The sequence below is a fragment of the Streptosporangium jomthongense genome (assembly GCF_042650425.1).
Taxonomy (GTDB): domain Bacteria; phylum Actinomycetota; class Actinomycetes; order Streptosporangiales; family Streptosporangiaceae; genus Streptosporangium.
This window is the reverse complement of sequence record NZ_JBHSBC010000008.1, coordinates 57,672-115,088: the sequence shown is the minus strand read 5'-3', so window position 1 is coordinate 115,088 and position 57,417 is coordinate 57,672. Positions and strand designations below refer to the sequence as shown.

The window sequence follows — 57,417 nt, the reverse complement described above, 5'->3', positions numbered from 1 at the left end:
TGGGGTCCCACCCGGCGTGGTTGATCCCCCGGAAGGAGCCGAGTTCCCGCACCGGGTCGACGCCCCTGCACCAGGCGACACCGTGCTCGCGGTAGCTGGGGAAGGCCATGTCCCCGGGATGCAGGGCGCGGGCCGAGCCGACCTGCGCCGCCTCCTGGCCGCGCAGCGAGGGCCAGACGGCCAGCTCTCCCTGCCTGGCCAGGGCCAGGGCCTCCTCGTCGAGTCTCCTGACGATCACCAGGTCCCGGTAGAGGCTCCTGACCTCCCGCGCGGTGAAGACGGCGTCGTAGTCCGGGTGCTCGACCCGCCTGCCGTCCGGGGTGAGCAGCCGGACGGGTTCCTGCGGGGTCGGCGGGGGCGGGGGCGCTGTGACGGTCCCCGGGGGCGTACCGCGCGCGGCGTCGATGGTCACGTGCCACTCCTCGTGCGTTGCGGTGGTCGGGAACCGGCGCGCGGCCGGTTGCCGGTGGTGTCCGTGGGTGCGGGCCCCCGCGTGTCCGCGGAACCCGCGAACGGCCGGTGAGGGACCCGTGCGGATCGCGGCGTACGGCCCCGGCCTGGGCGTTCAGCGCGGGGTGTCCAGGTGGGCGGCGAGGTCACGGGCCCGGGTGTCGGTCCAGTGCCGCCTGACGTGGCCGAGGCAGTCCTCACGCCCCGCGGGGCCGTGGGTGACGGCCCATCCCGCGGGCACGGCGGCGAAGACGGGCCACAGGGAGTGCTGGCCCTGTTCGTTGACCAGCACGAGGAAGGTTCCGTCCGGGTTCTCGAAGGGGTTGGCCATCTCGTTCTCCTTCTCCGTTACCGGGCTTCGGACGCGAGGGCTCGAAGAGCTGACAAGCCGTCAGGCGCCACCGAACCGCGCCGCCAGGCCCGCGACCGTCGGGGTGTCGAACAGGGCGCTGATCGGCAGGTCCTCGCCCAGTTCCGCGTGGATGCGGCTGATGAGCCGCATCGCCAGCAGCGACTGGCCGTCGAGGTCGAAGAAGCTGTCGTCGACGCCGACCCGCGTCACGCCGAGCACCTCGGCGAACAGGGCGCACAGGGTCTCCTCAAGCCGGCCGCTCGGGGCGCGGTAGGCGGGCAGGCCCGTGAAGTCGGGCGCGGGCAGCGCCGCGCGGTCCAGTTTCCCGTTGGGGGTCAGCGGCAGGGTGTCGAGCACGACGAACGCGGCGGGCACCATGTAGTCCGGCAGCGCCCGCGCCGCGTGGGCGCGCAACGCCTCCACGTCGGCGCCACCGGGTCCGGGCACGACGTAGGCGGCCAGTCTTCTCTCTCCGTCCTCGGCCCGTCTGGCGACGACCGCGACGTGGGCGAGCCCGGGGTGTCTCGCCAGGACCGCCTCGATCTCGGCGGGTTCGACCCGGAAACCCCGGATCTTCACCTGGTCGCCCGCGCGGCCGACGAAGTCGAGCTGTCCCCTGGCGGTCAGCCGTACCAGGTCGCCGGTGCGGTACATCCGCTCGCCGGGTCCCGCGAACGGGTCGGCGACGAAGCTCTGCGCGGTCAGGTCGGCCCGGCCCGCGTAACCGCGCGCCAGGCGGGTGCCGCCCACGTACAGCTCGCCGACCGTGCCGGGCGGGACGGGGGTGAGGGCCTCGTCGAGGACGCGCAGCCGTACGTCGTCGAGCGGGCCGCCGACCGGTACGGCGCCCTCCTCGGTGTAGGGGGCGGTCATCGGGCCGTGGGTGACGAACAGCGCCGTCTCCGTGGCGCCGTACATGGCCCTGACCACCGTGTCCGGGCAGGCGTCGAGCACCCGCCGTACGGCCTCGGGCGCGATCACGTCCCCGCCGGTCAGCACCTCGCGCACCCCGGCCAGGCACTTGGGCGCCTCCTCGGCGAGCACCCGGAACAGCCCGGCCGTCAGGTGCAGACCGGTGATCGCCTCCTCGGTCACGAGCCTGCCCAGGGTGGCCACGCCGAGGACGCCGGGGGGCGCGACGACGATCCGGCCGCCGTTCAGCAGCGGCACCCACAGCTCGTAGGTGGAGACGCTGAAGGCGTGCGGCGCGACCATCAGCACCCGTTCGTGCCGCCCGCCCTCCCAGCAGGAGTCGAAGGCCAGCCCGAGGACGCCCCGGTGGGTGACGCCGACGCCCTTCGGCTCTCCCGTCGAGCCCGAGGTGTACATCTGGTAGGCGAGCTGGTCCGGGTGGGAGTCCACGCCCGGGTCGGCCGGGGACTCCCCCGCCGACTCACGGCCTCCGTCGACGACGACGAGCGGGCCGCCCTCCGGCAGGCCGCGCCCGAGGGTCGTCGCGTCGGCGAGCAGGATCGGCGCGCCCGCGTGGTCCATGATCCACTGGATGCGCTCCGGCGGGTGGGAGGTGTGCAGCGGCAGGTAGAACGCCCCGGTCTTGAGCACCGCCAGGATGGCGGCGACCATGTCGGCCGAACGCTCCATCAGCACCGCGACCGGCCTCTCCGGACGGGCTCCCCGTCCGAGCAGCAGGTGCGCGAGCCGGTTGGCCCGTTCGTCCAGCTCCCGGTAGGTCAGGCGGAGGTCGCCGAAGGAGACGGCCGTCGCGTCCGGGGTCAGCGCCGCCTGGGCGGCGAAGCGTCCCTGGACGGAACCCTGGGTGGAAGGGGAAGCCATCGCGTACTCCAATCCGTTCGTTCCGCCTGAGCCCGCCGTGCGGGCCGCCCGCGCGGCCGGGAACCGGGGGCCGGGGGCGGGGCGGATTCGCGGGCACGACGGGCACGGGCGGGCGCCGGCGGCCGGGGCCGTCACCCCCGCCGTGGACGGCCGCCGTCGCGTCCGGTCACGCAGTCAGCGTCACATCCGCCCGCTGTACAGCGCATCTCCCGGATTGCGATGCTCTCCGGCGCTCTCCGGTGCTCTCCGGCGCTCTCCGGTGCGGCTCTCCGCCGGGGTCAGGCGGGCAGCCAGGCGGCGCGGCCGTAGGCGGGCGGCGGGCAGGGGACGTGGACGACGGCGTACGGCCCGGCCGCCAGGTCGAGCGCGTCGAGCACCAGCAACCCGCCCTCTCGCCTGGCGTCGTCCCGGACGAAGACGAGGAGCCAGCCGTCGCCCTCAGCCGGCCCCCGGGGCACGAACACGGGGTCCCCGGCGCGCTTCCCCGCGCCGAGCCGGTGTTCCCGGAGGCCGCCGGTCCTCAGGTCGTACCGGACGAGCGCGGCGCCCTCCCGCGGGTCACGGGAGCCGAACACGTGGCGGTGCGCGCGCCCCGTCGCCCGCTCGTCGGCCAGGGCCGTCTCCGCCCCCGGTGCCAGCTCCCGTTCCCCGACGGCGCCGGTGACCGGGTCGAGTGTCCAGCGCCACAGCCGCGGCGACCCCTGCGGGCCGGGGGCCCCGTCATAGGCCCGGGGGTGGCGCACGGCGTCGACCACGACCTTCCCGTCCTCCTCGTAGGCGTTCACCGCCCGGGAGACGTGGCAGGGGCCGATCTCGAACCAGCGCGGCTCCGGCGCCCCCTCGCGGGGCAGCAGGCCGACGCGCGCCCTCGCGCCCGGCCGCCAGGAGTACGGCGGGCGGGTCCCGGCCAGGGCGGCGGCGCGGTCGTGGAGGACCGGCGGGTCGAACACGACGACGTGGTGCCCGGTGAGGGCGGCGGCGCTCATGAGGGGCGCGCCGTCGAGGGCGAAGGGCCGGGCGTGGCGGACGGCGCCGCCGGAGTCGGCGACCAGGTGCTCGGCGTGTCCCAGCCCGGGGTAGGAGGCGACAGCGTGCCACCGGCCGGTGGCGGGGTCGCGGACGGGCCTGGCGAGCGAGAGGGACCCGGGGACCCGGCCGCCGGGGTTCGCGGGCCGTACGGCGGGGGCCAGGGCGGGCACCGGCCCGAAGGGGCTCGCCGGAGGGACGGTCGTGCGGGCGCGGTGCCGGAAGGCCTCTCCCCCGCGCAGGCCGACGCCGGACAGGAGGGTCCTTCCGTCGCCGAGAGGATGCGGGAAGGCCTGCAGGAAGCACCCGTCGAGCCCCTCGGGAAGGGCTCCCTCGACGGGGAGCCGCAACGGTGACGGCACCCAGGTGGGGGCCGGGCCGGACGCGCGAGCTGGGGCGGCCATGAGGCGCCTCCTCCGGGCGGGGTCAGCAATACCATAACGGTGTTGTGCTTAGAAACATATCGGCGTTATGTAATACTTGTCAACATGAGTCCCCGCCGAGCAGACCCCAGGACACGTCCCGCACTGGTCGACATCGCCGCCCGGCTGCTCGCCGAGGAGGGACCGCAGGCCCTGTCGACCCGGCGGCTCGCCACCGAGGCCGACAGCTCGACGATGGCGGTCTACACCCACTTCGGGGGCATGAGCGGGCTGGTGCGGGAGATCGTGCACGAGGGGTTCGCCCGGCTGCAGCGCCATCTCACCCACGTGCGCCAGACCGGTGACCCGGTGGCCGACATGGCGCTGCTCGGCAGGGCCTACCGCCACAACGCGCTGGCCAACCCGCATCTGTACGCGGTGATGTTCGGCGGGGCGTCGCTGGCCGGCTTCTCCCTGACGGAGGAGGACCGCCAGCACGGGCGCTACACGCTGGGCAACGTCGTCAAGTGCGCCACCCGCTGCTTCGAGGCGGGCCGGTTCAGGGCGGAGGACGCCGAACTCGTCGCCCACCAGATGTGGAGCGCGATCCACGGGCTGGTCACCCTGGAGCTCGGCGGCTACCTCATCGCCCCCTACGACGCCGAGCGCTGCTTCGAGGCCCAGCTCACCGCCCTGATGGTCAGCTCGGGGGACGACCTGGACAGCGCGAGGAGATCGGTCGCCCTGTCCGGGGACCGGATGCGGGCCGAGGTCGAGGAGACCGGAGGTCAGGGCCTGTTCCGCGAGGCACCGCCTGCGTGACCGCGGCGGGCGTGAGGCTCCGCGGAACGGAACCTAGAGGGGGATGTTGCCGTGTTTGCGCTGCGGCGGCGTCTGGCGCTTGTTGCGCAGCATGGCCAGGGCGCGCGCGACCGCGGCGCGTGTCTCCGCCGGGTCGATCACGTCGTCGACCAGTCCCCGTTCTGCGGCGTAGTGCGGGTGCATGAGCCGCTCGGAGTACTCGGCGACGAGTTCGGCGGCCAGTTCGGCCGGGTCGGCCGCGGCGGCCAGTTCCTTGCGGAAGATGACGTTGACCGCTCCCTGCGCGCCCATCACGGCGATCTCGTTCGTCGGCCAGGCCAGGGAGAGGTCGCAGCCGATGGAGCGGGAGTCCATCACGATGTAGGCGCCGCCGTACGCCTTGCGCAGGATGACCTGGACACGGGGCACGGTGGCCTCGCAGTAGGCGTACAGCAGTTTGGCGCCGTGCCTGATGATGCCCGCGTGCTCCTGGTCGGGGCCGGGCAGGAAGCCGGGGACGTCGACCAGTGTCACCAGCGGGATGCCGAAGGCATCGCAGAAGCGGACGAACCTCGCCGCCTTCTGTGACGCCGCGACGTCCAGGACCCCCGCGAGCACCATGGGCTGGTTGCCGACCAGGCCGACCACCTCGCCGTCGACGCGGGCCAGCGCGCACACCACGTTCGGCGCCCAGCCCTCCTGCAGTTCGAGGAACTCGCCGTCGTCGACCAGTTCGGCGACGACCGAGCGGATGTCGTACGGCCTGTTCGGCTCGACGGGCACGATCTCGGCGAACCCGGGCCGGTGGTCGGTCGTGGCCTGGCGCGGCGGCCCGGCGGGCGGCGGCTCCAGGTTGTTGCTCGGCAGCAGGGACAGCAGGTAGCGCACGTCCTCAAGCGCGCTCTCCTCGTCGTCGTGCACGAAGGTGGCCACCCCGGAGCGACCGCCGTGCACCTCGGCGCCGCCCAGTTCGTCGTGGGTGACCCGCCTGCCGCTGACCGCCTCGACGACGTCGGGGCCGGTCAGGTACATCCGCGCGGTCTCGCGGACCATGAAGGTGAAGTCGGCCAGGGCCGGGGAGTAGGCCGCTCCCCCGGCGCAGGGGCCGAGGATCACGCTGATCTGCGGGATCACGCCGGATGCCTGGACGTTGCGGCGGAAGATGCCGCCGTAGCCGTCCAGGGACATCACCCCCTCCTGGATACGGGCGCCGCCGCTGTCGTTGAGCCCGATGAGGGGCGCTCCGGTGGCGATCGCCAGGTCCATCACCTTGTGGATCTTCGCCGCGTGCGCGTGGCCCAGCGAGCCGCCGAAGATCGTGAAGTCCTGGGCGTAGACGAAGACCCGGCGCCCGTCCACCGTGCCCGAGCCGGCGACCACCCCGTCGGTGTGCGGGCGCCGCTCGCCCATCCCCAGGTCGTTCGCCTGGTGGCGGCGGTACATGTCGATCTCGGTGAAGGAGCCCTCGTCGAGCAGCAGGTCGAGCCGCTCCCGCGCCGTCCGTTTGCCCAGCGACCGCTGCCGCTCGACTGCGGCCCGGGAGCCCGCGGCGATCCGGCCGCGCAGCCTGCCGTGCCGCTCACGCAGCAGGTCCATCGAGCGCGGCGGCTCGCCGGGCCCGTCCTCCCCTCGCGCGTCGGAGGGGGCGGGCACGTCTTTGACGTCGTCCCGCAGGCCGGTCCGCCTGCCTGCCGGGGTCACGACGCCCTCACCGGCGTCAGGTCCCCGCGCGCCGTGCCCGCCTGCCGGTCCGACAGCGACCCGTTGGCGTGCAGCCAGCGCACGGTCTCGCCGACCGTCTCGGCGACGGGCCGCGGGACGACGCCGCCGGTGCTCGCCCCCTCCGCCACCCGTGTCGCGCAGGCGCACACGTAGACGGCGCCGTACTGCGCCGGGATGTGCCAGGGGCACACCCGCTGCGCGAGGTCGGCCAGCAGCCCGGCCGGGAGCATGGCGCGGGCGGGCAGGAAGAGCGTCGGCAGGCGGCGTCCGGTCACCTCGCGCAGCACCTCCACATAGCGCCGGGTCGTCAGGTAGTGGCCGGGCCCGAAGTGCCTGGCCGGGCCGCCGCCGTACGGCGTGAGCAGTTCGGCGTGCAGCGCGGCGGTGTCCCGCACGTCGCCGAGGGGCAGCCCGCCGAGCGGCCAGACCGGCAGCAGGCCCCGCAGGACGTCACGGAGCCTGGCGGTCTGGTCGCCGAGCCTGGGGTCGTGCGGGCCGAGCAGGGCCGGCGGGTAGGTGATCACCACCGGAGCGCCCTCCCGCTGGTGGCCCCGGGCCACGGCCTCGGCCGCCGCCTTGCTCGCCATGTACGGCTCGCGGGGCCTGCCGACGGGGGTGTCCTCGCGGACGACCCGGCCGGGGGCGGGGAACAACGCCGCGACGCTGGAGACGTGGATGATCGGGTCGGCTCCCGCCGCGCGCGCGGCCCCGAGCACGACCTCGGCGCCCCGCTCGTTGGTCCGCCGCACACTCGCGCGCCGTCTGCTGTCGAAGGTGTAGACCGCCGCCGCGTGCAGCACGGCGTCCGCCCCCCGCACCGCCCGGCCGACCGCCTCGCCGTCGGTGACGTCTCCGGTCACCACCTCGACGGCGTCCCCGAAGGTGTCCGCGAAGGTGTCCTCGTCGGCGTTCCCGCCCGGCGCCGGGCCGGGCAGGAGAGGGGCCAGGGCACGGGCGACCCCGGACGGCTCGCGGACGAGCAGGCGGACCCGGTGCCCCGCCCGCAGGAACGCCGCGACCGTATGGGCCCCGACGAATCCGGTGCCGCCTGTCACGCTCACCAGCATCAGAAATACCTCGCTCATGGCGGAATCACTGGGCGTTTCGCAGCAAGCGTGCACGAGTGAAGATCCCACTGTCTTCTCCCATTGTGCTTTCAGCGGACCGGCGTTATCGTCCGCGTAAGGCGAATTCGGCAATCCAGGAGAAGAAGCGGCCGATTCGGCACCGCTACGGTTGACGACGTTGTCGTCGCAACGTCAGAGAAATTGTTCGGCGCGAGAGCGGAGGTTTCCGCATGGCTTCTGAGGCGGCTTCGGCGGGTCGCTTTCCTGGAAGAATGGCAATTGTCAACGGACCCCGGCACAGGACCTGGCTGAACGTCTTCCTCGTGCTCGTCGTCGCCCACTGGGCAGAGCACGTGGCGCAGGCCGTGCAGATCTACGTCCTCGGCTGGCCGGTCCCGCAGGCGCGCGGCGTGCTCGGGCTGCCGTTCCCGTGGCTGGTGACCTCCGAGTGGATGCACTACGGCTACGCGTTGTTCATGCTCATCGGTCTCGTCATGCTCAGGAAGGGGTTCACCGGCCGTTCCCGCACCTGGTGGAACATCTCACTCGGCATCCAGGTCTGGCACCACTTCGAGCACCTGCTGCTGCTCCTGCAGGCGATGACCGGCAACCACCTGATGGGCAGGCCGGTCCCCACGAGCGTCCTGCAGGTCTTCTTTCCCCGGGTCGAGCTGCACCTGTTCTACAACGCCGTCGTCTTCGCCCCGATGGTGGTCGCGATGGTCCTGCACCGCCGTCCGAACGAATCCGAGCGGTCGGCCATGGCGTGTGGCTGCGCGACGGCGCGCACCTGAGGGCCCCGGAAAAGGAAAGCTTTCTCGAATGTCCGGCCGCGGCGCGTTTCCCGTGCCGCGGCCGGGCGTTTTCCACCGGCCGGGGAAAGGGGTTCACGGACTTTCCCCGCGCGTCCAGCCGCCCACCGTCCTGGCCGCCGCCATGCTCGCCCACGCGGTCAGTTCGACCAGTTCCCGGTCTCCCGTCCCACGACTCTCCCTGAAGGCGTCCACGTCGGCCTCGCCGACCCGGTAGGAGGCGAAGGCCGTCAGCAGGGCCAGCCGCCCGGCGGGGCGGTCCTCGGCGGCCAGGTCCGCGACCGCCTCCTCCGCCCACGCCCCGCCGAGCCCGGGGTGGCCGCCGTCCCAGGCCGCCAGCCTGGCCGTCAGCAGGTCACGGACGGGGCCCGGCACCGAACGGCGGCCCGCCGCCTCGATCGCCGAGGCCGTGAGGGCGAAGGCGCCCGCGACGCCCGGCGCGCCCGCCGCCCAGGACAGGTCGCCGGGCAGCGGGGCCATGGGCAGCAGGTCGAGCGAGCCGCCCGGCTCGACGCCCCCACCGGTCGGCCGCATGAGCCGGCCCAGCGTCCGCATGAGGGTGCCGCGTGCCATCCCCGGTGTCCGCGGCGGCAGCGGCGTCTCGTCGAGGAACACGTTGACCATGCGGTTGAGGTAGTGGAAGGTGACCGCGACCCCGACGAGGACCCCGACGGGCTCGGCGGCCTGTTCCCCGGGGAACGGCGTCGCCCGCCCGCGCGTCCCGCTCGCCCTGGCCCACTCCTCGACCGGCGCGAGATCACGCCGCGCGCCGCCCTCCGGGGGGACCAGGCCGCCCAGGGCGGCGCCGTGCACGCCCGCGCAGTAGGGGCAGGCGTTGCCGAGCGAGACGCCGGTCGCGACCGCCTCCCTGACCGCCCGGCCCGGTCCGCCGCCGGTCAGCAGCGTCTCCCGCAGCATCATCCAGCAGGCGGCCAGGATCTCCGGGGCGGGCGAGTGCAGGGCGACCGGCGGCGCCAGCATGCCGAACTCCCGTTCCGAGCGCGTGTACACCTCGGCGACCAGGCCCCGCGCCCGCGCGGGCGGCACCGGGCGGACGTGCCTGACCTGGCGGAGCGAGCCGCGCAGCGGTTTCCTGAGGACCCGCCGCAGGAGTGTCGTTTCCATCGCGCGCTCCCTGAGGTCGGCCGGGCGCGGGCTCACCCGCCCGCGCCCGGGGGGCTACTTGTGCGTCAGGCTGGGCACGAACGGCAGCGCGGCGCGCCTGCCGCTCGTGGCGCCGTCCGGGGAGGGGGCGCCGTAGGTGACCTCGACGCCGCGCTGCCTGGCGGCCCGCACGATGCCCGGGACGGCGCGTTCGGCCAGCGCCGCGATGGTCATCGCCGGGTTGACCGTCAGCGCCCCCGGCACGGCCGAGCCGTCGGTGACGAAGATGCCCGGGTGCCCGCGCAGTTCGTGGCGGTCGTCGAGCGCCGAGGTGCTGGGGTCGTCGCCGATGCGGCAGGAGGCCAGCGGGTGCACGGTGTAGGCGCCGACCACGTCGTTGGTCCACGGCATCACCCTGGACAGCCCGTCGCGCTCCAGGATGTCGCGGACCTCGGCGTCGGCCAGTTCCCAGCCGCGCAGCGTGTTGGCGGTCGGGCGGTACTGGATGGGGCCGCGCCCGAGCATCTGCTGTGAGATCCGTACGGCGTTGCCCGTCGGCGGAGGCGGTCCGAAGACGCCCTCGTTGTCGTCCTCGCTCATCGTGAAGACGGTCAGCCACGACTGCCAGCGCCGTACGATCTCCTTCTTCTCCGCGCCGAACCAGGTCGGGCCGGTGGCGTCGGGCACCTGGGCGAGGATGGTGCCGAAGCCGGGCGGGAAGTAGAGCTGCTCCAGCGAGTAGCGGGAGTACTCGGGCAGCGTGCCGTCCAGGCGGTCCCAGCTCGCCACGCACGGCCCCTTGCCGATCTGGGAGGCCGCGTAGGCCGGGCCGTCTCCGCGGGACAGCCCGAGCAGGTCACGGACCCTGTCCTCGTTGAGGATCGCGGTGTTGAGCCGCTCGCCGTTGCCGGAGAAGTACCTGCCGACCGCGTACGGCATGGCCCCCAGGTCCGGCGCGGAGCGCTGCAGGATCACCGGGGTCGCCCCGGCGCCCGCGGCCAGGATCACGATCTTGGCGTCGATCGTCCCGCTCCCGGTGTGCACCCGGTAGTCCTCGTCGTCGACGATGTCGTAGTGCACCCGGTAGCCGCCGTCGTCGTTCCTGGTCAGGCGCTGCACCTCGTGCATGGGCCGTACCTGGGCGCCGTGCGCCACCGCGGCGGGCAGGTAGTTGAACAGCAGCGACCGTTTGGCGTCGAAGCGGCACCCGGCCATCATCCAGTTGCAGTTGGTGCACCTCTCGCCGTCGATGGCGACCGGCACCGGGTTGGCCGTGCGCCCCGCGTGCGCGCACGCCGCCGCGAACAGGCCGCCCGAGTAGGTGACCGCGTCCCAGTCCTGCCTGGTCACGGGCAGTGCCTCGGCCACCCGGTCGTACCAGGGCTCCAGGGTGTCGCGGGTGACGGCCTTGGGCCACATCCTGCGGCCGATGGCCCCCCTGCGGTCGAAGACGAAGCGGGGGGCGCGGGGCATGGCGGCGAAGTACACGACGCTGCCGCCGCCGACGCAGTTGCCGCCGAGCAGGCTCATGCCGTCGCCGACCACGAAGTCGAAGATCCGCGTGTAGCTCGACCCGAGTTTGAAGTCGTGGTCGAAGTCCTCGCCCTGCAGCCAGGGACCGCGTTCGAGCACCACGACCCGCGCGCCGCCCGCCGCGAGGTGGTAGGCCGTGATCGCGCCGCCGAAGCCGCTGCCGACCACGAGGACGTCCGTCGTCTCGGTCACGGTCATGCGGGGCTCCCCGTTGAGGTCGTCGCCGGGTGGAGGCGGGCCAGTTCGCGGCCGTAGGAGTAGACGGGGAAGCGCCACAGGCCGTCCTCCTGCGGCCCGGAGAAGCCCATCGCCGTCAGCCCCGGGTGACCGGCGGCCAGGGCGTCGAGGGTGTGCATGTGGGCCGCGGTGTCGAAGGCCATGTTGCTGAACAGCGCGACGCTGACCCACACCTCCCGCTCCGGGTGACCGGGGGAGGTCAGTATCCCGACCAGGGCGGTCCGATGCGGGAACGGCAGGGCCACGAACGGCGGCAGCGCCGCGGTCAGGTCGATCCCGTTCTGGTCCGCGTAGGCCCGCGCGTGCTCGTTGAGCAGCCGGGCGAGGTCACCGAGCGCGGGCGCCAGCCCGGCCGCGGGGGTTTCGAGCAGTTCGACGGCGCCCGCGGCGACCGCGCCCCCGCCCGCCGCCGCCCCCGCGACCGCCTCGTCGCCGGGTGAGCGCTTCTCACCGGGGACGATCGTGTCCGCGAAGGCCTCCAGCGTCATGGTCCTGGCCTGTTCTTCGTCTGGGATACCCGGTTGCACCGGCGTTTCCTCCTGTCGGCGAGGGGGTGCGGCGTGGGGGCCGGAAGCCGGCGCGTCGGCCGAACCCTCGTTTCACGGACCGGCCCGGCAGCGGGCACGGGACGTCGAGGCCCTGGCCCGGCACGGCGGGATCTGCGACCAATTGGAACTCACATATCGAATTCAGTTCCGGTCTGATCCATCGTCCGAGCGGCACCCCGTCCGACGCATCTTCTGAATTGCCGTCCTGTCAAGCCTCATTCTTCAGGGTTTTCTGTGGCGCACTAACACCCAATTAACGCCGCTCACAACCTAGAGTAGCAGCTCAGACACGGTGAGCACGCTTCACTAGCACAGTTGACAGCAGTCAGATGTTGATTTAGAAATATTGATGCCGATCTTTTTTATTAGTCGTTCGACTGGCACATACAAGCCCCGGAAGGGGCGAATGAATATGGGAGTCGAACTCTCCGAGACGACCAGCCGACTACAGGCCGACCTTTCCCGTCATTCATATTGATGAATATTCAACACACGGAGAGGAATGATGGAGGAAGTTCTTGAGAAAGCTGTGAGACGAGTTATCGAGACCATGCGTGAGCATCTCGGCGACGAGCTCACCATCGATGACATGGCCCGCACCGCCATGTTCAGCAAATTTCACTTCTCCCGGGTCTTCAGACAGGTAACCGGTATCTCACCTGGGCGTTTCCTGTCGGCGTTGCGGCTGCAGGAGGCCAAACGGCTGCTCCTGTCGACCTCGCTGAGCGTCGCCGACATCAGCATCCAGGTCGGCTACTCAAGCGTCGGCACCTTCAGTTCCCGTTTCAAGAGCTGCGTCGGTCTCGCGCCGACCACCTACCGGCAGCACGGCGGTTTCGCCCCGCTGATCCTCACTAGCGGCAGGAACGACGGTGAGGAGACCCGGCTGACGACCGTCCAGGGCAAGATCTGGGCTCCGACCACGGGTCAGTGCGGCCTCATCTTCGTCGGGCTTTTCCCCACCTGCATCCCACAGGGGCCGCCGGTCCGCTGCACGGTGCTGCGCAGGCCCGGCCCCTACGTGCTTGAGAGGGTGCCCCAGGGCACCTGGCATCTGCTGGCCCACTCCGTCGCCCCGGGAAATGAGAAGATCATCAGCAGTCTGGGCAGGGACCCGTCACTCTACGTCGGGAGCTACGGACCGATCACGGTGCGGCGCGACGTCGTGGTCAAGCCCGCCGACGTACAGCTGCGGCCGATGGGAACCCTCGACCCCCCGGTGCTGCTCGCCCTGCTCGACGTGCGCCTGGTGGCGCTCAACTCGGTGGCGAGCTGACCTCCCGCGCCATCGGAAACGGCCGCAGCCATGAAGGCCTGCGGCCGTCGCCGTCCCGTCCCGGGAACCTCCCGCCCGAAACCCCCCTCACCCGGCCGGGCGCACCGTCATCGGGAGCCCTCCGCGCATCCTGAGCGAGAGCATGGGCTCGGCGACCACCCGGTGGCCGGGAACCCCGGTCAGGCGCAGCTCCCTGGCGACCATCGCGACCACGAAAACCGCCTCCATCATGCCCAGGCTGTTGCCGACGCAGAAGCGGGGACCGGCGCCGAAGGGAATGTAGGCGTACCTCGGCCGGGAGGCGGCTCCCTCGGGGGCGAACCGTTCCGGGTCGAAGCGCTCAGGGTCCCTCCAGAACCCCGGATGCCGGTGCAGCGTGTAGGGGCAGATCAGCACGTCCGCCCCGGCCGGCACGTGGTAGGCGCCGACCAGGTCGTCCCGCTGCGCGCTGCGCGTCAGGATCCACACCGGCGGGTAGAGCCGCATGGCCTCCTCGACCACCATCGTGGTGTACCTCAGCCGGTGCAGGTCCTCGTAGCCGGGCAGCCGGTCACCGAGCACCTCGACCGCCTCGGCGTGCAGCCCGTCCCACACCCCGGGGTTGCGGTCCACCAGGTGGAAGGTCCACCCCAGGGTGCTGGCCGTCGTCTCGTGCCCGGCGAGCATCAGGGTGATCAGCTCGTCCCTCATCCGCCTGCCGCCGACCCGGGGGTCGGTCTCCTGCCCGGTCGAGACGATCAGCCGGGACAGCACGTCGTCCCCCTCGGCCGCGCCGCGCGCCGAACGTTCGGCCACCAGGCGGTCGACGACCCGCTGCAACTGCTCACGGGCCCGGCGGAAGCGCAGCTGCCTGGGCAGCGGAAGCCATGTCGGCACCGCGCCGAGCGTGACCATCTCGAACATCGCCTGGTCCTGCACGGCCTCGAAGGAGTGCGCGACCGAGCCGAAGGCGCCCAGGTCGGCGTCCAGCAGGGTACGGCCGAGCACCCCGAGCGTCAGGGCGGTCACCTCCCCCAGCACGTCGACCGGCTCGCCCTCCCGGTGCGCCCGCAGCCTGCCGACCAGTCCCGCCGCCTCCTCCGCGACGGCACCCGCCTGCTGGGCGATCCGCCGGTGCTGGAAGGCGGGCTGGATCATCCTGCGCTGTTTGCGCCACAGCTCGCCCTCGCTGGTCAGCAGCCCGTCCCCGAGGGCACGGCGCGCCTGGACCAGTCCGATCCCCTTGTGGTAGCCGGCGCTGTTGTCGGCCAGCACGTGCTTGGCGTGGTCGGGGTGGTTGAAGAAGTAGAGCGTCTTCGGCCCGAGGGAGATCCGGACCGCGTCGCCGTACCGCTCGGCGGCCGACGTCATCAGCGAGAGCCGGTCACGGGCCAGTTTCAGGAACAGGCCCATCGCGGCTCTGCGCGGCGGTCCGGGCGGTCTCAGCCGGCCGGGCGCCGGGGACGACGCCCCGCCGCCCGGCACGGCCGCAGCGCCTCCTCCGGTGGGGTTCAAGCTGTCACCTCGCTTCGATCTGGGATGATCCGGCGGAACCTGCCGTGGAAGAACAGCAGGCCGTCCCGGTCGTCCTGCTGTTCCATGGAGAGCACCCGCCCGACGAAGATCGAGTGGTCGCCTCCGTCGTAGGCGCGCCACAGCTCGCACTCGAAGCGCGCGAGTGTGCCCGCGAGCAGCGGGGCGCCGGTGAGCGGCCCGGGAAGCCAGTCGACGGTGTCGAACTGGGCGGCTCCCAGGGGCCGCCACCGGTTGGAGAAGTGCCTGGCCAGGGGCTCCTGGCCGGCGGCCAGGACGGAGACCCCGAAGGTCCCCTCCGCGGCGAGGCAGCCGTGCATGATCGCGCCGCGGTCGACGCAGACCAGCACGAGCGGCGGGTCGAGCGAGACCGAGGTGAAGGAGTTGGCCGTCATGGCGTGCGGACCGCCGCCACCGACGGTCACCACGGTGACGCCGGTGGCGAACATCCCGAACGCCCTGCGCATCGCCTTGGGGTCCGCCACGGCGCTCGTCCCGGTTTCCGGCTCCGGTCCGGCGGAACCCGTCTCGTGGGACGGCTCAGGATTGACGCTCATACTGATCTCCCCGGTTGGCCGTTCCTAGGACAGGTATGGTTCGAGCGCGCGGGTCAGCGGCTCGGGGACCCTGGCCGGGACGGTCCGGCTGTTCGGGCCGCGCATGCACGCGACCCGCTGCCTGCCCCTGGCGACCAGCGTCTCCCCGCATGGGGCCTCTCCCGGGTCGAGCCGGACGTAGTCGAAGCCGAACTCGATCTGGGTCTGGGCGAGGTCCACCAGGCGCATCCTGATGGACAGCTCGTCGAAGGCCGTGATCTCGGCGAAGAACTCGCAGTCCACCCGCAGCGTGAACAGCTTCAGGTCCTCCTGCAGCTCGCCGAGCACGTCGGGGGCGTGGAGCTTGAGGAACATCTCCCGGCAGCGCCCCTGCCAGCGCAGGTAGTTGACGTAGTAGACGTTGCCGACGAGGTTGGTCTCCTCGAAGCCGACCGTGTGCAGATACTCGAAGTAGTTGCCCATCACCGCCGCCCCTCGGTGAGGATCGCGAAGACCACCGGCTCCACGGCGTCCCGCAGCGTCGTCACCAGCGTCGCGACCCGCAGGCCGCCGGAGGCGAGGACCGTCCACGCGTCCCTCCGCTCCGAGGTCCAGGTGAGCGGCGCCCCAGGGGGCAGGCCCGCCTTGCGCAGGCACTCGGCGGCGGCCCACACGCGTGTCGCCGCGGCGTCCAGGCTGCCGCCCAGCTCCATCGCGACCAGCTCGGCGAGCCCGAAGTGCGGGCCGAGCAGTCCCCGCCAGTCCTCGACCGTCCGTTCCCGCACGGCCTCGACGTCGCAGCCGGTCGTGCCGACGGCCACGACGCACAGGGTCAGCCCGGCGCCGTGGGAGGCCGAGACCGTCCTGCCGCCGTCCACCTCGGGCCGCCCGTCGGGGCGGTGGCGGACCTCGACGGGACGCCCGAGGGCGCGCCCGGCAGCCACGGTGGTCATGGCCCTGCGCTCCGCCGTGCTCCCGGTCCGTTCCGGCAGGTGGGGCAGGTCGGGCAGGCTCCGCAGGTCGGGGCCGGGCCCAGGGGCAGGCTCGGCCGGGCCGGGTTCGACGACGACGGCGACGGCGGCCCCGGTCAGGTCCTCGACCGTACGCTCCAGGTAGGGGCCGAGCAGCGGCGCGACCCACGGCCCCCGCCCGTCCCCCTTACGTACGGCCCGCAGCCGCAGCCCGTCCCAGCGTTCGACGACCCGGCCCGCGCCGTCCCGCACGGCGATGTCGTAGACGTAGGTGTCGCCGTCGCGCAGCCGTTCGGTCGCGCAGTAGCGCAGCCCGCCCGCCTCGGTCAGCGCGGCGCCGCCCGGCTGGAGGCGTTCGATCCCCGAGGGCAGCAGCGTCGCGTCCGGCACGCAGACCTGGTTGCCGTGCATCAGCGCGTCGCGTACGCCGGGGTCGCCGAGCAGCAGCTCACCGGAGAGGAACCCGGCGAACCAGCCGGTGTCCCCGTCCGCCGCCACGTCGGCGTCGACGTGCCTGGCCGCGGCCCTGTGGTAGCGGCGCAGCCGCTGGAAACGCCCGCCCTGGAACAGGATCTCGCCGTACAGGTCGGCCGCCGGGTCGAGCGGCACCGGGGGCAGCCCCTCGGCGACCTGCTCCGGCGGCCCGTCCTGGGCCGCCTCCCCGTCGAAGCGCAGCCGCGCCCTGAAGTGGTCGGCGTCGAAGCCGGTCTCCGCGCTGCGCACGGCCACCTCGACGGTCTCGTCCCCGGTGACGGCGGCGGCGATCCTGATCGTCGTCGTGCCGTCCGGCGGCACCACGATGGGCCGAAGGAACTCGGCCTGCTCGATCGTCGGCGGCCTCTCCCGGGCCGTGCCGAGGGTCGCCACGGCCACCTGGGTCATCGCCTCCATGCCGAAGACCGCGGGGAAGAGCAGGTTGCCGTCGAGGTGGTGGTCGGCGAGGTAGAGGTCGGTGCCCGCGTTCAGCTCGGTCTCGACGACCAGTTCGACGCCGTGGTAGCGGACCAGCGGCCTGCCGACGAAGCGCAGCAGCGGCAGCGGGGGCAGGTCGTGGCGGACGGTGCCGACGCCCTCGGTGCGCCCGCTGACCACCACGACGGTGGGCGTCTCGGGGTCGGCCAGCAGCCTGCGCATGATCCTCACCCCCTGGTCGGGGGTGATCGGGGTGACGCCGTCCCGGGACAGCGTCTCGACGACGTCGAGCCGCTCCCCCATGCCGACACCCGACCAGACCGACCACTCGACGCACAGGGCACGGCAGCCGGGGTGGTCACGGGCGACCTCCTCGGTGAGGCAGGCCAGCCACTCGTTCGCGGTGGCGTAGTGCCCCTCCCCGCGCAGTCCCGCCCGGCCGATGATGCTGCCGAACGTCACCAGCAGGCGCAGCGAGCCGGGATCGACCGCGTCGAGCACCGCCCGCAGCCCGTCGACCTTGGGGGCGAGGGTGCGGTGGAAGGCCGCCATGTCCAGGCCGGTGATCGCCCCCGGCTCGTTGCGTCCCGCGCCGTGCAGCACCGCGGTGACCGGCCCGGTCTCCGCCGTCGCCTCCGCCACGGCCGCGCGCAGCCCGTCCGCGTCGGTGACGTCGGCCCTGGCGTACCTGACGGTCACCCCGGTGTCGGACATCCGCCGCAGGTTGGCCGCGAGTTCCTCGTCCTGCTCCGGGTCGGAGCGTCCGACGACGACGAGGGCGGCGCCGCTGTCGGAGGCCAGGGCGAGCGCGCACTCGGCGGTGATGCCCTTGCCGCCTCCGGTCACCAGCAGCACGTCCGTGCCGTCCAGCGGCTGGACGACCCGGGTGGGCCGTACGGGCATGGCGCGCAGGGTCGGCACCCGGCGTGTGCCCTCCTCGTCGTAGTGGGCCTCCGCGTAGCGCGTGGTCGCCGCGACCTCGCCGACGACCCAGCCGACGGCCTGTCCGGTCACCGGCACGTGCGCGACGGTCGTGCGCAGATGGGGCGCCTCAAGGAAGAGCGTCCTGGCCAGTCCGGCGGCGCCTCTGCCGTGCTGTACCAGGACGAACCGGGTCCCCGGCTCGGCCGCCAGGGCCGCCTGGGCACCGAGCAGGGCCTGCTCCAGGTCCTGCCGCGCGCACTCGGGCGGCAGGCAGACCAGGACTCCCCGGCCGACGCCCGCCCCTTCGAGCTCCCGGCGCAGCGTCTCGGCGAAGGGGTGCTCCCCCGCCGTGTGCAGCGTCCAGCGGCCGTTGTCCTCCCGTACGCGTGCGGCGGGCGGCGGCACCTCGTCGAGGTCCACCGAGAACGGCCTGGCCCAGGCGGCGGCGCCGGCGACCGTCGCCGCCGTCTCCTGGCCCTGTCCTGTCTCGGCGAGCGTGCCCAGGGCGTCGGCCAGCTCCATCACGGTCGCCGTGGCGAAGTTGGTCGGCGCCTGCGCCGAGGACAGGCCCATCCGCCGGGCCGCCTGGTTGACGATCTGCCCGACCGTGATGGAGCTCAGGTGCAGGTCGTCGAGCAGGTGGCTGTCGGCACGCACCATGTCCATGGGCAACTCGGCGCGCTCCGCGGCCAGCCTCCGTAGCATGTCCAGGGCGCTCTCCCCCTCGCCGCCCTCCTGCGGCGGCTGCGGGGCCCGCGGGGCCTCCCGCCGCTCCGCGGGCCGTACGGCGGGGCTCAGCAGTACCTCGGGGGCCCGCTCGCAGGGGCTCTCGAAGAACGACAGCGGCGCGCCGAGCCGCAGCGGCCTGACCAGCCTGCCGTGGAAGAGCGCCTCGTGCGCGACCGGGGCTCCGGCGACGTAGGCGGCGGCGACCACCCGCAGCAGCCCGGCCGACGACTCCTCGTCGGTGTCCAGCGCGACCGCGGGCACGTCGGTCACCGCGGCGGCCAGCCCGCTGAGCACCCGTCCGGGGCCGACCTCGACGAACAGGTCGATGTCCTTGGCCGCCAGTTCCACCGCCTGGGCGAACAGCACGGGGTCGGTGACCTGCCTGCCCAGCAGCGCCGGGATGTCGGTCTCCGGCGTCAGCGCCTCCCCGGTGACCGTGGAGACGACGCGCGCCCCGACCCGGTCGAACTCCTCTCCGGCCAGCCGTTCGCCCAGTTCCCGCGCGGCGGGCGCGACGAGCGGCGAGTGGAAGGCGTGCGACACCCGCAGAGGGGTCCACTGCAGCCCCTCCGCGAGGGCCCTGCGCCCGGCCTCCCGTACGGCGTCGGCCGGCCCGGCCACGACGGTCTGCCGGGGGCCGTTGTATCCGGCGATCACGACGGGCAGGTCCCCGGTCAGGGCGGTGACCGTGTCCGGGGAGGCGGCGATGCCCGCCATGGTCCCCGAGGCGGCGTGCTCGGACATGGCCCTGCCCCTGGCCTCGGCGACCCGCAGCAGGGTCTCCTCGTCCATCGCCCCCGCCCAGTGCAGCGCGGACAGCTCGCCCAGGCTGTGGCCGACGGCGACGTCCGCCTCGACGCCGAGGACGGCCAGGGCGCGCAGGCCAGCGACGGAGCCGGTGACGATGCGCGGCTGGGCCACCTCGGTCGCGACCATGTCGCCGCCAGAGGGCAGGTCCGCCCTGAGGTAGACCTCCTCGGCCTCGGCGAAGCGCCTGCGCAGGGCACCGCCGCTGGTGCCCCTGCCCGAACCCTGCCCGGGGAAGAGGTAGCCGATCCTGCCCGGCCCGCTCACGTGACCGAGGAAGCCCCTGCCGTCGGCGGAGAACAGCGGGATCTCCCCCGCGTCGAGGGCCGCGAGCACCCGGCGCAGCCCGCGTTCGGCGTCCTCGGGCGAGGAGACGACGACGGCCGCCCGGTACGGCAGGCCGCGCAGCTCACGCTGGAGCGTGGCGGCCAGGTCGCCCAGCTCCGCGTACGACAGGGCGGGCACGAAGTCCGCCAGCTCGGCCAGGCGTTCGCGCAGCTCGGGCGGTGAGGCGCCGTCGAGCATCAGCAGTTCGGCGTCCTGGGCCGAGGAGGCGAGCGCCCTGGTCCTGCCGTCGAACCTGGCCTGCCTGCGCGGGCCGGGCTTCTCAAGGACCACGTGGGTGTTGATGCCGCCGAAGCCCATGGCGGTCACGCCCGCGCGCACCGGCGTCCCGCCGGGCCACGGCTCCGCCTTGCGCAGCACCCGCAGCCGCGCCGTCTCCTGCGTCAGCACCGGGTGCGGGTCGACGCAGCCCGTGGTCGGCGGCAGCACCTGGTGGTGCACCGCCAGGGTGGCCTTGATGAGCCCGGCGACCCCGGCCGCGGCCTTGGTGTGCCCGATCATCCCCTTGATCGAGCTGATCGCCGCACGCGGGCCGCCGGCGTGGGAGAGGGCCTGGGTCAGGGCCGTGAGCTCAGTCCTGTCGCCGACCTCGGTGCCGGTGCCGTGCCCCTCGAACATGGCGACGGTCTCGATGCCGAAGCCCGCCCGTTCGTAGGCGCGGCGCAGCGCCAGCCGGTACCCGCTGACCTCGGGCCTGGTGATGCCGCCCCTTCCGTCCGAGGAGACGCCCCACCCGGCGACGGTCGCGTAGATCCGTCTTCCGGCCTCGACGGCGTCCCGCTCGCGCATCAGCACGACCATCCCGCAGCCCTCGCCGGGCCAGAAGCCGTTCGACCCGCGGTCGTAGAGCCGCATCTCCCCCCTGGCCAGGGCGCCGGTCTTGGCGAAGCCCACGATCTCGAACGGGTCGATGGACAGGTCGACCCCGCCCGCGACGGCCACGTCGAGGTCGCCGTCGGCCAGGGCCCTGGCCGCGGTGACCACCGACAGCAGTGAGGAGGAGCAGGCGCCGTCCACGGTGTAGCCGCCGCCCTTGAGGTCGAAGTGGTTGCAGATGCGCCCGGCGATCGTGTTGGAGAGCCCGCCCGCCAGGGTGTCCTCGTCGGGGACGGGGAAGGGGCTCTTGTAGGCGGCCTCCAGGTCGTCGAGGAAACCGGCGAGCCGTTCGTCGTCCCAGTCCCGCTCCTTGAGCGCCGCCGCGACGGTGCGCCGCACGTACGGCCAGCGCAGCCGCATCAGGTTGGCCCTGGCGAACTCCCCGGTGAGGGTGTTGCCGACGATGACGCCGGTGCGTTCCCTGGCCAGTCCCTCCGCGCCGGGGAAGCCCGCGTCGGCCAGGGCGAGCGCGGCCGTGTCGAGCGCCAGCCAGTGGGTGAGGTCGGTCGAGCGGTAGGTGCTTCCGGCGATCTTGTAACCGATCCGGTCGAAGGCGTAGCCCTCGATGACGGCCGCGTTGCGCGCGTAGAAGCGGTCGGGGGCGGCCGGGTCGGCGTCCCAGTAGTCCTCAAGCCGCATGCGCGTGTCGGGCAGCCTGCGGAACGCCCGCCGTCCGGCCAGGACGTTCTCCCACAGTTCCCTCGGCGAGGCGGCGTCGGGATAGCGGCACGCCATGCCGACGATCGCGATCCTGCTCATACCGAGGCGACCTCCTTGCCGGTGCTCGCCAGGCCGTCCTGGGCGCGCGCGGTCAGGCGCGCCAGGGTCTCGCGCTGCTCGCGTCCCTTGTCCACGAAGTGGAGCGACCACAGGAAGACCCCGCGGACGAGGCAGACGGCCGCGGTGGCGAAGAAGATGCCGTAGGGGATGTGCACGGCCGTGAGGAGGCCGTACGTCAGGGCGACGCCGCCGCCGAAGAGCATCTGCGCCGCGGGTCTCGACGGGCTCGTCCCCGGGTCGGTGACCATGTAGTTGGTGAAGAGGATGAAGGCGACGCCGGTCATCATGCCCAGCGCCCCGGAGATCGAGGTGCCGAAGAACAGGCCGCGCAGGACCGCCTGCACGGCGAAGCCGCCGACCCAGGCGGCGATCAGCCACATCCGCCCGGTGAGCTTGCCGTTGATCATGCTGCCGCCGAGGATGATGATCGCGGGGATGAGCCAGTCGATCCAGGTGTCGACGTTCTCCGTGAAGTGGTACGGCGGCGCGATGCTGGCCCAGGGCAGGATCAGCAGGATGACGGCGATGCCGAAGTTCGACGGGTTCATGAAGTGCCGCATCTTCCCGCGGACCGGTGCCCGCAGCACCCACTTGGCGCCGACCGCGACGACCACCCCGAAGATCATCACCAGGATCTGGTCGTTGACGTAGATGAGCATGTTCATGGCCAGGCTGGTGATGTGCGCCGGGTAGAGGAACTCCACCAGGCCGCGCGGGCCGTTGCCCGTGTAGCGCGGCGCCCGTCCCTCGGCCCTGGCCGAGACGAACTCGAGCGCGATCTCCACCATGTAGCCGGTCGCCACGGCGACGAAGGGCCACAGCCACGGCTGCTCGAACCCGAGGAGGATGTAGCCGACGGTGTTGAAGACCGTGATGGATATCGCGAAGTTGCGCAGTGCGATGGTGACCTTGGGGTCGTGGCGCGGGGGGTTGTGCGTCCTGTCAGACATCTCGGTCATCTCTCCTTGGCCTGGCCGCCGAGTTCGAGGCGGTGCCTGCCCGGCGTCAGCTGAAGATCCTGGTCGTGTACCTGTCCGGCCCGGTCGCGCCAGCGCAGGTTGACCCGCACGGGACCGGTGACGTTCCTGCCGAGCCCGATGTGCACCTCGCTGCTGCGCTTGCCCGAGTGCCCGCTGCCGCCGTCCACCCTGCCGAGGAGCCTGCGCCCGTCCGGCGTCGTCACCGTGACCTGCGCGCCGGTCACCGGCGAGCCGGGGGCGGGCAGCGCGCCGGGAACCGGGGTGGCCTCGCGGGTCAGCCGCAGTTCGAGGAAGGCCCCGGGTGAGGGGCTCTGGTTGCGGTAGAAGACGGGCTCGCCCCACTGCCTGGCGACCGCGAAGTCGAGCCTGCCGTCGCCGTCGGCGTCACCGGTCGCGACCCCCCGCGTCGGCACCGGTACGGCCAGCCCGAGTTCCCTGGCCACGTCGACGTAGGTGCCGTCGGGACACCTGACGAAGAAGTGCAGCGTCTGGGTTCCCGCGACGTCGTCGCCCGCGCGCACGTTCGGCCACCAGTAGGGGTTCTGCAGCAGCTGGTCGTTGGCCGTGGCCAGTTCCTGCAGCTGCGGCCAGCGGTCGACCTCGCCCTTCACGAACCCGGTGGCCTGGACGATGCTGAGGTCCCCGCCGTTGTCGAAGTCGTCGATCTTGACGTCCCAGCCCCAGCCCGACCAGGCGGTGCGCGCCTGGGCGCTGCGGTCGGTCCACGGCGCCTCGCCCCGGCTGAGCCTCTCGCGCAGGGCGGCCTTGTCGCCGGAGGCGGACATGAACTGGAAGTTGCTCTCCTCGATGCCGAAGGAGGTGGTGATGTTGCTGACGAACATGTCGTAGACGCCGTCGCCGTTGAGGTCGCCGAAGTCGAGGCCCATGCCCTTGAAGGAGTCGTGGCCGATCGTCTTCGACTTGGGGATCAGCGGCGAGCGCACCCCCTCGACGAGCGAGAGCCTGATGTGGCCGGGCGTCGAGCGGTTGTAGAACATCCGGTCGGGGCCGAAGTCGTTGGCGAGGTACAGCTCGGGCAGCTGGTCGCCGTCGAGGTCGGTGGCGGCGGCGGCGAGCTCCCACCCCTTGGAGGCCGTCTCGGGCAGGACGTCGTCGAGCCGCTGGTAGGTGACCGAGGGGTCGGCTCCGGTGACCGAGCCGGTCCAGCGGAAGAAGAAGTCGTCCCCGCCGTTGTGCGCGTCGGACATGGAGTGGTTCATGCGCACCAGGCCGGTGCCGCGGGAGTCGAGCACCGCGCTCTGCGGGAAGTAGTTGCCGATGAAGACGTCGTCGTGTCCGTCGCCGTCGAAGTCCGCCACGGTCGCGGCGTTGGTGTTCCACTGCGGGCCGCTGTAGAGGCCGCCGGTGGCGTTGGGGCCGGGCACCAGCTCGACCGGCCGGTAGGCGCCGGGGCCGAGCCTGGTGGCGCCCGGCCTGGCGAGGTAGAGGATCGGCGTACGGCCCCACATGTAGACGAGCAGGTCGAGGCGGCCGTCCTCGTTGAAGTCGCCGGGGACGCACCCCATGGGGGCGATGTGGTCGTTCATGGGCAGCGCGCCGGGGTCGAGCGCGAAGGGCGCGTACCTGTCGGTCTTCCCGCCGGGGACGGGGGTGACCACGGTCTGGTCGATGCGCGGGTCGACCAGGCACAGGTCGTTGGACAGGCCGTCCCCGTCGAGGTCGTTCATCGCGATCGCCGCCCCGACCGAGGAGATCCACGCGTCGATGTGCGTGTAGTCGGGGTGCACCCCGCGGATCTCCTGCTGCCGGAAGCCTCCGGGCAGGGCGATGGACATCGGGGCGAAGGAGTACCTGCTCGCCATGCGGGCCGTGTCCGCGGCCGAGGGCGTGGGAATGCGGGCCACCACGAACGCGCTCACGATCAGCACGAGCGCGAGGACTCCGGGGAGCTGCCTGCGCAGCCAGCCCGCTGTCGCTGTCACGTCCTAACACCTCCCAAGGGATGCGAACTCGTCGGCGATGCGCCGCCGCCACACCTCGTAGGCGGGCACCTCGCCCTGGACGGGCCCGTCGGGACGGGCCTTCTCACTGATCCGCGCCGCCTGTTCCGGGGTCATGTCGCAGAAGACCCGGGTGGCCAGGAGCGTGTGCGGCACCACGAGGCCGGCCCGTTGCCTGGCCTCGGCCGCGAACGCGCAGCCCTGGGCGATCTGCGGGCGGTATCGGCCCGCGCGCTCCCAGAAGGCCAGCAGTTCCCCCTCCTCCGCGCCGCCCGCGTAGCTGGCGGCCAGCCCGGCGCCCGCGTACAGGTCGGCCCTGCGTTCCTCGGGGAATCCGTCGATCATCGTGGCGACGAGTTCCACGTCCGTCCCGCCGACGAACCACATGGCCCGTCCCACGCCCTGGTCGATGGCGTGCCCGGCGTACCAGCGGAAGCGGTCGGCCGTCCAGGGGAAGTCGGGGTCGCGGAAACGGGCGTGGACGTATCGGCCGGTGTGGAAGTAGGCCTGGTGGAAGCCGTACCCGTCGAGGACGAGCCAGCGCAGCAGCGGATCGTAGGCCGAGACGTCGGGCCACAGGAAACGCGGCAGTCTGGCCATCGCCCAGCCGACCCCGACGTAGACCATGTAGAGGTGGTCGTCACCGCGCCCGGCGAGGAGGTCTCCCGTTCTGCGGCCCCCGGTGAACGGCAGGGCGTCCAGTACGGCGGAGCCCATGCCCGCGCCCTCGTAGGCGAAGCCGCGGAAACGGGTGGGAATCGTCTCAAGCCGCTGTTCCGCCTCACGGGCCGAGCGTGAACCGGCCACGTGCGCGTAACCGGCCAGAAACGATTCACCAATCGTTTCCAGCAATTCCCTCGCCTGTGGGCTTTTCTCATTGAAACCGCGCGTCCCGAGTTTCGTGGCCGAGACGCCCGGGGTCAGAATTCGGCGCCTCAGCGCCCTCAACGCATTGGCCACTTGCCGCCTCACGCCCCTTATTCCGGATAGATTCGTCTCCTCGCCCATCTGACGACAAATCTACACAGGCACCTTGACCGACTGTCTACTTCAAACGTGCTCACGGAAACGCAAAGGAAGTCTTCCTGCAATCGGGCGCATGATTAACGGCGACGACAGCGGATGGTCCCGCGCCATCAATTCACAAAAAGGCCGCAACAATTACGCGGAAATGCGGCGTCCGCCGTCAGCCCGTCCGCAGGGACAGGTGGGCGCGCACCTTCCCGCGCCACAGCTCGTAGGCGGGCAGCCCGCCGGAGCCCCGCTCGACGGCCGAGTCGTCCGCGAGCGCGACCGCGGCCTCCGCGGTCAGGTCCGCCAGGGCCCGGACCGCCGTCTCGGTGTGCGGCGGCACGAACCCCGCGTAGTGGCGGGCCTTGGCCGCGAAGACCGCGCCCTGGGCCAGCTCCGCCCCGTGCCCGGCGGCCTCCTCGCGCAGCGCGGCCAGATCCTCCGCCTCCGCCCCGCCCGCGAACGCCGCCGCCAGCCCGACGCCGCTCCACAGGTCGGCCCTCCGGTGTTCCGCGAAGCGCCCGACCGTGGCCGCGACGTCGCCGGGACGGCCTCCGTGGACGAACCACAGCGCCCGGCCGACCCCCTGGTCCGCCGCCCTCGGGAAGTAGTCCGGCATGCCCTCCCACGGGTAGGGCGCGGCCACGCGCTGCCGGCCGACCCAGCGCGCGGTGTCGAAGTAGGCGCGGTCGAAGCCGTACCCGTCGACGGCCAGCCAGCTCATCGTCGGGTGGTACGGCAGGCCCGTCAGGTCGGGAACCGCCCTGCTCCACAGCACCCTCGGCAGCCGGGCGAGCGCGAACCCGATGCCGATGTAGGTCAGGAAGAGGTGCGGCCTGCCGGGGCCGAGCAGGAGGTCGCGGGTGCGGGTGCCACGGCCACCGCCCATCGCGTCGAGGACGGCGCAGGCCATCGTCGCGCCCTCGTAGGCGAAGCCGCGCAGTTCCCGGTCGACCATCGCGAGCCTGCGCTCGACCTCCCACTGGTCCCGCGCGTTGACGCCCCACTCGAACCCGCACACCACCGCCTGGGGGATCGCCTCCAGGCGCCGGGTCGCCTCGGAGGGGACGACCTGGAAGCCGCGCCCCGCGAAGGTCACCTCGGCCAGGGAGGGCGCGAGCAGCAGGCTGCGCAGCGATCCGAAGACGGTGGGCATGGGACCTCCCTGCTCGGGTGACCCTTTCATGCTCCCTTCCCGCGGGTCGTGACGCATCTCTTGGATTGCGCCACCCCGGCGGACGGATCACGTCATCCGCCCCACGCATGCGCGGCCCGGGGCGCGCCCGTCGTGGGCGCGCCCCGGGCCGCGCGGGGTCGTCGTGGAGGTCGTCGTGGGGGTCGTCGCGGGTTTTCCGTCAGCGGGTGGCGAACTGTCCCGGGGTACGGCCCTGGCCTGCGGGCCCCCGGTAGGCCTGGGCGATGTCCAGCCACCGGTCGGCCTCCGCCCCCGAGGCGGTGAGCGCGAGGTCGGCACGGTGCCTGCGCCTGACCACGAGCAGGCAGAAGTCGTGGGCCGGGCCGACGACCCGCTGCCCGGCGTCCTGGGGCCCGAAGGCCCACGACTCGCCGGAGGGCGCGGTCAGCTCGAAGCGGAACTCCTCACCCGGCGGCGTCAGGCCCCGCGCCTGGTAGCCGAAGTCCCTGGTCAGGGTGGCGAACCAGGCCAGGTGCCTGATCCGGTCCGTCGGCTCCCGCCGTACCCCGAGCGCGTCGGCGATGTCCTGGCCGTGCCCGAAGAGTTCCATGTATCCGGCGCAGCCGAGCACGGCGGGCGGAAGCGGCCTGACCAGCCACGGCACGACCTGGTTCTCCGGCACCGCGGCGAGCGCCGCGAGCGAGGCCGCGCGTCCTGCCCGCCAGCGGGCCAGCAGTTTCTCCGGCGGGTCGTCCAGATAGTCCGCGAGGGCGGCGTTCACCGCCCCGTCGAAGTCCTTGCCCGCCCGCGCGGCCAGCGCCCCGAACGTCTCGGGGTCGGAGGCCGCCAGTTCGGCCAGGCGGAAGATGAAGGTGAGGTGCGCGATCTGGTGTCTGATCGTCCATCCGGGCGCGGGGGTGGGAAGCGCCCACCCATCGGCGTCGAGGCCTTCGACCATGCGGTCGACTTCCTCGCCCTCCGCGGCCAGGTCGGAGATCACGTCCTGCAACTGGGTCACGAGCCTGTCCTCTCGCAGGGAAACTCGCAGGGAACCTCCAGGGAAGGAGGTCTGCCGAACACCTCACCGCGGCGGCGCGTTCTGCCCCAGCATGCATCGGTGCGAACCGGCTGTCTTCTCCCTGTGTGCTGTCCGTGGTCACCGGGTGGTCACCGGCAGGGTGGCTCGTACGGCATGTCGGGGAAGTGGTGGCCCCACTCGGCGCGGGTGATCCTGGGGTGCGCGACGGCGCACACCAGGGCGGCGGCACGCTCGGAGTCGATCTCCCACAGCCGCACCGTGCGGTCCCGGCCCGCGGTGGCCAGGGTGTGCCCGTCCGGGCTGAACGCCAGCGCGTGGATCCCCTCGGTGTGGCCGCCGAGGGTGGCCAGCTCCACGGGCAGGCGCGGGTCGGTCGTGTCCCACAACCGCACCGTGCGGTCGGCTCCGGCTGTGGCCAGGATGTGGCCCCGGGGGGCGAACGCCACGGCGTAGACGGTGTCGGTGTGCGGGGTCAGCGTGGACAGGGGCCGCGCGTTCCCCGGGCGGGAGACGTCCCACAGCCTGGCGGTGCGGTCGAAGCCGGAGCCGGCCAGCGCCTTCCCGTCCGGGGAGAAGACCACCGCGCTCACCCCGTCGGTGTGACCCGTCAGCGTCGCCACCGGCTCCGGCCGGACCGGACGGGAGACGTCCCACAGCCGCACCTCGCGGTCGGGTCCCGCCGTGGCCAGGAGACGGCCGTCGGGCGAGAAGGCCACCGCGTTGACGTCGCCGGCGAAGTCCGTGAGCGTCGCCAGGGCCTTCGGACGGAGCAGGTCGGTGACCTCCCACAGGCGCACCGTGCGGTCGCGGCCCGCCGTGGCCAGGACACGGCCACCGGGGGCGAAGGCGAGCCCGCACACCGGGCCGCGGTGCGCGCTCAGCTCGCTCAGCGCCCTGGGCCTGAAGGGGTCGGCGACGTCCCACAGCCACGCCGTACGGTCCGATCCCCCGCTGGCCAGGGCGCGCCGGTCGGGGCTGAAGGCGACGGAGCAGACCGTGTCGCGGTGCGCGGCGAGTACGGGACCCGGCAGGTCCCACACCCAGACGGTGTGGTCGTCGCTGGCACTGGCCAGGCTCCTGCCGCCGGGGGCGAAGGCCACCGAGACGACCGCCCCGGCCTGGCCCGACAGCACGGCGGGCTCCTCGGCGCCGGAGTCGGACACGTCCCACATCCGCACCGTGCGGTCCGTGCTCGCGCCGGCCAGGTCGCGTCCTCCCGGGCTGAAGGCCACCGAGCGCACGCCGTCGGTGTGGCCGCGCAGGACACGCCTCTCCCGGACCTTCCCGGGGTCGCCGGTGTCCCACAGCCGGACGGTGCGGTCCTGGCTCGCGCTGGCCAGCGAGCGGCCGTCCGGGCTGAACGCCACCGCGTTCACGGTGCCGGTGTGCCCGGTCAGGACCGCCGCCCGGGCAGGGGCCCGCGGCCGGGTGAGATCCCACAGCCGCACCGTGCGGTCCTGCCCGGCGCTGGCGAGGGTACGGCCTCGCGGGTCGAAGGCGACCGAGACGACGGCGTCGTCGTGCCCGGTCACGCGGGCCAGCGGTCTGGGGCGTGCGGGGTCGGCGACGTCCCACAGGCGCACCGTGCGGTCGGTTCCCGCGCTGGCGAGCACCCGTCCGTCGGGGCTGAACGCCACCGCGTTCACATCGCCGGTGTGCCCGGTGAGGACGACCGGCGCCGCGGCGCGGCGAGGGCCGCCGAGGTCCCACAACCGCACCGTACGGTCCTGCCCGGCGCTGGCCAGCGTGCGCCCGTCCGGGCTGAAGGCGAGCGCGCCGACGCCGCCGGTGTGCCCCGTCAGGACCGCGAGCGCCGCCGGGCGGTGGGGGTCGGCCAGGTCCCACAACCGCACGGTGCGGTCGCGGCTCGCACTGGCCAGCGTGTGCCCGCCGGGGCTGAAGGCGACCGCGCCGACGTTGTCGGTGTGCCCGGTCAGGCGGGTGGCGTAGGGGGTGGCGAAGGCGCTCAGCAGGGTCCCCCTGGCCTGCTCCGTCGGCACCAGCCGGTAGGCGGCGAGCCCGATCTGGGCGGCCAGGGCGGGGTTGGTCGCGCGCAGCGCGGCGGCCTCGCCCGCGGCCTTCTGGGAGACGGCGATGTTGCGCTGGCGGGTGGCCGTGCCGTTGGCGTCGGCGGCGTAGACGACGGCGGTGACGGCCAGCAGGAGCAGCGCGGTGAGCGCGGCGACGAGCTGGCGCAGGCGGCGGGTGTGCCGCCTGCCCGCGTCGAGCTCGGCGGCCCGCGCGGCCAGGCCGGCGTCGAGGAAGGCGCGCTCCCTGCCGGTGAGCACGGCGTCTCCCGTCTCGGCCCAGCTCTGCGCCTGGGCGAGCCCGACCCCCCGGTAGAGGGCTCCCGGGTCGTGGCCGAGCGACTCCCAGGTGCCGGTCGCCTCGGTGAGCCTGCGGTGGACGCGCAGCCCCTCACGGTCCTCGGCCAGCCAGCCGCGCAGCCGGGGCCATGCGCCCAGCAGTGCCTCGTGGGAGATCTCCACGGTTTCGCGGTCGAGGGTGATGAGGCGCGCGGCCGCCAGGCGTTCCAGGACGACCGGGGTGTCGGGGTCGTCCTGGTCGAGCTCACGGCGGAAGACGGGCCGCTTGGTGTCCTCGGTGCCCTCGCCGAGGGCGGTCAGCCGCAGGAACAGGCTCTTGACCAGCCGCTGCCTCCGGGGGCCGAAGGCGGCGTAGAGCGACTCGGCCGTCTGCGCGAGCGCGCCGTGCAGGCCGCCCGCCGCCTGGAAGCCCGCCAGGGTCAGCGCGTGTTCCCCCTGCGTCTGCGCCAGGTCTCCAGCAGGGCGTGCGAGAGCGAGGGCAGCGTTCCCGCCTGCCCGTTCGCCTGGGCCACGACGGCGGTCAGCAGCGCGGTCTCGACCGTGCAGCCCGCGCGGACCGCGGGCTGCACGACGGCGCGGCGCAACTCGTCGGTGGTCATGGGTCCAACGGCGAGCTGCGCGTCGGCGAAGGCCTCGACCAGGTCCGGGTGGCGGGTGCAGTGGGCGTAGAAGTCGGCGCGCACCCCGAGCACGACCCGGCAGCGGCTGTCGCCCGCGCCGGCCGCGGTGACCAGCGCCGCGAGGAAACGGCCGCGCTCCGTCTCGTCGTCGCAGAGGGTGAAGACCTCCTCGAACTGGTCGACGACCAGCAGCAGCTCGGCCTGTTCCGGCCGGCCGGCCAGGGCCCGGCGGACGATCCGGTGCAGGCCGCGCGGGCCGGCCGCCAGTTCTTCGCACAGCCCGCCCGGGGTGTCCCCGGTGAGCCGGGCGAGCTGGAGCGCGCACTCCTCCAGGGGGCGCGGACCCGGGGTGAACAGCACCACGGGGCCCTGTCCGCCCTCGGCCCTCCTGCGCGGCACCAGCCCGGCCCGCAGCAGCGAGGACTTCCCCGCGCCCGAGGTGCCGAAGAGCGCGACCAGTCTCCGCCGCGCCAGACGGGTCCGTAACTCCTCGACGAGCCGCTCGCGGCCGAAGAACCGGTCGGCGTCCTCACTGCGGAAGGCCGCCAGGCCGACGTACGGCGGTTCCTGCCCGGCCGCCCGTTCCCCTGTCTCCCGCGGGCCGCTCCCCGAGAGTTCCGCGGCCACCTCGTGCCAGCGCCGCTCCCACTCGGTGCCGTCGCCCCCGCAGGCGCCGACGTAGGCCAGGGTCACCGCCAGGCTCGGCAGTCTCCTGCCCGCCGCCGCGCCGGACAGCGTCGCGACCGAGTAGTGCGCCCTGCGTGCCAGCAGCCGGTACGGCGGGCCACCCGCCTTCTCCCTCAGCTCGCGCAGTTCGGCCGCGAACCGCAGCAGCGCGCTGTCTCCCTCGTCCAGTGGTCGCTCGCCACGCGGCAGCGCCCCCACCTCCTCGGTCCGGTCCCCCGGTGCCCGCGCGAGGTGACGCCGGGAGACAGCCGGAGGCGGCCGTCCGAGCCTCCGGCGGGCCCTTCGGCACCGGGAACTCGCCCGGCGATTGTTGCACACGCCCCAACAGGCCGGAAGCCGGTTCTCCTCGCGTCTCCGGCGAGATCATCATCCATCACGACAAGCGCTTTCACGGCATGGCGGCCCGCCGTACCCCTCGTTGCGGGTCATCTTCCGGTCGCCGGCCGAGAACGTTGACGACCTGGACCCGCCGCGCCGCGTCGCGGGTGTTTCCGGGTCGTTCCCCACCGCGTTCCAGGAACGCCGACGAGGAAGGGAGCGAAAATCACGCGTCCGATGAGGGATCTCCTGTCCCGAGGGGCCGGAACCGTCACATTGACCACCGTTGTGCCCGCCGCCGTGTCCTTCTCGGTGGCGTGCGGCCGCCGTACCGCGCGCCCCACCGGCCCCGGATGTCCCGCGCCACGCCGCCCCTGAGTGGCCGCAGCACACCCGTGCAGGACGTACGTTGAAATGCACAGGTGTTTGCCCTGCCGGCTCCATGAAGGATGTGATCGCCGTGACGGCCTCCGCTGAGGAAAACGTGCTGATCTTGGCCGACGACGATGACGAGACGCCCGACGCCCTGGTGACGGTCGCGGGTGCGAGTGTGGACCCGGTCAAGGACTACCTCCGGCAGATCGGCAAGGTTCCCCTGCTCAACGCCGAGCAGGAGGTCGAGCTGGCCAAGCGCATCGAGGCCGGCCTGTTCGCCGAGGAGCAGCTGGAGGTCGAGGGCGACCGGCTGCCGGTCGACGTGCGCGCCGAGCTGGAGTGGATCGCCGAGGACGGCCGTCACGCCAAGGACCACCTTCTTGAGGCCAACCTGCGTCTGGTGGTCTCGCTGGCCAAGCGCTACACCGGCCGGGGCATGCTCTTCCTGGACCTGATCCAGGAGGGCAACCTGGGCCTGATCCGCGCGGTGGAGAAGTTCGACTACACCAAGGGGTTCAAGTTCTCCACCTACGCCACGTGGTGGATCAAGCAGGCGATCACCCGGGCGATGGCCGACCAGGCGCGGACGATCCGCATCCCGGTCCACATGGTCGAGGTGATCAACAAGCTGGCCCGGGTGCACCGGCAGATGATGTCCGACCTGGGCCGTGAGCCGACCTCGGAGGAGCTGGCCCGCGAGCTGGAGATGACCCCGGAGAAGGTCGTCGAGGTCCAGCGGTACGGGCGGGAGCCGATCTCCCTGCACAGCCCGCTCGGCACGGAGGGCGACAGCGAGTTCGGCGACCTCATCGAGGACTCCGAGGCGATCACCCCCGACGAGGCGGTGGCGTTCGGGCTGCTGCAGGAGCAGCTGCACGCCGTCCTCGACACCCTGTCCGAGCGTGAGGCCGGGGTGATGGCCCTGCGGTTCGGGCTGACCGACGGCCAGCCGAAGACGCTGGACGAGATCGGCAAGGTCTACGGGGTCACCCGGGAGCGCATCCGCCAGATCGAGTCCAAGACCATGTCCAAGCTGCGTCACCCGTCCAGGTCCCAGGCGCTGCGCGACTACCTGAGCTGACGGCCGTCCGGCCTACCCCGTCAGGCCGTCGAAGGCGACCCTGAGGTGGCGGGGGCCGCGCAGGACCGGATTCCGCCGGTAGGGCGGCGGGTCTTCGGCGAGCCCGGGGTCGCTGAGCCTGCGGGCCAGCTGGGTCAGCGCGATCTGCGCCTCAAGGCGGGCCAGCGGCGCGCCGAAGCAGTAGTGGACTCCACTGCCGAAGCCGAAGTGCTGGTTGTCCGCCCGTTCCGGGTCGAACCTGTCGGGCTCGTCGAAACGCCTGGGGTCGCGGCTTCCCGAGGCCAGTACGAGCCAGATCGGCGCCCCCTTCGGGATGACGGTCCCGGCGACCTCGATGTCGGCCAGGGCGGTGCGCTGCGGCAGGAACTGCACCGGCGGCTCGAAGCGCAGCAGCTCCTCGACCAGCGGTACGGCCAGCTCCGGCTCCTTGCTGAGCCTGGCCAGGGCCTCGGGGTGGCGCAGCAGGGTGAGCATCCCGTTGGTGATGAGGTTGACGGTGGTCTCGTGGCCCGCGATGAACAGCAGGACGGCCGTTGTGATCATCTCGATCGGTGTCAGGCGTCCCTGCGGGTCCTGCGCGGTGACCATGGCCGACAGCAGGTCGTCGCCGGGTGTACGGCGGTGCTCCTCGGCGAGCCCGGCGAGATAGCGGCCCAGCTCGGCCCGGGCCTGCTGGGCGGTGAGCTGCCGCTGCGCGGGGTCCTCGGACGAACTCGGGTCGATGCCCGCGACGATCCTCTCCGCCCAGACGTGGAAACGCGCCTCGTCCTCGTGGGGCACACCGAGGAGCCTGCAGATCACCATCACGGGGAAGGGGTAGGCGAAGTCGTCGACCAGGTCCGCCTCCCGCCTGTCCCCCAGGTCGTCGATCAGGCCGGTGACCATCCGGCTGAGATCCCCGCGCATGTCGTGGATGCGCCGGGGGGTGTGCGGAGGCCCGAACGGCCGCATCGCCAGCCGCCGCAGCCGGTCGTGCTCGGGCGGGTCGAGCCTGATGAAGCTGGGCGGCAGGCCCGTGTCCTCCTCGGCGTCGGGCGGCAGGCCGCCCGCCGCGCCCGGCAGCCGGTTACGGATGTCGGAGCTGATCCTCGGGTCGTGCAGCAGGCTGAGGATCTCCCAGTAGGTGCTGACCGCGTACACCCCGTCGTCCTGCCGTGAGACCGGTGTCCTGCGGAGTTCGGCGTACAGCGGGTAGGGGTCGGCGCGGTTGGCGTAGTCGGTGATCTGCCGCAGCAGGGTGCCCTGCGTCATGGCTGCTTCCTCACGGTCCTCACGGTCCTCACGGTCCTCGGGCGTCGTCTGGCGCGTCGCCGGTCAGGCGCGGGCCGGGGTGAACTGGAGTCTGCGCTCGCTGGGCGCGTATCCGCTCAGCGTCACGGTCGGGCCGTGGCTCGGCAGGGAGGGGTCGGGGAAGTCGGCGGGGATCGGCCGGATGCCCCCGGCGCGCCTGTCCACGTTGGGGAAGTCGGGCGGGAAGGGCGCCGCCGACTCGATCAGCCTGCGGTAGAAGTCGATCCATCTGGCCTGGTCGAAGGCGACCGCGGCGATGACGCGCCCCTGGAAGCCGTACGTCACGACGAAGCGGTCCTCCTCCAGGGCACCCTGCGTGACGACGATCTCCTCCCCCATGGGCGGGACGCCGATGGACTTGATGTTGACCCCGAACTGGGCGGACCAGAAGGCCGGGACCCACAGGTAGGGGCGGCGGTCGAGCCCTGAGTTGATCATGTTGTGGGCGGCGATCTCGGCCTGCTCGACCGCGTTGCCCCAGTGTTCGAGCGAGAGGAACTGGTAGCCGAAGAGCGGGTGGGGGGACCTGGCGACGTCCCCGGCGACGAAGACGTCGTCGGTGACGATGCCGTGGACGTCGAAGGCGCGGCATCCCGCGTCGCAGGCGACGCCCCTCGGCCCGGCGGCCAGCCCCGATCCGGCGAGCCACTCGGTGTTGCGTATCGCGCCGAGCCCGACCACCGCGACGTCGGCGTCGATCGCGCTCCCGTCGGAAAGGTGGGCGCGCCTGAGCCGTCCCGCGGCGTCGCCCTCCAGGGCGGTCACCGTGACGCCGCAGCGCAGGTCCACGCCGTGCTCACGCTGCAGCCGCGCCGCGACCGCGCCCACGACGCCGCCGAGCGCCCCGACGAGGGGGGCGGGGCCGCGCTCGGCGACCGTGACCTCAAGGCCCCTCTCCCGGCAGGCGGAGGCGATCTCCGAGCCGGTGAACCCGGCTCCGACGACCAGCACCCGGCGGGGGCCCGCCGCCAGATGCCGGTTGAGCCCGGCGGCGTCGTCGGCGGTGCGCAGGACGAACACCCCGTCGAGGGCGGCCTCCGTCTCCTTGAACCACGGCCTGGCGCGGGTGCCGGTCGCGATGAGCAGGCGGTCGTACTCGATCTCGTCGCCGTCGGCGAGGCTGACCCGCCGTTCGGCCAGGTTGAGCCCGGTCGCGGCCACGCCGAGCCGCCAGCGGACGTCGAGGTCGCGGGCGCGCGGCAGTGTGGTCGCCTCCGCCGCCGTCCTGCCCAGCAGGACCTGCTTGGACAGGGGCGGCCTGTCGTACGGCTCGCGCGGCTCGTCGCCGATCACGGTCAGCGATCCGGTGAAGCCTCCGGCGCGCAGCGCCTCGGCTCCGTGCAGCCCCGCGAGGGAGGCTCCGACGACGACCACCCGGCCCCGCCGTCTGAGCTCCCGTGCGGCCGTCTCAGCCGACATCGGTCAGCGCTCCCCCTGGCCGTCGCGCGGTGTCCCACTCGACGGTGATGGCCTGCACCGGGCAGGCCGCCGCGGCCCGCAGGACCTGTTCGCGCCGCTCCTCGCCGGGGCCCGGGTCGTACATCAGGGCCTCCTCGCCGTGCATGGAGAAGACGTCCGGCGCCAGGAAGGCGCACTGGGCGTAGCCCTCACAACGGTTGAGATCGACGACAATCCTCACGGAACCCCCCGGCCCCTTCGGCCGTCCCCGTGGTGGGAACGGCCCTTGGGTGATGTCCAGACTAGGGCGGTGACCTGGGAGGACAAGGTCGGCGATTACCGTGTTACGACCCTTTTGCGGGACCTTTGCCGCTTCCCAGGGGGATAGTGGGACTTCATCCTGGTCGTCATCCGCAGCCGGGAACGGACCTGCCGAGGGCCATGGCGTAGGCGTCGCGCAACAGCGCCGCCAGCGCCCCCTCGTCCTGCGCCTGGTTGACGGTCGCCACGACCGAGATCCGCCGCGCGGGCGCGTAGGCCGCGACGGCGCCCCAGGCTCCGGGGTGGAACCACAGGACCTCGTCGCCGGATGTCAGGCGCTGGATGCCGAGGCCGTAGGTGCCCTTGCTCTGCGGGGTCGCGGTCAGCATGGCCCGCAGCGTCGCCGGGTCGCGGAAGACCCCGCCCTCGAACAGGGCGCGGAAGAAGGTGGTCAGGTCGGCCGCGGTGGAGACCAGGCCGCCTCCGGCGAAGGTGTCGAAGGTCGGGTTCCAGTTCCTGGTGTCCACGGAGCCGAGGTAGGGGTGCGAGAGCGGCGCCCCGCGATGCCGTTCCCAGTGTTCGAGGTAGGTCCCGCGCAGCCCGAGCGGGTCGAGGAGCAGCGTGCGGTAGGCGCGGTGCAGGGGCAGGCCGCTGACCTTCTCGATGACGTACCCGGCCAGGATGTAGCCGGTGTCGGAGTAGTGGTAGCCCCTGCCCGGCCTGAAGTACGGCCTGCCGTGGGCGAGAGCCCAGTCGACCAGCCGTTCCGGTGTCCACGTCCTGCGGGGATGGGCGGCGACCTCGGCGATCCACCTCTCGTCGGCGGCGTAGTCGTACAGGCCCGCGGTGTGGTCGAGCAGCTCGCGCACGGTGATCCGCGCGCCGTAGGAACGGCCGCCGAGCACGTGCACCCGCCCGACCAGGGAAGGGTCGAGATATTTGCTGATCGGGTCGTCGAGGCGTAGCTTGCCCTGTTCTGCGAGCTTGAGCACGGTCGCGGCGGTGAAGGTCTTGGTGACGCTGGCCGCGCGGAAGGCGTCCGTCGGCCGCAGGTCCCTGCCGCCGAGCCGGAAGGCGCCGGCGGCGCCGGTGTAGGCGACCCCGGGGCCCCGGACGTCAAGGATGACCCCGGGGACCGGTGGCCTGGCCGCCCTGCCGACGAGGCAGGCGAACCCGGCCTCGGCGGCGGCCACGGGACCCGCGGTGAGGAGCAGGAACAGCGCGGTGAGAACGGCGACCACGGCCGAGGTTCTGCCGGGCGGACGCATCAGGGGACCTCCAGTGGATCGGTGACCGGCGGGGCCGTACGGCCCAGCCGGGTCCTGACCGTGTACGCCAGCAGCGTCACGGCCAGGATGACGCCGACGCCGAGCACGACGGGCCCGACGCCGGGAGAGACGGAGACGGCCAGCAGGGCCGCGCTGAGCAGGACGAGCACCGTCCAGCTCAGCCAGGGGTGGCCCCACATGCGCACCTGCAGCGTCCCCGGGTCGGTGCGGGCGCGCAGCCGTAGCTGGCTCACCGCGATGAACAGGTAGAGGACCAGCGTGAGCAGGCCGGAGGCGTTCAGCAGGAAGGCGAAGATCTCATCAGGGCTGACCAGGCCCGCGACGGCCACGACCACCAGCGCGAGACCGCTTCCCGCCAGGATCGCCGGGGCGGGCACCCCCGAGGGCCGCACCCTGGCCAGTACGGCGGGCGCGTCCCCGCGCTCGGCCAGGGACATCAGCATTCGCGAGGAGCCGTAGATCCCCGCGTTCAGGATCGACAGCACGGCGACCAGGACGACCGCGGTCATCAGGCCGCTCGCGCCGGGGACGCCGAAAACCTCGATGGCGGTGGCGAAGGGGCTGTCCTCCCCGTTGGCCGGGACCCGGTTCCACGGCACGACCGCGACGATCAGCAGGATCGAGCCGACGTAGAAGACCAGCACCCGCCACACCACCCTGACGGTCGCCCGCGCGACCTCCCTGGCGGGTTCTGCGGACTCCGCGGCGGCGATCGTGACGATCTCCGCGCCGAAGTAGGAGAAGACCACCGTCACCAGCGCGGCCAGCACCGCCGCCCAGCCGTTCGGGGCGAACCCGCCGTGCTCGGTCAGCGCGGACAGGCCCGGCCCACCGTGCGGCCACAGCCCGGTGAGGTACAGCGCGCCGACGGCCAGGAAGGCGACGACCACGACGACCTTGACCGAGGCCAGCCAGAACTCGGTCTCGCCGAACACCCGCACCGAGACCAGGTTCGCCACGGTGAGGACGGCCAGCAGCGCCGGGGCGCCCAGCCACACCGGCAGGCCGGGGACGATGCCGGAGGCCAGCCTGGCGCCCGCGACGGACTCGAAGGCGATCACCGCGACCGCGAAGTACCAGTAGCCCCAGCCGACGAGGAATCCCGCCCAGCGGCCCAGGGCCAGCTCCGCGTAGCGGGAGAAGGACCCGGTGGTCGGGTGCGCCGCGGCCATCTCGCCGAGCATCCGCATCACCAGGACGACGATCACGCCGCCCACGGCGTAGGCGACGACCGAGGCGGGACCCGCCATGGCGATCACCGAGCCGCTGCTGACGAACAGGCCGGCGCCGATGACGCCGCCTATGCCGATCATTGTCATGTGCCGCCGCCGCAGTCCGCGGCGGAGCGCTGTCTCACCTTGCGCCATCGAGGCTCCTTGGTTTCGTGGCCCCCGAGCGGGTTTTTCCGGCGTCACGGGTCCGGGCGCGCGGTCACGCCAGGGCCGCCTGCGGCCACGGTCGGCGGGCAGGCGGGGTGCGAAGGGACGGGGGATCTCCCGGAACGGTCCGCGGGCTTCACGGCCGTTCCGGGAACGGCGCGGCCGTTCCGGGGTTCCTCCGCGCCGGCGCGGCCGTTCCGGGTGAGCGTGGCCGGTCCGGGCCGGCGCGGTCGTGCCGGAGTGACACGGCCGTTCCAGAGCGGGTGTGGTGGAAGGGGCGGCGGCCGGTTCAGTCGCCGTGGAACTCGGGGCCGCGCCCGTCACCGAAGGCGTGCAGCCCCTCGGCGAGGTCGGCGCTGCGCAGGCAGGCCAGGCAGCCCTCGACCTCCAGGGCGAGCACGCCCTCCAGGTCGAGTTCCCAGGTCCTGCGCAGGTGCCGCCTGATCAGGCCGACCGGCACGGGGGCGGCCGACCCGATGGTCTCGGCCAGCGCGACGGCGGTGGCGAGCAGGTCCTCCCCGGGCACGACCCGGCTGACCAGGCCCGCGCCGAGCGCCTCGGCGGCGCCGATCCGCTCTCCCGACAGCAGCAGGTCGGCCGCCCTGCCGTGCCCGACCAGGCGGGGCAGGAAGTACAGCACGCCGTTGGTCGGGTAGAGGCCGCGGCGCACCTCCATGAAGGCGAACTCGGCCTCCTCCGCCGCGATCCGCAGGTCGCTCGCTATCGCCAGCTCCGCGCCCACGCCGACCGCGATGCCGTTCACCGCGGAGATGACGGTCTTCGGGAAGGCGACCAGGCGCCTGGTGACGTCCTGGAAGTCCTCGACGGTCGCGGCCAGGTCCCGCGACGCCGTACGGCTCAGGCGTTCGCGTGTCTCGGTGAGGTCGACGCCCGAGGAGAAGGCGCGTCCGCGCCCGGTCAGGACGACCGCGCGCACCGTCTCGTCCCGCTCCGCCTCGTCCAGGGCCGCGCCGAGCTCGGCGAACGTGCGGTCCCTGAAGGCGTTCAGCACCTCGGGGCGGTCGAAGGTGACCACCAGGGCCGCGCCGTGGCGGGCCGTGAGGATGTCTTTGACGGCGTCTCCGACGGAGTGCTCGGCCGTGTCCTCCGCGGTGTTTTCGGCGGTGTCGCTCACACGGCCTCCCCGAGCGCGTCGTACTCGTTCTCCCTGCCTGAGGGCAGCAGGTGTTTGGCGATCCGTTCTGACGGGGTCATGGGGAACTCCTCGACGTACTCCACGAAACGCGGCACCTTGAAACCGGCCAGGCGCCCTCGGACGAACTCCACCAGTTCCCCTGGTGGCACGGGGGTCGCGACCTGGACGAACGCCTTGACCTCCTCGCCCCGCAGGTCGTCCGGGACCGCGACGACCGCCGCGGCCCGGACGGCGGGGTGCCGGGCGAGGACCGCCTCGACCTCGGCGGCGGCGACGTTCTCACCGCCGCGGCGGATCATGTCCTTGCGCCTGCCCACGAGGTGGATGTAACCGCGTTCGTCCCTGCGGCCGAGATCGCCGGTGTACAGCCTGCCGTCGCGGATGCGTTCCGCGGTGGCCTCGGGGTCGTTCCAGTAGCCGAGCATCATCGGGCTGCCGGTGACGACGATCTCACCGTCGATGATCTCGACCTGTTTGCCGGGTACGGGAACCCCCGCGGCCCCGCTGCCGACACAGGCGTCGTCGCCCGCCGGGACCGCCAGGTCGACGCCGGTCTCGGTCATGCCGTACGCCTCCCGCCAGGGCGCCCCCCAGCGCCGTTCGAACGCGGCGTGCAGGTCGGCGACGATGCCCGAGCACAGGACGAGCCTGACCCGGTGCGCGTGGTCCAGCGGGTCCTCCGGCTGCCGGTACAGGTAGACCGGCATGGTGCCGAGCAGGTAGAAGAACGTGGCGCCCTCCTCACGCGCGGAGCGCCAGAACGTCGAGGCGGAGAACCTCGGCAGGATCACCAGCGGGATGCCCTTCATCAGGCACAGCACGGTGTTCCACTGCGGGTCCATGTAGGAGAAGGGCTGGGCGGTCAGGTCGACGTCGTCCTCACCGGCCCCGACGATGCCCGCCGCCAGCTCCGCCAGGCGCAGCCAGTAGCCGTGGGTGAGCATGCACCCCTTGGGGAACCCCGTCGTGCCCGAGGTGTACTGGAGGTTCGCCAGGTCCTCGGGGCCGACCTGCGGAGGTTCGAGGTACGGCGAGGCGGCGTCGGCCTCCGCTCCCGCGTCGAAGGCGCCGGGGACCGGTTGCCCGAAGGGCCCCGCGCCGGCCGGGTCGAGCAGTCCGACCTGCCCGACCCGGGTGCCGAGCAGCGCCCGCGCGGCCTGTGCCGTACCGGCGAGGGCGAGCACGGCACCCGAGTCGGCGATCACGTGGGCGAGGTCGTCGCTCCGGTAGCCGGCGTTGACCGGGACGGTGACCGCGCCGAGCTTGCCCACGGCCAGCCAGGCGACGGGGAAGCCTACGCCGTTGGGCAGCATGACGGCCACCCGGTCGCCGCGGCGCACCCCGTGGGCCCGCAGCACGGCCGCCAGCCGGTTGGTCCGCTCCTCGACCTGCGCGACGGTGGTGGTGACGCCGCCGAAGCGGAACAGCGGCCGTCGCCCGTCGGTCGCGGCCCGCCTCCTGAGCAGGTCGCCGAGGCTGGTGGCGCTCACCGGGCCTCCCCGGGGGCGCTCGCGCGGGTGGCCAGGTCGAACATGTCGGCCAGTTCGGCGGCGCACCCGGCGAGGTCCACGGCCGCCTCGTCGAAGACCCACTGCAGCATGACACCGTCGATGGCGCCCTGAACGGTCGAGGCGAGCGTGCGGGGGGTGAAGTCCCGGAAGTCGCCGTCCTGCTGTCCTCTGCGCAGGATCCCCTCGATGTGCCTGCGGCAGGGGTCGTAGGCGGTGGCGTTGAAGGCGCGTTTCGCCTCCGCCGTCCCGAAACTTCCCCAGATGTCGACCATGGCGACGAAGTTCTCGCGATGGTCGGCCATGAAGGCGAAGCTCGCCTCGATGTAGGCGCGGAGCCTGGCCGGGCCGCCGGTCTCCCGCTCGACCCTGGACCTGATGAACCGGTTCGACTCCGCCAGCAGGGAGGTGACGATCTCCTCGATCAGCTCGTCCCTGCCGTCGAAGTGGTAGGAGATCACGCTCTTGCTGATCCCCACCTCGTCGGCGATCCGGGCCAGCGACGCCTGGGCGAGCCCCGCGCTGGCGATCGTCGTGATCGCGCCGCCCACGATCTGACGCCTGCGCGTCTCCTCGATGAACGTGGACTTCTTCCTGCCCGGTGTTTTCCGGCCATCCGGCGTAATTTTCGACCGCATGGCCTACATTTAGGCCGTACGGCCGCAAACCCGCAAGGGGCCTGCGCCAACTCTCCGGTTTTCCCTACCTCCAGGAAGACGGTGTGCCATGGATGACCTTCCCCCGCTCCGCCCCCGCGAGAGGGAGGTGCTCGCGCTGATGGCGCAGGGCTGCTCGAACGCCGAGGTCGCGGCGCGGCTGCACCTGTCGGCCGCGGCCGTGGAGAAACACGTCTCCGGTGTGTTCACCAAGCTGGGCCTGCCGCCGACCGCGAGCGGGAACCGCCGCGTCCTGGCGGTCCTGCGTTATCTGGGCCATCAGGGCCTTTCCGGAAACCCCTGACCCGGCCGGAGCCGGGTCAGGGGTGCCTCCGTACCGCGCCGTCTCCCAGGCGGGCCTATTCGTGCGGGAGGATGCTGCCGGTCGGGGTGCTCCGCGGCGCGGGGGACCCGCCCCCACCGCCACCGCCGCCGTTGCCGCCCCCCCCGCCGCCGTTGCCCCTGGCCTGCTGCAACATCTCCAGGTGGGCCTGCACGACGGGCTTGGCCTCCGAGGCGACCTTCTTGACCGCGGCGGAGGAGCCGTCCCTCAGCTCGGTGTTGATGACCGTGAGAGTCTGGCGGTGCCCGGCGATCTGCGCCCTGATCCAGGCGTTGTTGAAGGCCGCGCCGTTCAGGTTCGACAGCTTGTCGAGTGTGGCGCGCTGCTTGGGCGCGGGCTGTTCGGGAAGCGTGACGCCCGCCCGTTGCGCCTCCCGTTTGACGGCCGCGTCCAGTTTGAGGTGGTCGGCCACGATCTTCTTGGCGATGTTCTGCACGGCCTGGTTGCTCGACTTCTTCTCGGCGAGCCTGCCCGCCTCGATCTCGGTCAGGTTCGACCGGTGGGCCTGAGCCAGGAAGGTCTTGTCCTGTTCGTTGAGGCTGGGCTGGGCGAGGACTCTGGTGGCACCGCCACCGAGTACGACGGCCACGGTGGCCAGCAGCACGACGATCCTTCTCATCATTGAAACCCCCGCGGATCACTCCTTAGGAATATTTAGGACCTCCTCACCATATGCACCGATATTCACCGAGATATCAGCATTAATCAGCAAATGAAGTCCAAAGTTCCGCGGAGGACCCCGGCGAGCCGAGCCGTACGGATCGCACGGGCGAGTGCCCCGCTGAGCGGGCCGTCCGGTCCCGGCCCGGCCGTTCCCACCGCCGGGCACGAGCCGTACGGCGGGCGCCCCCGGCCATGTCACAGTGGTGATTGTTTTTGGGCCTGCGGTAAACCCCCGCACGCCCTGCCACGTCGGTTTGACATGCGCACCAAAAGCCGGATTAGCAATCCCAATTCCCGATATCAAATGATTTGCCAGGGTTTAGGGTAATTTCGGGATTCCCGGCCGGGAGCTCCAACGACCGAGAGGACGCCGGCCCTTCGTGACGGAGCCCGCACGGGCCGTCCGCCCCGACCGGCGTGCGATCGATCGTCCCGACCAGACCAGATCAGGAGGGTTCCCCTCCCATGCCCGCGGACGCGGTCTGACATCGGATCGAACAGAAAGCACGGATGTGAAGCGACTCCAGGCGAAGCCACGATTCGTCCCCGCAGGAAGGGTCCTCGACCCGCTCGTCATCGGCGGGCGGCCGATGGCGCGTCCCGTCACCGGGGCGGTCCCCGACGCGATCGGGAAACGACCGGACAGTGAGCTCGACGGCGCCGACCTGCCGGAGCTGTCCGTCAGGGCGGCCTCCGTCAGAGGGGAGGCCAACCGCCGCGACGGGGCTCCCCGCAGGGACGCGATGGGGCTGTGGCAGATCGACGGCTCCCGGCTGCTCGCGTGCGCCGCGGGAGGACTCGCGGACGCGGAACTGTCCCACGTCGGCGCGGCCGAGGCCTGCGCCTCCGCCCGCCGCAACCTGCTCGGCCTGCTGCGGCACGCCGAGGACGGCGCCCCGGTGGAGGACTTCTTCGCCGCCGTCACCCGTGACCTCGCCGAGCGGGCCGAGCGGACCGGCGTTCCCGCCGCCGCCCTGCGCACCACCCTGCTGGCCGCGATCATCGACACCGCCGAGCACCGCGTCCACGTGGCGCGGATCGGCGACGGCACGGCGTCGCTCCTGCGCGAGGGGCACTGGTCCCCGGTCCTGCCCGCCGGGGACGGCGCACGGACGCCGGACGCGCTCCCCGGGGACGGCCCTTCCGGGACCGCGATGGCCGATCTCCTGCGGGGCGACATGCTGCTGCTGTGCACCGGCGGCCTGGCCAGGCCGATGGGCGAGGAGGAGGTCAGCGAGCAGGTCTCCGCCTGGTGGTCGCAGCCCTCGATGCCGTCCCTCCCCGAGTTCTTCTGGCAGCTCAGCTTCCGGGACGAGTCCCACGAGGACGACCGCACCGCCGTCTGCGCCTGGAGACGCTGAGTCCCGTCCCCGGTGCCCCCGGTCCGGCGGGGGCACCGGGGACGGGCGGGAGGACGATCCCGGGCAACCGGAAATACCCTCCGGTTCGTTGGGGTTGCCACTGTCATGGCTGAAGACATCATCCGAGGTGTGGCCCGGGGGGCCGCCGAGGTCCCGCTCTCGATCCTGGAGCTGGCGGTCGTCGGGTCGGGAGTGAGCCCGACCAGGGCGTTGCGGGCGAGCACCGAGCTGGCCAGGAGAGCCGAGGAGTGGGGATACCACCGCATCTGGGTGGCCGAGCACCACGGCATGCCCTCGGTCGCCAGTTCCTCCCCCGCCGTGCTGATCGCCCACCTCGCCGCGGCGACACGGACCATCCGGCTGGGTTCCGGCGGCGTGATGCTGCCCAACCACGCCCCGCTGGTCGTCGCCGAGCAGTTCGGCACCCTGCACGCGCTGCATCCCGGCCGCATCGACCTCGGGCTCGGCAGGGCGCCGGGCACCGACCAGGCGACCGCTCGGGCGCTGCGCAGGAACGGCCCGGACGCCGACGACTTCCCCGAGCAGCTGGCCGAGCTGACCGCCTTCCTCGACGGCTCCTTCCCCGAGGGGCACCCGCTGCGCAAGGTCGTCGCCACCCCCAGGACTCCGGAGTCGGGGCGCCCGCCGATCTGGCTGCTCGGATCGAGCGGCTTCAGCGCCCAGCTCGCGGGCATCCTCGGCCTGCCGTTCGCCTTCGCCCACCACTTCAGCGCGGCCAACACCCTGCCCGCCCTTGAGCTCTACCGTTCCGCCTTCCAGCCCTCCGCGGTGCTGGAGCGGCCGTACGCGATGATCGGGGTCTCCGCCGTCGCCGCGGAGACCTCGGAGCGGGCGCTGAGCCTGGCGCTGCCCGGCGCGCTGTCCATGCTCAGGCTGCGCAGGGGGGCTCCCCAGCCGGTGCCGACGCCCGAGGAGGCGCGGGATCACCCCTACACCCCGGCCGAGCGGGTCTTCGTCGAGGACTACCTGTCCAACGTGGTCCTGGGCGACCCCGGGGAGGTCAGGGAGGGCCTGAACGCGCTGCGCAAGCGCACCGAGGCCGACGAGTTGATGATCACCACGATGGTGCACGACCCCGAGGACAGGATCCGCTCCTACGAACTTCTCGCCCAGGCCTACGACCTGCCCCGCGGACCCGTCGGCTAGCGTCGGCTCAGGAAGTCTTCGGGGAATCGTACGGCTCACGAGGGAGTCACCGTGAACGACCTGCCGATCTGTGTGACCTGTGGTGTTCAGTACGCCGCTCTCAGGGAGAACTGCCCGATCTGTGAGGACGAGCGGCAGTACGTCGGCTGGCAGGGGCAGCGCTGGACGTCGCTGGCCGAGCTGAGCGCGGCCGGCCACAGGGCCGTGGTCGCCGAGGAGGGGCCCGGCGTCGTCGGCCTGGGCACCGACCCGGCGACCGCGATCGGCCAGCGCGCGCTGCTGGTGCGCTCCGCCGGGGGCAACGTGCTGTGGGACATGGTCACCCACTTCGACGAGGAGGTCGTCCGGCAGGTCCGCGAACTGGGCGGGATCAAGGCCATCGCGATCAGCCATCCGCACTTCTACGGCTCGATGGTCGAGTGGGCGCACGCCTTCGACGCGCCGGTCTACATCCACGCCAAGGACCGCGCGTGGGTGGCCCGCCCGGACGAGTCGGTCGTGTTCTGGGAGGGCGAGACCCTGGAGATCGGCGACGACCTGACCCTGGTCAACGCGGGCGTGCACTTCGAGGGCGGCCAGGTGCTGCACCGGCGCGAGGGGGCGCACGGCCCGGCGGCGCTGTTCTCCGGCGACATCCTCCAGGTGGTCTCCGACCGGCGCTGGGTCTCGTTCATGTACAGCTACCCGAATCTCATCCCCGAGCGCCCGAGGACGGTCCGCCGCGCCCTGTCGCTGCTTGAGCCCTACGACTTCGAGCGGGTCTACGGCGGCTGGTGGAAGCGGGTCGTGCGCACCGACGGGGCGCGGGCCGTGCGGCGCTCGGCCGAGCGCTACCTGCGGTTCGCCCTCGACGACGCCCCCGGCGACGCCTCAGCCGACACCCCCGAGGGCGGCTGAGGCTCCTCAGGGTCGTCGACGTCGAGCTCGGGGTGCTCCTCGGGCCAGTCGGCGGGCTCGATCAGACGGCGTACGGCGTCGCCGTCGAAGATCGAGGACAGGACTCCGGCCACCCCCTCCCCCAGCGGCCGCAACGCCTCGACCACGGCCTGGGCGCGGGCGCCCGCCTCCTGCAGCAGCCCCTCGACCAGGGGCGGCAGGGGTGGCGTGGGCAGCGTGAGCCGCGGTCTCGGCGCGGGTTTCTCCGGTGGCGCCCAGCGCATGGAGTCCTCGCTCATGGCGAGCCACTCGTCGACGACTCCGTCGATGGCGTCGAGCACATGATCGGGATCGCTCGGCATGGCGTCTCCCCCCGTGTCCGGGATTCGATACCTCGACGCTACCCTGCAGAAACCCCTCCTACCAGCCAATACTCCCCAATCTGACAGAACACCTCTCATGGAGTAAGCATCACGAAAAAGGGGTAAGACCCGGACGTGGCGGGCCAGATCGGGTCGTCCGCCGCAGTCGTCGTGAGTCGTCGTGCGAGGGGAGCGCCATGGCCAGACTGCGGACGGGAACCGGCCTTCTGCGCCGCAAGCCCATCGAGCACATCGAGGAACCCGAGGGTGGAAGAACCGAACAGCTCACCCGCGTGCTGGGACTCTGGCAGCTCACCGCCATCGGAGTCGGCGGCATCATCGGCGCGGGCATCTTCACCCTGGCGGGCGCCGTCGCCAACGGCATCGCCGGACCGGCCGTCGTCGTCTCCTTCCTGATCGCCGGAATCGCCAGCGCGGCGGCGGCCTTCTCCTACGCCGAGTTCGCCGGGCTGATCCCCAAGGCCGGATCGGCCTACACCTACGGCTACGCGGTGCTCGGCGAGATCGCGGGCTGGTTCATCGGCTGGGACCTGCTGCTTGAGTACACCGCGATCGTCGCGGTCGTCGCCATCGGCATCTCGGGCTACTTCTCCTTCCTGCTCGGCGACCTGGGCGTGAACCTGCCCTCGTGGATGCTCGGCGCGCCGGGGACGGGCGCGGGGCACCGGGTCGACCTGTTCGCCGCCCTGCTGTGCCTGCTGATCGCCTACCTGCTGAACCTCGGCATGCGCAACGCGGCCAGGTTCGAGATGGCGGTCGTCGGCCTGAAGGTCGCCGTGGTGCTGCTGGTCATCGTGGTCGGCCTCTTCCACATCAACACCTCGAACTACACCCCCTTCTTCCCCTACGGCATCGGCGGCGCGTTCACCGGCGCGGCCACGGTGTTCTTCGCCGTCTTCGGCTACGATGCCATGAGCACGGCCGCCGAGGAGTCCAAGGACGCCCAGCGCCACATGCCCAAGGCGATCATCTACTCGCTGGGCGTCTCGATGGTGCTGTACGTGCTGGCCTGCCTGGTACTGACGGGCATGCAGCACTACACCGAGATCGACAAGGAGAGCGGGTTCTCCACGGCGTTCAAGGCGGTCGGCCTGCGGGGCCTGGCCGACGTGATCGCGGTCGGCGCGATCGTCGGCATCCTGACCGTCATGTTCACCTTCATGCTCGGCGTCAGCCGCGTGTGGTTCTCGATGAGCCGTGACGGACTGCTGCCCAGGTGGTTCGCCAAGACGCACCCCACCCGGCACGTGCCGACCCGGGTGACGTGGATCGTCGGCGTCATCTCCGCGCTCATCGCCGGGTTCCTGCCCATCGTCGAGGCGGCCGAGCTGACCAACATCGGCATCCTGCTGGCCTTCGTCGTGGTGTGCGCCTCGGTGATCGTCCTGCGCTACCGGCGGCCCGACCTGCCCAGGACCTTCCGCTGCCCGGGGATGCCCGTCGTCCCGGCGATCGGCATCCTCTTCTCACTCTGGCTGATCACCTTCCTGCAGTGGCAGACGTGGGTCCGCTTCGCGGTGTGGTTCGCGATCGGCCTGGTCGTGTACTTCGCCTACTCCTACCGGCACTCCGCCCTGGCCTCAGAGGAGCGCGCCGGGGAGGGCTAGCCGGGTCAGCAGGTGTGGTGCCCGGAGACGGTGTCGCCCAGGCCGCGCACCGCGGCGTTCACCCGTTCCAGCGCGTCCTCCCGCGCGAGTTCCGGCCGTCCCGGCGGGGTGCCCGCGCGCACGTCCCGCGCGATCCCCTCAAGTGAGGCGACCGCCGCCCCGACCGCCCCGGCCGACGGCCGCGGGGCGCCGTGCTCGGTCCTGGCGACGGTCGCGGCGGTCGCGTCGGCCACCCGTTCGAGGGCGGTCATCGCGGGCATCCACGTGGTGACGCGCCTGCTGACCACGGCCGGTTCCGTCATCGCCCGCTGGAAGACGGTGCGCAGGTCGGCCAGGGCGTCGTAGACGCGGTGGCGCAGCGCCGCCCTGCCGGTGTGCCCGGGGTCGAAGGCGTGCCGGAGATAGTCGGCGGTCGCCGAGACCGCGTCGGCGAACCTCGGCCCGACCGGCGCCTCCCAGCTCGCGGGCCACGGCAGGTATCCCAGCAGCAGGACGATCAGGCACCCGGCCAGCGTGTCGACCAGCCGGATCTCGGCCAGCCTCGGCCCGCCACGGGTCAGCAGGTCGACCAGCAACAGCACCAGCGGCGCCTGGAAGGCCGACATCAGCCCCCAGTTGCGCTGCATGCCGTACGGCAGGAGCGCGGCGAAGACCGCGACCGGGACCAGGAGCGCGGGGCCGTACGGCACGGCGACGAGCACGACGGTGCCGATCACCGTGCCGGCGAGAGTGCCGAGGGCTCGCTGCACGGCGCGGGCGAAGACCGAGCCGAAGTCGGGTTTGAGCACCAGCGCGACGGTCAGCGTCGTCCAGTAGGACCGTTCGACCAGGTGCAGTTCGCTCAACGCGCTCGCGACCCCCACGCACAGCGCGAGCCTGACGGTGTAGACACGGGTCAGCCGGCCCGACCACATCCGTTCCCAGGCCTGTCTGAGGCGCTCACCCCGGTCCCGCCACTCGTACGGCGGGCCGTCGGCGGGCGGGTCCCCGCCGTACAGCAGTTCGACGGCCCCTTCGAGGGCCGAGCCGAGGGCGCGGGTCGCGGGCGAGTCCGGCCCCTCCCCCGGCGTCCTCGCCGGGAGCGGCCCTCCGGCGAGCGCGTCCGCGACGCCCTCGACGGCCGCCTTCGTGCCCTCCGGCGGGTCGCGCCCCTCCAGGTCGAGGGAGATCAGGGCGTTGCGGACCAGCGAGGCCTGGTTCAGCAGGGCGACCGCGCGGGTGCGCCACGGGTCGGTCCCCGCCGACGCGGAACGGGCGCCGAACACGGTGTCGTAGGCGTTCCTGAGGGCGGTGTCGAAGGCGACGACGGTACCGGCGTCACGCCCGGCGGCCAGGGCGCCGAGCGCCCGGTAGGCCGCGATCACCGCCGCCTCCTCCGGCGCCCTCGGGTGCAGCGGCCAGTCGGCCAGCGCGAGCGCCAGCGCCCACGCCGAGCCGAGCAGGAACAGCAGCGTGCCCGCCCCCGGCGGTCCCAGCGGGACGCCGGTGCCGAGTACGGTCATCACGAGGAGCTGGAGCCCGGCGCTCGACCCGGCGGCGCCGGTGGTGCTGACCAGCGCGGACAGCACCGCGACCGCGACGGTGACCAGCACCGCCCACCAGCCGGTCTCCCTGGCCGCGGCCCCGACCAGGAAGCCCGCCGCGCCGCCGAGCGCGGTGGCGCCCATCCTGACGACCCTGGCCCGGTAGGAGCCGCCCTGGTCGGCCAGGGCGGTGCCCATGGCCCCCATGGCGGGCAGCAGCCCCAGGGCGATGCGCCCCATGGCGAGTCCCGCCAGCAGCGGGGCGACCACGGCCAGCGCCGTGCGCAGCATCGGCCACGGGCGGGGCGCCGCGGGCCTGATCCGCACCGTCTCGACGAGCCAGCCGGGCGCCGCGTCCGCGAGCCTGCCCGCGGTGTGCCTGAAGATCAGCGCACGAGCCTGTCGATGCGGATCGGCAGGTCGCGGACGCGGACCCCGGTCGCGTGGTGGACGGCGTTGGCCACGGCGGCGGCGGTGCCGACGATGCCGATCTCGCCGATGCCCTTGGTCCCCATCGGGTTGAGGTGCGGGTCGTCCTCCTCGATCCAGACGGCCTCGACGTCGCGGACGTCGGCGCAGGCGGCCACGTGGTACTGGGCGAGGTCGTGGTTGAGGTAGTCGCCGAACTCACGGTCCATGACGCTCTCCTCCAACAGCGCCATCGACATGCCCATGGTCATGCCGCCGACGAACTGCGAACGGGCGGTCTTGGGGTTGACGATCCGGCCCGCGGCGAACACCCCGAGCAGCCGCAGCACCCGTGTCTCCCCCGTCGCGGGGTCCACCCCGACCTCGGCGAACTGGGCGCCGAAGGCGTGCTGGGCGAAACGCCGTTCCCCTCCGATCTCCCGCGCGGTGTCGGCGGAGACCTCGACGCCGTCCGGGGGCACCTGGCCGTCCCGCTCCCGCAGCGCCGCGGTGAGCGCCTCGCAGGCCCTGACCACGGCCGTGCCCCAGGAGGCGGTGCCCATCGAGCCGCCCGCGAGTGAGGCGTCGGGCAGCGCGCTGTCGCCGATCTCCACGCGGACCAGGCCGGGCGGGACGCCCAGCGTGTCGGCGGCGATCTGGGTCAGCGCGGTCCTGGCGCCGGTGCCGATGTCCATCGCGGCGATCCGTACGGTGAACGTGCCGTCGGCCAGGGCCGTCGCGCTCGCCTTCGAGGGGCGGCGGTAGACCGGGTAGGTGGAGGCCGCGACGCCGGTGCCGACCAGCAGGCCGTCCCTGAGCCTGACGCCGGGGGCCGGGTCGCGGTCCGCCCAGCCGAACCTGCGCGCCCCCTCGCGCATGCAGGCGACCAGGTTGCGGGAGCTGAAGGGCAGACCGCTCTCCGGGTCGGTCTCCGGCTCGTTGCGGACGCGCAGTTCGATCGGGTCGATCCCGCAGGCGAAGGCCAGTTCGTCCAGCGCCGACTCCAGGGCGAACATGCCGGGCGCCTCGCCCGGGGCACGCATCCAGGAGGGCGTGGGCACATCCAGCCTGACCAGCCGGTGGGTGGTGCGCCGGTTGGGGGCGGCGTACATCATCCGGGTGGGTGTGGCCGTCTGCTCGGCGAACTCCCTGATCCGTGAGCTCTGCTCGAACACGTCGTGGACGATCACCCCGAGGTGTCCCCGGGCGTCGGCGCCGAGCCGTATCCGCTGGATGGTCGGGGTGCGGTAGCCGATCACCGAGAACATCTGGCTGCGGGTCACCGCGAGTTTGACGGGCCGCCCGGCGTGTTTGGCGGCCAGCGCGGCGAGCACGACCGGCGACAGCGGCGTGCCCTTCGACCCGAAACCGCCTCCCACGTGCGGGGAGACGACCCGGACGTTGCCCGGCGGCAGCCCGAACAGCGGCGCGACGATGTCACGGACCGAGGTCGCCCCCTGGGTCGAGTCGTAGAGGGTCAGCCCGTCGCCGTCCCACACGGCGACGGTGGCGTGCGGCTCCATCGGGTTGTTGTGCTCGGCGGGGGTCGAGTAGACCTCGTCCACCACCACCTCGGCCGCGGCGAGGGCGGCGTCCGGGTCTCCCTGCTCGGTGTCGGCGGGGTAGACCGGGTTGACCCGTTCCGGACGGTACATACCGGGGTGGTCGGCGCGCAGTTCGACGTCGTGCTCCTCGACGTCGTAGTCCACCCGCAGCAATCTGGCCGCCTCGACGGCGTTCTCCAGCGTCTCGGCGACCACGACCGCGACGTACTGGCCCCGGTAGGCGACCCGGCGCGACTGGAGCACCGAGAGCTCGGCGTTCTCTGCGGGGGCCAGCCTGGGGGCGTTGCCGTACCAGATGGCGGCGATCACGCCGGGAAGCTTGAGGGCGGCGTCGGCGTCGACCGCGCGGACCTCTCCCCTGGCGATGCCCGCCTGCACGGGCGCGGCGTAGACCAGGTCGTCCGGAGCGTACTCGTAGGCGTACTTCGCCCGGCCCGTCACCTTCTCCAGACCCTCGACCCGGTCGAGGGCCGAACCGACGGAGGAGGCGGCACCGGGGCCCGCGAGGGTGGTCATGACGCCTCCGCGAGGTCGACGAGGGTGCGGACGAGCACGTTGCGGGCCAGAGGGACCTTGAACGCGTTGCCGGGCAGCGGCCGTGCGGCGGCCAATTCGGCCTCCGCGGCCCTGGTGAACTCGGCCTCCGTCGCAGCCGCGCCGCGCAGCGCGGCCTCGGCCGTCTCGGCCCGCCAGGGCGCGTGGGCGACGCCGCCGAACGCGATCCGGCAGTCGCGCACCGTCCCGTCGGCCACGTCGAGGACGGCGGCGACGGAGACGACCGCGAAGGCGAACGACGCCCTGTCCCTGACCTTGCGGTAACGCGAGCGGCCGGGGAACGGCAGCGGCGGCACCTCGACGGCGGTTATCAGCTCGCCCTGGCCGAGCACGGTGTCGCGTTCCGGCTCCTCCCCCGGCAGCCGGTGCAGTCCGGGCATCGGCACGGTCCGCGGCCCCTCGGCGCCCTCGACGTGCACGATCGCGCCGAGCGCGGCCAGCGCGACGGCCATGTCCGAGGGGTGGGTGGCCACGCAGTCGTCCGAGTGGCCGAGGATCGCCAGGTTGCGGTGCTCTCCCGCCCTGGCCGGGCAGCCGGTGCCGGGCAGGCGTTTGTTGCAGGGTTTGGTGACGTCCTGGAAGTAGGGGCAGCGGGTGCGCTGCATCAGGTTGCCGCCGACGGTCGCCATGTTGCGGATCTGGCCGGAGGCCCCGGCGAGCACCGCCTGGGACAGCAGGGGGTGGCGGCGCCGTACCAGGGGGTCGGCGGCCAGGTCGCTGTTGCGCACGCCCGCGCCGATCAGCAGGGCGCCGTCCCCGGTCTCCTCGATCGTGCCGGAGGCGATCCCGCTGACGTCGACCAGGACGTCGGGGACGGCGACACCGAGCCGCATCAGGTCGACCAGGTTCGTGCCGCCCGCGAGGTACATGGTGTCCGGCCTGCCGGCGGCCGTGGCGACCGCGCTCGGGGCGTCCGGGGCCCTCAGGTAGGAGAAGGGCCTCATCCCGCCACCTCCCCGATGGCCGCGACGATGTTGACGTAGGCGCCGCAGCGGCACAGGTTGCCGCTCATGCGCTCGCGGATCTCCTCCTCGTCGAGGTTCACGCCGGAGCCGGTGCCGTCGTCGCGGGTGACCGCGCTCGGCCATCCGGCCGCCGCCTCGGCCAGCACGCCGACCGCGGAGCAGAGCTGGCCCGGGGTGCAGTAGCCGCACTGGAAGGCGTCGTGTTCGACGAACGCCGTCTGCAGCGGGTGGAGCCCGTCGCCGTCCGCCAGCCCCTCCACGGTCACGACCCGCCTGCCGTCCAGGGTCACGGTCAGTGTCAGGCAGGACTTCACCCTCCTGCCGTCGAGCAGCACCGTGCACGCCCCGCACTGCCCGTGGTCGCAGCCCTTCTTCGCGCCGGTCAGCCCGAGCCGCTCGCGGAGCGTGTCCAGGAGTGTCTCCCTGGTGTCCACGGTGATCGGGTGCCGCTCCCGGTTGACCGAGAGCACGAGGTCCGCCGTGATCGGGGAGGGCGCCGGTGCCGGTCCTTCTGATCCCGTGATGTGCGTTTCGCCGTTCACGGGCGCTCTCCTACCCACTCATCCGGTTCCTTACCTCCCGGACGCGTCACGCGCAGGGCCAGGTCAGAGCACCCCGACCTCGTCCAGGGTCCGCTGCGCCACGGCGAAGGCGGCGTTGGCCGCGGGCACCCCGCAGTAGACGGCGCTCTGCAGCAGCACCTCCTTGATCTCGTCGGGGGTCAGCCCGTTGCGCAGGGCCGCGCGGACGTGCATGGCCAGTTCCTCCAGGTGGCCCCCGGCGACGAGGGCGGTCAGGGTGACACAGCTGCGGGTACGGCGGTCCAGCCCGGGACGGTTCCAGATCCCGTCCCAGGCGTAGCGGGTGATGAACTCCTGGAAGTCACGGGTGAAGCCGGTGGTCGCGGCCTCGGCGCGGTCGACGTGCGCGTCCCCGAGCACCCGCCGCCTGGTCCTGGCCCCCTCGGCGGCGCGTTCGCCGCCGAGGTGGCGGACGATCGCCGCGGTGACCTCCTCCGGCCGTTCGACGCCCGCCAGGTGGGAGGCGCCTGGCACGACCGTGAGCAGCGCGCCGGGGATGCCGGCGGCGAGGGTGAGGGCGTGCGCCAGGGGCGTCGCCGGGTCGTCCGCGCCCGCGACGACCAGGGTCGGCGCGGCGACCGCGCCCAGCTCACCGGTGAGGTCGTAGTCCGCCAGCGCCTCGCAGCAGGCGGCGTAGGAGCCCGCGTCCACCCCGTACGGCATCCGCCGCACCTCGGTGACGGCCTCAATGACAGCCTCGGTGCCGGTTTCGGGGGCGCTGAACCAGCGGGCGGGCAGCACGTCGGCCAGCGGTTTCATGCCGTCCCGCCGTACGGCGTGCGCCCGCTCGTGCCACGGTCCCGGCTCGCCGAAGCGGGCGGAGCTGCAGCACAGCACCAGGTGGCTGACCCGCTCGGGGGCCGTGACGGCGACGGTCGCGGCGACGGCGCCGCCGAGGGAGATGCCGCCGACCGCGAACCTGTCGGCCTTCTCCTGGGTGGCCAGGGCGAGCACGGCGTCGGCGAGCAGGCCGACGGTGACCTCGCTCACGGGCGCCGAGCCGCCGTGACCCGGCAGGTCGTAGCGGAGCACCCGCCAGGAGGCGGTCAGCGCCTCCATCTGCGGGTCCCACACGTGCAGGGTGGTGCCCAGCGAGGGGCCGAGCACCAGCAGCGGCGCCCAGGCGGGCCCGTCGACGCGGTGGCTGAGGATCGTCAAGACTGCTCCCGGTAGGCGGTCAGAACTCGGTCGATGAGGGGTTGCGCCGCCCCGAGGTAGCCCGCGGGGTCGAACGCCTCCTCGGGGACCTCCCCCGCGAGCGTCCGCCGGAGTGGGCCCTCCTGCGCCGCTGCCCGGTCGAGCCGGTCCCTGCCGAGCAGGGCGGCCAGGCGTTCGGAGACGACGCGGTCGCCGGTGAGGTCCAGGTTGGCCCGCATCCGCTCAGGGAAGACCCGCAGCCCGGCGAGCAGTTCCGCGGTGGTCGCGGCGGCGCCGCCGGTCAGCCGCAGGCACTCGCGCGTCGCGTGCCACTCGGCCTGCCAGGCGCCCGCGGCCCGCTCGTGCTCGGCCAGCTGCGCCGAGGCCAGGAGCTGGCCGTACACCGGGATCTGCAGGGCCGCGGAGCGCACGAGCACCGCCAGCGCGGGGTTGCGTTTGTGCGGCATCGCCGAGGAGCCCCCCGTGGAGGACTCGGCGACCTCGCCGACCTCCGTCTGGGCGAGCATGATCACGTCGAGGGCCGTCTTGCCGAGGGCGCCGGAGGTCTGGGTGAGGGCCGCGCCCAGTTCTGCGACCGGTGACCGTTCCGCGTGCCAGGGCACCGGCGGCGCGGCCAGCCCGAGTTCCTCGGCGAACAGCGCGGGCAGCGCCGGGTCTCCGCCGAGCGCGGCCAGGGTGCCCGCGGCCCCGCCGAGCTGGGCGGGCGTGCGCAGGTCCCGCAGCCGTGCCCGTGCGGCGAGCAGACCGGACAGCCATCCCGCCGCCTTCAGGCCGAAGGTCGTCGGCACGGCGTGCTGGCCGAGTGTCCTGGCCGCCGTCAGCGTGTGGCGGTGGGTCTCGGCGAGCCCGGCGAGGGTGGCCATGGCCCGGTCGAGGTCGGCGCCGATGATCCCGATCGTGTCCCGGCAGACGAGCATGGCGGCGCTGTCGAGGATGTCCTGGCTGGTGGCGCCGTGGTGGACGTACCGCGCAGCCCCGGTGGCCGTCTCCGCGACGGCCCGGCGCAGTTCGGCGACCAGCGGCACGACGGGGTTGGCCGACTGTCTGCCCCGCAGGGCGAGGTCCGCGGGGTCCGGGGTGAGCGCGCCCGCGACCCGGCCGATCACCGCCGCCGCCTCCGGCGGCACCGTGCCCGCGCGGGCCTGGGCGCGGGCCAGCGCCGCCTCCGCCGTCAGCATGGCGCGCAGCCACGCGCGGTCCGAGGTGGCCGCCTCGGCCGCCGTACCCGCCCTGACCGGGCTCAGCAGGCCGGTGTCCTGCTCGGGGCCCGAAGCGGGGCCGGAACTCAAGGAAGGGTCAGAACTCAAGGAAGACCGTCTCCCCTTCCCCTTGGAGCCTCACGTCGAAACGGTAGCCCCCCTCCCCGTCGGGCTCGGCGATCAGGGTGGCCCTGCGCGCGGGGTCGAGCGCGTCGAGCAGCGGGTCGGGGCCGTCCTGGAGGTAGACGCGGGTGGCGACGGAGCGCAGCAGCCCCCTGGCGAAGACCAGCATCGCCAGGTACGGCCCGGCGGGCCTGGCGGTGCGGAACCGGTAGGACCCGTCGGCGTCCGTCGGGCAGCGCCCGAAGCCGGAGACGCCCTCACCCGCGCGGTCCAGCGCCCTTCTGGTGCCCGTCTCGCCGAGCCACAGTTCGAGCATGGCGTCGGGCACGGGCTCGCCCGCCCCGTCGAGCACCCGCCCGGTGACGGTGATCGCCCCGGGGTGCCCCTCCGCGACCAGGTCGGGCCCCTGGGGGTAGGGCAGCGCGTAGCCGAAGAACGGCCCCACGGTCTGCGACGGGGTCGGTGGCACGGCGCTCACTGCTCCTCCGTCGGGGTGCGGCCCAGGACGATGTCGAACCGGTAGCCGAGCGCCCACTCGGGTTCGGTGACGTCCAGGTCGAAGTGGGCGACGAGCCGCTCGCGGGCGGCCGGGTCGGGGATGGACCGCATGATCGGGTCGTAGGGGAACAGCGGGTCGCCGGGGAAGTACATCTGGGTGACCAGGCGCTGGGTGAACGCGGTGCCGAAGACGGAGAAGTGGATGTGCGCGGGCCGCCAGGCGTTGTGGTGGTTGCGCCACGGGTAGGCGCCCGGCTTGATCGAGACGAACCGGTAGCGGCCCTGCTCGTCGGTCATGCACCGCCCCGCGCCGGTGAAGTTGGGGTCGAGCGGCGCGGGGTGCTGGTCGCGCCGGTGCGCGTAGCGCCCGGCGGCGTTGGCCTGCCAGACCTCCAGCAGGGTGCCGGGGACGGGCCTGCCGGCCGAGTCGAGGATCCGGCCGGTGACGATGATCCGCTCACCGATCGGCTCGCCCGCGTGGTGGCGGGTCAGGTC

The 57,417-nt window shown here is 72.9% G+C and carries 46 protein-coding genes and 1 pseudogene (2 of these 47 running past the window's edge); 9 read left to right on the top strand and 38 right to left on the bottom strand.

What is annotated here, in order from left to right; genetic code table 11:
- From pdhA to ACFOYY_RS08415, 4 genes are all read right to left on the bottom strand, one after another.
- A protein-coding gene (gene pdhA, locus ACFOYY_RS08430) for a pyruvate dehydrogenase (acetyl-transferring) E1 component subunit alpha (protein ID WP_386189085.1) crosses the window boundary here: on the bottom strand, window positions 1–412 show its 5' portion. The gene continues 722 nt to the left of window position 1, outside the view; the window shows 412 of its 1,134 coding nt (coding positions 1–412); it begins with the start codon at window positions 410–412; the stop codon falls past the left edge of the window.
- A gap of 153 nt (window positions 413–565) precedes the next feature.
- On the bottom strand, window positions 566–781 hold the full coding sequence (locus tag ACFOYY_RS08425; RefSeq protein WP_386189083.1) for an MbtH family protein: 216 nt from the start codon (window positions 779–781) through the stop codon (window positions 566–568).
- Window positions 782–841: 60 nt separating this feature from the next.
- Complete coding sequence (locus tag ACFOYY_RS08420; RefSeq protein ID WP_362772124.1) at window positions 842–2,596, bottom strand: non-ribosomal peptide synthetase; 1,755 nt, start codon at window positions 2,594–2,596, stop codon at window positions 842–844.
- A 278-nt stretch (window positions 2,597–2,874) separates the two neighbouring features.
- Window positions 2,875–4,026 carry a carotenoid oxygenase family protein gene (locus ACFOYY_RS08415; protein WP_386189081.1) on the bottom strand — a complete coding sequence of 384 codons (1,152 nt, stop codon included), beginning with the start codon at window positions 4,024–4,026 and terminating at the stop codon, window positions 2,875–2,877.
- Between the two features lie 84 nt (window positions 4,027–4,110).
- On the opposite strand from ACFOYY_RS08415, the gene ACFOYY_RS08410 reads away from it, so the two are divergent.
- Complete coding sequence (locus tag ACFOYY_RS08410) at window positions 4,111–4,806, top strand: TetR/AcrR family transcriptional regulator (protein ID WP_352012635.1); 696 nt, start codon at window positions 4,111–4,113, stop codon at window positions 4,804–4,806.
- A gap of 33 nt (window positions 4,807–4,839) precedes the next feature.
- Here the strand turns inward: ACFOYY_RS08410 and ACFOYY_RS08405 are convergent, their stop codons facing one another.
- Both ACFOYY_RS08405 and ACFOYY_RS08400 read right to left on the bottom strand, forming a co-directional pair.
- Window positions 4,840–6,381 (bottom strand): acyl-CoA carboxylase subunit beta, encoded by a 1,542-nt coding sequence (locus ACFOYY_RS08405; RefSeq protein WP_352012713.1) that lies wholly within the window; start codon window positions 6,379–6,381, stop codon window positions 4,840–4,842.
- Window positions 6,382–6,482: 101 nt separating this feature from the next.
- A complete protein-coding gene (locus ACFOYY_RS08400; protein ID WP_386189079.1) occupies window positions 6,483–7,592 on the bottom strand; it encodes an NAD-dependent epimerase/dehydratase family protein in 1,110 nt (369 codons plus the stop codon).
- A 254-nt stretch (window positions 7,593–7,846) separates the two neighbouring features.
- On the opposite strand from ACFOYY_RS08400, the gene ACFOYY_RS08395 reads away from it, so the two are divergent.
- Window positions 7,847–8,368, top strand: a complete 522-nt coding sequence (locus ACFOYY_RS08395) for a hypothetical protein (RefSeq protein WP_352012637.1) — start codon at window positions 7,847–7,849, stop codon at window positions 8,366–8,368.
- A gap of 93 nt (window positions 8,369–8,461) precedes the next feature.
- Here the strand turns inward: ACFOYY_RS08395 and ACFOYY_RS08390 are convergent, their stop codons facing one another.
- The 3 genes from ACFOYY_RS08390 to ACFOYY_RS08380 are packed head-to-tail and all read right to left on the bottom strand — an operon-like array spanning window position 8,462 to window position 11,787.
- Entirely contained in the window at window positions 8,462–9,511 is a 1,050-nt protein-coding gene (locus tag ACFOYY_RS08390) for a carboxymuconolactone decarboxylase family protein (protein ID WP_386189076.1), read from the bottom strand.
- 54 nt (window positions 9,512–9,565) lie between these two features.
- On the bottom strand, window positions 9,566–11,221 hold the full coding sequence (locus ACFOYY_RS08385; RefSeq protein ID WP_352012639.1) for a GMC family oxidoreductase: 1,656 nt from the start codon (window positions 11,219–11,221) through the stop codon (window positions 9,566–9,568).
- A complete protein-coding gene (locus ACFOYY_RS08380) occupies window positions 11,218–11,787 on the bottom strand; it encodes a DUF5987 family protein (protein ID WP_352012640.1) in 570 nt (189 codons plus the stop codon). The genes ACFOYY_RS08385 and ACFOYY_RS08380 overlap by 4 nt, the downstream gene beginning before the upstream one ends.
- A 571-nt stretch (window positions 11,788–12,358) precedes the next feature.
- Here ACFOYY_RS08380 and ACFOYY_RS08375 point away from each other — a divergent pair.
- Window positions 12,359–13,084 carry an AraC family transcriptional regulator gene (locus ACFOYY_RS08375; RefSeq protein ID WP_362772115.1) on the top strand — a complete coding sequence of 242 codons (726 nt, stop codon included), beginning with the start codon at window positions 12,359–12,361 and terminating at the stop codon, window positions 13,082–13,084.
- An 87-nt stretch (window positions 13,085–13,171) separates the two neighbouring features.
- Here ACFOYY_RS08375 and ACFOYY_RS08370 read toward each other — a convergent pair whose 3' ends face one another.
- From ACFOYY_RS08370 to ACFOYY_RS08320, 11 genes are all read right to left on the bottom strand, one after another.
- Window positions 13,172–14,578: a cytochrome P450 gene (locus ACFOYY_RS08370; RefSeq protein WP_352012642.1), complete on the bottom strand. Its 1,407-nt coding sequence runs from the start codon at window positions 14,576–14,578 to the stop codon at window positions 13,172–13,174.
- Window positions 14,575–15,153, bottom strand: coding sequence for a flavin reductase family protein (locus ACFOYY_RS08365; RefSeq protein WP_352012643.1), 579 nt, complete (start codon window positions 15,151–15,153; stop codon window positions 14,575–14,577). The genes ACFOYY_RS08370 and ACFOYY_RS08365 overlap by 4 nt, the downstream gene beginning before the upstream one ends.
- Before the next feature lie 24 nt (window positions 15,154–15,177).
- On the bottom strand, window positions 15,178–15,615 hold the full coding sequence (locus ACFOYY_RS08360) for an acyl-CoA thioesterase (RefSeq protein ID WP_362772111.1): 438 nt from the start codon (window positions 15,613–15,615) through the stop codon (window positions 15,178–15,180).
- On the bottom strand, window positions 15,615–21,455 hold the full coding sequence (locus tag ACFOYY_RS08355; protein ID WP_386189072.1) for a type I polyketide synthase: 5,841 nt from the start codon (window positions 21,453–21,455) through the stop codon (window positions 15,615–15,617). The genes ACFOYY_RS08360 and ACFOYY_RS08355 overlap by 1 nt, the downstream gene beginning before the upstream one ends.
- Window positions 21,452–22,435 (bottom strand): enediyne biosynthesis protein, encoded by a 984-nt coding sequence (locus ACFOYY_RS08350; protein WP_386189070.1) that lies wholly within the window; start codon window positions 22,433–22,435, stop codon window positions 21,452–21,454. The genes ACFOYY_RS08355 and ACFOYY_RS08350 overlap by 4 nt, the downstream gene beginning before the upstream one ends.
- On the bottom strand, window positions 22,432–24,399 hold the full coding sequence (locus ACFOYY_RS08345; RefSeq protein ID WP_352012647.1) for a CRTAC1 family protein: 1,968 nt from the start codon (window positions 24,397–24,399) through the stop codon (window positions 22,432–22,434). The genes ACFOYY_RS08350 and ACFOYY_RS08345 overlap by 4 nt, the downstream gene beginning before the upstream one ends.
- Window positions 24,400–24,402: 3 nt before the next feature.
- Window positions 24,403–25,425, bottom strand: a complete 1,023-nt coding sequence (locus tag ACFOYY_RS08340; protein ID WP_352012648.1) for a DUF1702 family protein — start codon at window positions 25,423–25,425, stop codon at window positions 24,403–24,405.
- Between the two features lie 178 nt (window positions 25,426–25,603).
- On the bottom strand, window positions 25,604–26,584 hold the full coding sequence (locus ACFOYY_RS08335) for a DUF1702 family protein (RefSeq protein WP_352012649.1): 981 nt from the start codon (window positions 26,582–26,584) through the stop codon (window positions 25,604–25,606).
- A 199-nt stretch (window positions 26,585–26,783) separates the two neighbouring features.
- On the bottom strand, window positions 26,784–27,581 hold the full coding sequence (locus ACFOYY_RS08330) for a TIGR03084 family metal-binding protein (RefSeq protein WP_362917003.1): 798 nt from the start codon (window positions 27,579–27,581) through the stop codon (window positions 26,784–26,786).
- Between the two features lie 149 nt (window positions 27,582–27,730).
- Window positions 27,731–30,319 (bottom strand): WD40 repeat domain-containing protein, encoded by a 2,589-nt coding sequence (locus ACFOYY_RS08325; protein ID WP_386189448.1) that lies wholly within the window; start codon window positions 30,317–30,319, stop codon window positions 27,731–27,733.
- A gap of 29 nt (window positions 30,320–30,348) precedes the next feature.
- Window positions 30,349–31,434, bottom strand: coding sequence for a helix-turn-helix domain-containing protein (locus tag ACFOYY_RS08320; protein ID WP_386189067.1), 1,086 nt, complete (start codon window positions 31,432–31,434; stop codon window positions 30,349–30,351).
- Between the two features lie 595 nt (window positions 31,435–32,029).
- On the opposite strand from ACFOYY_RS08320, the pseudogene ACFOYY_RS08315 reads away from it, so the two are divergent.
- Window positions 32,030–33,010: pseudogene (locus ACFOYY_RS08315) on the top strand (RNA polymerase sigma factor); the annotation flags it as partial.
- A 12-nt stretch (window positions 33,011–33,022) separates the two neighbouring features.
- Here the strand turns inward: ACFOYY_RS08315 and ACFOYY_RS08310 are convergent.
- The 8 genes from ACFOYY_RS08310 to ACFOYY_RS08275 form a co-directional block, all read right to left on the bottom strand.
- The gene (locus ACFOYY_RS08310) at window positions 33,023–34,261 is read right to left on the bottom strand and encodes a cytochrome P450 (protein WP_352012652.1); all 1,239 of its coding nucleotides are present in this window, start codon (window positions 34,259–34,261) and stop codon (window positions 33,023–33,025) included.
- A gap of 63 nt (window positions 34,262–34,324) precedes the next feature.
- The gene (locus ACFOYY_RS08305) at window positions 34,325–35,719 is read right to left on the bottom strand and encodes an NAD(P)/FAD-dependent oxidoreductase (protein ID WP_352012653.1); all 1,395 of its coding nucleotides are present in this window, start codon (window positions 35,717–35,719) and stop codon (window positions 34,325–34,327) included.
- Entirely contained in the window at window positions 35,709–35,939 is a 231-nt protein-coding gene (locus ACFOYY_RS08300) for a ferredoxin (protein WP_352012654.1), read from the bottom strand. Before ACFOYY_RS08300 ends, ACFOYY_RS08305 begins: the two co-directional genes overlap by 11 nt.
- A gap of 166 nt (window positions 35,940–36,105) precedes the next feature.
- Window positions 36,106–37,227, bottom strand: coding sequence for a serine hydrolase domain-containing protein (locus ACFOYY_RS08295; RefSeq protein ID WP_386189064.1), 1,122 nt, complete (start codon window positions 37,225–37,227; stop codon window positions 36,106–36,108).
- Entirely contained in the window at window positions 37,227–38,615 is a 1,389-nt protein-coding gene (locus ACFOYY_RS08290) for an amino acid permease (RefSeq protein WP_386189062.1), read from the bottom strand. The genes ACFOYY_RS08295 and ACFOYY_RS08290 overlap by 1 nt, the downstream gene beginning before the upstream one ends.
- A 301-nt stretch (window positions 38,616–38,916) precedes the next feature.
- Window positions 38,917–39,762: an enoyl-CoA hydratase/isomerase family protein gene (locus ACFOYY_RS08285; RefSeq protein ID WP_386189060.1), complete on the bottom strand. Its 846-nt coding sequence runs from the start codon at window positions 39,760–39,762 to the stop codon at window positions 38,917–38,919.
- Window positions 39,759–41,273, bottom strand: coding sequence for an AMP-binding protein (locus ACFOYY_RS08280; RefSeq protein ID WP_386189058.1), 1,515 nt, complete (start codon window positions 41,271–41,273; stop codon window positions 39,759–39,761). Before ACFOYY_RS08280 ends, ACFOYY_RS08285 begins: the two co-directional genes overlap by 4 nt.
- A complete protein-coding gene (locus ACFOYY_RS08275) occupies window positions 41,270–41,929 on the bottom strand; it encodes a TetR/AcrR family transcriptional regulator (protein ID WP_386189056.1) in 660 nt (219 codons plus the stop codon). Before ACFOYY_RS08275 ends, ACFOYY_RS08280 begins: the two co-directional genes overlap by 4 nt.
- A gap of 88 nt (window positions 41,930–42,017) precedes the next feature.
- On the opposite strand from ACFOYY_RS08275, the gene ACFOYY_RS08270 reads away from it, so the two are divergent.
- Window positions 42,018–42,251: a response regulator transcription factor gene (locus tag ACFOYY_RS08270; protein ID WP_449343612.1), complete on the top strand. Its 234-nt coding sequence runs from the start codon at window positions 42,018–42,020 to the stop codon at window positions 42,249–42,251.
- Window positions 42,252–42,306: 55 nt separating this feature from the next.
- Here ACFOYY_RS08270 and ACFOYY_RS08265 read toward each other — a convergent pair whose 3' ends face one another.
- Window positions 42,307–42,909, bottom strand: a complete 603-nt coding sequence (locus tag ACFOYY_RS08265) for a DUF4142 domain-containing protein (protein WP_386189054.1) — start codon at window positions 42,907–42,909, stop codon at window positions 42,307–42,309.
- Window positions 42,910–43,465: 556 nt separating this feature from the next.
- On the opposite strand from ACFOYY_RS08265, the gene ACFOYY_RS08260 reads away from it, so the two are divergent.
- The 3 genes from ACFOYY_RS08260 to ACFOYY_RS08250 all read left to right on the top strand — a co-directional run bounded on the left by ACFOYY_RS08260 (window position 43,466) and on the right by ACFOYY_RS08250 (window position 46,378).
- On the top strand, window positions 43,466–44,314 hold the full coding sequence (locus ACFOYY_RS08260; RefSeq protein WP_386189052.1) for a protein phosphatase 2C domain-containing protein: 849 nt from the start codon (window positions 43,466–43,468) through the stop codon (window positions 44,312–44,314).
- 105 nt (window positions 44,315–44,419) lie between these two features.
- Window positions 44,420–45,481, top strand: a complete 1,062-nt coding sequence (locus tag ACFOYY_RS08255) for an LLM class flavin-dependent oxidoreductase (RefSeq protein ID WP_352012662.1) — start codon at window positions 44,420–44,422, stop codon at window positions 45,479–45,481.
- Window positions 45,482–45,532: 51 nt separating this feature from the next.
- Window positions 45,533–46,378 carry an MBL fold metallo-hydrolase gene (locus ACFOYY_RS08250; protein WP_386189050.1) on the top strand — a complete coding sequence of 282 codons (846 nt, stop codon included), beginning with the start codon at window positions 45,533–45,535 and terminating at the stop codon, window positions 46,376–46,378.
- Here the strand turns inward: ACFOYY_RS08250 and ACFOYY_RS08245 are convergent.
- The gene (locus ACFOYY_RS08245) at window positions 46,312–46,719 is read right to left on the bottom strand and encodes a hypothetical protein (protein ID WP_362772081.1); all 408 of its coding nucleotides are present in this window, start codon (window positions 46,717–46,719) and stop codon (window positions 46,312–46,314) included. The two genes, ACFOYY_RS08250 and ACFOYY_RS08245, sit on opposite strands and share 67 nt — an antisense overlap.
- 197 nt (window positions 46,720–46,916) lie before the next feature.
- On the opposite strand from ACFOYY_RS08245, the gene ACFOYY_RS08240 reads away from it, so the two are divergent.
- A complete protein-coding gene (locus ACFOYY_RS08240) occupies window positions 46,917–48,347 on the top strand; it encodes an amino acid permease (RefSeq protein ID WP_352012665.1) in 1,431 nt (476 codons plus the stop codon).
- Between the two features lie 5 nt (window positions 48,348–48,352).
- On the opposite strand, the gene ACFOYY_RS08235 is transcribed toward ACFOYY_RS08240, so the two are convergent.
- The 8 genes from ACFOYY_RS08235 to pcaH all read right to left on the bottom strand — a co-directional run.
- A complete protein-coding gene (locus ACFOYY_RS08235) occupies window positions 48,353–50,197 on the bottom strand; it encodes an FUSC family protein (protein ID WP_352012666.1) in 1,845 nt (614 codons plus the stop codon).
- A gap of 59 nt (window positions 50,198–50,256) precedes the next feature.
- The gene (locus ACFOYY_RS08230) at window positions 50,257–52,359 is read right to left on the bottom strand and encodes a xanthine dehydrogenase family protein molybdopterin-binding subunit (protein ID WP_352012667.1); all 2,103 of its coding nucleotides are present in this window, start codon (window positions 52,357–52,359) and stop codon (window positions 50,257–50,259) included.
- A complete protein-coding gene (locus tag ACFOYY_RS08225; RefSeq protein ID WP_386189047.1) occupies window positions 52,356–53,342 on the bottom strand; it encodes an FAD binding domain-containing protein in 987 nt (328 codons plus the stop codon). The genes ACFOYY_RS08230 and ACFOYY_RS08225 overlap by 4 nt, the downstream gene beginning before the upstream one ends.
- Window positions 53,339–53,848, bottom strand: coding sequence for a (2Fe-2S)-binding protein (locus tag ACFOYY_RS08220; RefSeq protein WP_352012714.1), 510 nt, complete (start codon window positions 53,846–53,848; stop codon window positions 53,339–53,341). Before ACFOYY_RS08220 ends, ACFOYY_RS08225 begins: the two co-directional genes overlap by 4 nt.
- Window positions 53,849–53,968: 120 nt before the next feature.
- Window positions 53,969–55,102 (bottom strand): bifunctional 3-oxoadipate enol-lactonase/4-carboxymuconolactone decarboxylase PcaDC, encoded by a 1,134-nt coding sequence (pcaDC, locus tag ACFOYY_RS08215; protein WP_386189045.1) that lies wholly within the window; start codon window positions 55,100–55,102, stop codon window positions 53,969–53,971.
- Window positions 55,099–56,409 (bottom strand): lyase family protein, encoded by a 1,311-nt coding sequence (locus tag ACFOYY_RS08210; RefSeq protein WP_386189043.1) that lies wholly within the window; start codon window positions 56,407–56,409, stop codon window positions 55,099–55,101. The genes pcaDC and ACFOYY_RS08210 overlap by 4 nt, the downstream gene beginning before the upstream one ends.
- A complete protein-coding gene (gene pcaG / locus ACFOYY_RS08205) occupies window positions 56,399–56,902 on the bottom strand; it encodes a protocatechuate 3,4-dioxygenase subunit alpha (protein WP_352012671.1) in 504 nt (167 codons plus the stop codon). Before pcaG ends, ACFOYY_RS08210 begins: the two co-directional genes overlap by 11 nt.
- Window positions 56,899–57,417 carry the 3' portion of a protocatechuate 3,4-dioxygenase subunit beta gene (gene pcaH / locus ACFOYY_RS08200; protein ID WP_352012672.1) on the bottom strand. The gene runs 153 nt beyond the window's last position, so 519 of the gene's 672 nt are visible here — the last part of the coding sequence; its start codon lies beyond the right edge, outside the window; it ends in the stop codon at window positions 56,899–56,901. Before pcaH ends, pcaG begins: the two co-directional genes overlap by 4 nt.

Coding starts and splice junctions, on each gene's coding strand:
- ACFOYY_RS08425 (WP_386189083.1), bottom strand. CDS start 781: ATGGCCAACCCCTTCGAGAACCCGGACGGAACCTTCCTCGTGCTGGTC.
- ACFOYY_RS08420 (WP_362772124.1), bottom strand. CDS start 2,596: ATGGCTTCCCCTTCCACCCAGGGTTCCGTCCAGGGACGCTTCGCCGCC.
- ACFOYY_RS08415 (WP_386189081.1), bottom strand. CDS start 4,026: ATGGCCGCCCCAGCTCGCGCGTCCGGCCCGGCCCCCACCTGGGTGCCG.
- ACFOYY_RS08410 (WP_352012635.1), top strand. CDS start 4,111: ATGAGTCCCCGCCGAGCAGACCCCAGGACACGTCCCGCACTGGTCGAC.
- ACFOYY_RS08405 (WP_352012713.1), bottom strand. CDS start 6,381: ATGGACCTGCTGCGTGAGCGGCACGGCAGGCTGCGCGGCCGGATCGCC.
- ACFOYY_RS08400 (WP_386189079.1), bottom strand. CDS start 7,592: ATGAGCGAGGTATTTCTGATGCTGGTGAGCGTGACAGGCGGCACCGGA.
- ACFOYY_RS08395 (WP_352012637.1), top strand. CDS start 7,847: ATGGCAATTGTCAACGGACCCCGGCACAGGACCTGGCTGAACGTCTTC.
- ACFOYY_RS08390 (WP_386189076.1), bottom strand. CDS start 9,511: ATGGAAACGACACTCCTGCGGCGGGTCCTCAGGAAACCGCTGCGCGGC.
- ACFOYY_RS08385 (WP_352012639.1), bottom strand. CDS start 11,221: ATGACCGTGACCGAGACGACGGACGTCCTCGTGGTCGGCAGCGGCTTC.
- ACFOYY_RS08375 (WP_362772115.1), top strand. CDS start 12,359: ATGCGTGAGCATCTCGGCGACGAGCTCACCATCGATGACATGGCCCGC.
- ACFOYY_RS08365 (WP_352012643.1), bottom strand. CDS start 15,153: ATGAGCGTCAATCCTGAGCCGTCCCACGAGACGGGTTCCGCCGGACCG.
- ACFOYY_RS08360 (WP_362772111.1), bottom strand. CDS start 15,615: ATGGGCAACTACTTCGAGTATCTGCACACGGTCGGCTTCGAGGAGACC.
- ACFOYY_RS08355 (WP_386189072.1), bottom strand. CDS start 21,455: ATGAGCAGGATCGCGATCGTCGGCATGGCGTGCCGCTATCCCGACGCC.
- ACFOYY_RS08350 (WP_386189070.1), bottom strand. CDS start 22,435: ATGACCGAGATGTCTGACAGGACGCACAACCCCCCGCGCCACGACCCC.
- ACFOYY_RS08340 (WP_352012648.1), bottom strand. CDS start 25,425: ATGGGCGAGGAGACGAATCTATCCGGAATAAGGGGCGTGAGGCGGCAA.
- ACFOYY_RS08335 (WP_352012649.1), bottom strand. CDS start 26,584: ATGCCCACCGTCTTCGGATCGCTGCGCAGCCTGCTGCTCGCGCCCTCC.
- ACFOYY_RS08310 (WP_352012652.1), bottom strand. CDS start 34,261: ATGACGCAGGGCACCCTGCTGCGGCAGATCACCGACTACGCCAACCGC.
- ACFOYY_RS08305 (WP_352012653.1), bottom strand. CDS start 35,719: ATGTCGGCTGAGACGGCCGCACGGGAGCTCAGACGGCGGGGCCGGGTG.
- ACFOYY_RS08295 (WP_386189064.1), bottom strand. CDS start 37,227: ATGCGTCCGCCCGGCAGAACCTCGGCCGTGGTCGCCGTTCTCACCGCG.
- ACFOYY_RS08290 (WP_386189062.1), bottom strand. CDS start 38,615: ATGGCGCAAGGTGAGACAGCGCTCCGCCGCGGACTGCGGCGGCGGCAC.
- ACFOYY_RS08275 (WP_386189056.1), bottom strand. CDS start 41,929: ATGCGGTCGAAAATTACGCCGGATGGCCGGAAAACACCGGGCAGGAAG.
- ACFOYY_RS08270 (WP_449343612.1), top strand. CDS start 42,018: ATGGATGACCTTCCCCCGCTCCGCCCCCGCGAGAGGGAGGTGCTCGCG.
- ACFOYY_RS08265 (WP_386189054.1), bottom strand. CDS start 42,909: ATGAGAAGGATCGTCGTGCTGCTGGCCACCGTGGCCGTCGTACTCGGT.
- ACFOYY_RS08255 (WP_352012662.1), top strand. CDS start 44,420: ATGGCTGAAGACATCATCCGAGGTGTGGCCCGGGGGGCCGCCGAGGTC.
- ACFOYY_RS08245 (WP_362772081.1), bottom strand. CDS start 46,719: ATGCCGAGCGATCCCGATCATGTGCTCGACGCCATCGACGGAGTCGTC.
- ACFOYY_RS08240 (WP_352012665.1), top strand. CDS start 46,917: ATGGCCAGACTGCGGACGGGAACCGGCCTTCTGCGCCGCAAGCCCATC.
- ACFOYY_RS08230 (WP_352012667.1), bottom strand. CDS start 52,359: ATGACCACCCTCGCGGGCCCCGGTGCCGCCTCCTCCGTCGGTTCGGCC.
- ACFOYY_RS08225 (WP_386189047.1), bottom strand. CDS start 53,342: ATGAGGCCCTTCTCCTACCTGAGGGCCCCGGACGCCCCGAGCGCGGTC.